Raw genomic sequence first — 56,429 nt, 5'->3', positions numbered from 1 at the left:
AGGTCGGCAAGCCCGAGCCGGTGACGGCGACCACGCCGTTCGCCATCGCCTCCAATACCAAGGCCTTCACCGCCGCGGCGCTGTCGATCCTGGCCGACGACGGCAAGCTCAAGCTCGACGACCGTGTCATCGACCACCTGCCCTGGTTCCGCATGTCCGATGCCTACGTCACCGGCGAGATGCGCATCCGCGACCTGCTGGCGCATCGCTCCGGCCTGAGCCTGGGCGCCGGCGACCTGCTGTTCTGGCCGCCCAGCGACTACAGCGTGGACGAGGTGGTGCGGCGGCTGGCGCAGGTGCCGCTCAAGGGCGGCTTCCGCGACCGCTATGCCTACGACAACATTCTCTACGCGGTGGCGCAGAAGGTGATCGAGCAGGTCTCCGGCCAGTCCTACGTGGACTTCGTGCAGCAGCGCATCCTCGACCCGGTGGGCATGAGCGGCGCGCGCTTCAACGACCGCGTCGGCGCGGCCGACGCAGCGGCCAGCGGCCACGCCAAGGCCGATTTCAAGGACCTGCAGCCGGTACCGCGGATGAGCTGGTCCAACAACCGCGCCGCCGGCGACCTGTATGCCAGCGTGCACGACCTGGCCAAGTGGATGAACGTGCAGCTGGCCGGCGGCACGCTGCCCGACGGCAAACCGCTGTTCAGCGAGGCGCGCCAGCGCGAGATGTGGTCGGTGATCACCCCGGTGCCGATCCCCAGGCCGGCGGTGCCGGAGCTGGCCGCGGCCGTGCCCAACTTCGCCGGCTACGGCGAGGGCTGGAGCCTGAGCGACTACCGCGGGCAGAAGCTGGTGTGGCACACCGGCGGCTGGCCGGGCATGGTCTCGCGCCTGACCCTGGTGCCGGACAGGAAGCTGGGCGTGGTGGTGCTGACCAACCAGGAGGTGGGCGCCGCCTTCAACGCGGTGACCTACACCGTGCTCGACGCGCTGCTCGGTGCGCCGAAGACCGACTGGGTGGACGCCTACGCCAAGGCGGTGGACAAGGCCAAGGGCAATGCCGACGAAAGCTGGAGCAAGCACCTGGCAGCGCGCGACGCCAGGTCGAAGCCCTCGCTGCGGCTGGCCGGCTACGCGGCCACCTACCGCGACCCGTGGTACGGCGACGTCGCCATCGTCGAGCAGGGCGGCAGGCTGCGCATGCAGTTCAGCCGCACCCGCTTGCTTGCCGGCACGCTGGAGCACTGGCAGCACGACACCTTCATCGTGCGCTGGGACGACCGCACGCTCAACGCCGACGCCTTCGTCGCCTTCGCCCTGGACCCGGACAGCAAGGTGCGCGAGGTGCGCATGCAGCCGGTGTCGCCGCTGACCGACTTCAGCTTCGACTTCCAGGACCTGGTGCTGACGCCGCTGCCGGCGCCGTAGCGAGCCGGTGTTCGGCGCCGCCGGGCCGGCCCGGCGGCGTCGGCGGCCGTTGCGGGACTAGCGAGAACACTAGCGCGTCCAGCGGCCGGCCATGCAGGAACAGGCGGTTGCGGGCGACGCCCTCGCGCAACGCGCCGAGCCTGCCGGCGACGGCGGCGCTGGGCAGGTTGTCGAGCGCGACCACGATCTCCACGCGCTGCAGGCCCAGCACGGAGAAGCCGTACTCCGCCAGGGCGCCGGCGCAGTTGGCGGCGATGCCGCGGCCCTGCCTGGATTGGCGCACCCAGTAGCCGAGGTTGCAGTAGCGGTGGTCGTGGGCGATCTGGTTGAGACCGGCGCCGCCGAGCAGGGCGCCTGTTTGGCGGTCGAACGCGCCGAACTCGCGGGCGCTGCCCTGGCGCCACTGCTCGCGGCAGTTGGCGAACCAGTCCAGGGCATCGCGCTCGCTGTAGGCCCCGGTGCACCACGGCAGCCAGGGGCCGACGCTGGCGACCGACTCGAGCGCCGCTTCGGCGAAGGCGGGCGCGTCCTGTCGCCGGAACGGCCGCAGCAGGACATCGCCCGCCTCGATGCGGACCGCCTCCATGTCCAGCTCGCGGGCGTGGTCGTTCATGCGTTGGATTCTAGCGTCGCGGCATGCGTGGCTGCAGCTGCGCGGTTCCGATGCCGGCGCTGCGCCGCCGGCGTGCACGCGCAGTGGCCGCCCGCCCGGGACACGCGGCGCCGTCGCCACGGCCATTAACAAGTTTCCAATATCGCTGCAGCATCATCGCGCGACCTCAATGCCTGCCGATGGAGCCCATCGCGTGCAACTGCTGCTCGTAGAAGACGATCCCATGCTCGCGCAGGCCATCTGCGACGGGATCCGCCAGCACTCCTGGAGGCTGGACCACGTGGGCAGCGCCGGGGCCGCCAAGACCGCGCTGGTCGAGCATGGCTACGACGCGATCCTGCTCGATATCGGGCTGCCGGGCGAATCCGGGCTGGCGGTGATCCGCTTCCTGCGCGAACGCTACGACGCCACGCCGGTCATCGTGCTCACCGCGCGCGGCCAGCTCAGCGACCGCATCCGCGGCCTGGACGCCGGCGCCGACGACTACCTGGTCAAGCCGTTCCAGTTCGACGAGCTGCTGGCCAGGGTCAGGGCGGTCATGCGCCGCAGCCAGGGGCAGGTGGTGCCGACGCTGGTGCAGGGGGAGGTGGAGCTCGACCCGTCCAGCCAGACGGTGACCAAGGCGGGCGAACGGGTTGCGCTGAGCGCGCACGAGTACCGGCTGCTGCTGGCGCTGATGGAGCGCAGCGGCCGCGTGGTGCCGCGCGCCTACCTGGAGAACGCGGTGTATGGCGGTGCCGCGGACGTGGGCAGCAACACCATCACCGTGTTCGTGCACCAGCTGCGGCGCAAGCTGGGGGAGGGCGTCATCGTCACCGTCCACGGCCATGGCTACACCGTCGGGGGCGACAGGTGAGATCGCTGCAGCATCGGATGATGGCCGCGCTGGGTGCGGTGGTGTTCCTGAGCTGGCTGGCGTCGCTGTCGATGATGGCGACCTACCTGTCGCCGGCACCGTCGTCGGCGAACGCGGGCTTCTGGGAAAGCAGGCTCGAACGCCTGGGCGGGACGCTGTTCAAGGTGATGCCCGACAGCGTGGCGGAGAAGATCCGCCGCAACCATGCCGCCGCCGGCGGTGCGCAGGCGCCCGGCGACACGCGGGGCACGGCCGGGCCCTCGGCGGGGCAGCAGATATCCGCGTTCAGCAACCTGCTCACCGCGGTGGCGTTGAACACCCTGCAGCTGGCCATCGTCGGCGTGCTGATGTGGTGGGCGGTACGGGCCTCGCTGCGGCCGCTCAGGAGCATTTCCGGCGAGATCGCCTCGCGCAAGGGCCTGGAGGTCGCGCCGGTCCCGGTGGACCGCGTGCCCGACGAGATCAAGCCGCTGATCTCCTCGTTCAACGCGCTGCTGCTGCGTGTCGAGGAAGCGGTACAGGCCGAGCGCGACTTCGTCTCGCAGGCCGCACACGAACTGCGCACGCCGTTGTCGGCGCTGCACGCCTACGCCGAGGTCGCCCTGCGCGCCGATACCGTGGAGCAGAAGGACGCGGCGCTGCAGCGCCTGCTGGAAGTGGCCCGCCGCAGCAACCGGCTGGCCGAGCAACTGCTGGACCTGGCCCGGCTCGACGCGGGGATCAACCTGGCCGGCTACCGGGACGTGGACCTGGCCGAACTGGCCGGCCACGTGTTGAGCGAATTCAAGGTGCAGGCGGAGAACCGCGGCGTGCGCCTGGTCCTGGGAAATTCCTCCTGCAGGGCGACCTGCGACGTGGATGCGATCGGCATCCTCGTCCGCAACCTGGTGGACAACGCGATCCGCTACGGCAACCGCCACGGCCTGGTCGAGGTTTCCTGCGACTACTGCGTCGGCGACGAGCAGCTGCGCCCCTACATCGAGGTGTGCGACGACGGTCCGGGCGTGCCGCCGGAAGCGCGCAGGAGCATCTTCGAGCGCTTCTACCGGCTCGCCGACGGCAAGGTGCCGGGCAGCGGCATCGGCCTGTCGCTGGTGGCGGGGATCGCCAGGCTGCACGGTGCGCAGATCGAAACCGGCACCGGCGTGGATGGCCTTGGGCTGTGCGTCAGGGTGATCTTTCCCGCCGAGGCCGCGGCCGCCACGGTCTGACGCGGGGCGGTTCTGCGCTTCGTTCGGGCGGCCGTTGCGTGGAACTGTCTTTTCGCATGGCACGGCGGATTGAGCAGGTCGAGAACCAGTGTTTGCGAGCCCATGTGCCGATGCCGTGCTGCACCTGCCACGGGCGAATGCCGCGTGGCAACGATGGCGATCGTCCGCTGCACGTCCCCCGGCCTGTCGCAGCGTGCGGAAACCAATAAGTTCCTAATAAGCCGCGCCTAGCATCCTCGGTGAATCGAGCCGCAGGGTCGACGACGATGCCGGGTTTGCCGGGTGAGGAAATTGCATGAAGTCATGCCGGCCGGCCACCCCGCGCCTCGGCGAGAGCGGCCGTGACGCATGGCTTCTGCTGCCCGATCCATGCGCGCATCCGCATCGACGCCGCATCCGCCGGCAGCTGTGCGACGTACTGGTGATCGTGTCCGTGACCGGCGCGATCTTCCTGCTGGTCTGGCCGTTCGTGCTGCTGTCCTGGCTCGTTTTCCTGTAGCCCTGTCCGCTCGGGGCCGTCACTCCACTCCATCGGGATACAACACCACATGAGTTTCAAAAGACATGCCGCAGTGCTGGCTGCCGTTTCCTTCGCCGTCGTCGCCGGCGGCTGCGCAAGCACGAGGCCGGTGCCCTATGCCGGCATCCCCTCGTCGAGCCAGCTGCGGCCGCAGGACGACAGCCGTGGCGATCGCACGCCCTATGCCTACCAGTCCGACGTCGACTGGAAGCGCTACTCGCGCGTCATCGTCGACCAGGCATCGATCTACGAGGGCCGCGATGCCCAGTTCGAGAAGATCTCCGACGAGGACAAGCTGATGCTGGCGGACTACCTGCACGAGCAGTTCGCGCAGGCGCTGGCGAGCCGGTTCTCGCCCGTGACCGCCGTGCAGCCGGCCACCGTGCGGGTGAACCTGATCCTCACCGGCGCCAAGGCCAACAAGCGCGTCATCGGCACGGTGATGAAGTTCGATCTCGCCGGCGGGCCGTACAACGCGGTACAGGCCGCGCGCGGCAGGGAAGGCGCGTTCAGCGGCTCGGCCAGCTATGCGGTCGAGATCTACGACGCCAACACCAACGCGCTGCTCGCCGCGTACGTGGAGAAGCAGTACCCCAGCGCGATCAATCCCAAGTCGAGCCTGGGCGCGCTGGATGCCTCCAGGGCGGGGATCAGGAAGGGTGCGAAGGAACTGCTCGAACGGATGCAGTAGCCGTGAGGCGGGGATTCGGGATTTGAGGTTCGGGATTCGGGGAAGACCAGGAGCAAAGCTCTTGCCAATCCCCAATCCCCAATCCCCAATCCCCAACATTCCCATCCACGCCCGCCATGACGGCCGGCGCGCTCTACAATGCGCGCCCCCCGTCCCGCAGCCGACTCCATGGACATCGTAGTAAACGAAGAACTCAAGGCCTACATCGACCCGCTGACGCCCGACGAGCACGAGGCGCTCGAGCGCAGCCTGCTGGCCGAGGGATGCCGCGATGCGCTGGTGCTGTGGGGCGACATCCTGGTCGATGGCCACAACCGCTACGGCATCTGCCGCGAGCACGGGCTGCCGTTCCGCACCGTGCAGAACACCCGCTTCCAGTCGCTGGAAGACGTGCACCTGTGGATGATCGAGCAGCACCTGGGCCGGCGCAGCGTGTCGGACTTCCAGCGTGGCGTGCTGGCGTTGCGCAAGCGCGAGATCCTGAGCCGGCGCAAGCGCGAGCAGCTCGATGCCGAAGCCGCCGCCTTGCCCGCGCAGCCGGCGGCCGATCCGCAGGCGGCCGATACGACCTCGCCCGGGCAGGCCGCCGACGACACCCCGCCGTGGGACGACGCGCCGGCGCCGATCAGCCGCGCCGAACTGGCGCGCGAGGCACGCCTGAGCAACAACCAGGTGGTGATGATCGAGCGCATCCATACGCAGGCCGCGCCCGAGGTGGTGGAGGCGGTCAGGGCCGGCGCGATCTCGATCAACGCCGCCGCCGCGGTGGCGACGCTGCCCGAGGAGGAGCAGCGCGCCGCGGCGATCGCCGGCAAGGACGAGCTGAAGCAGGCGGCCAGGCGCGTGCGCGAGGCCAAGCGCAAGCCGCGGGCCGAGGGCGAGGACGCCGCCGAGGGCGCGCTGGATGCCAAGGCGCTGCGCAAGCGCGTGGCCGAGCTGGAGAAGGAGAACGCCGACCTGCGCGCCAAGGTCGTCACCCTGCAGACGCAGCTGGAGCGGCTGCGCGGCTGACAGGCCGTGCAGCCCGTTCGAGTTTCCTCGTGTGAAAGACCTGTAGGAGCGACTTCAGTCGCGATCGGGCTTTACCGGTAGGGCCTCATCGCGACTGAAGTCGCTCCTACAGGGGGCTGCTGCGCCGTGGCGATACACGGTGGCCCGGTCGCGGCCGCACGGACCGCTGCAGCGCCTCCGTCGCCTGGCCGCGACATCGGCGGATGCGATACTCCGCTGTCTCCCCCCGTCATCCATGCCGATGTTCCGCTGGTTCGAATCCCTGATCGAGGTCTTTCCCAAGCCCGAGACGCGCATGCCGCCGCGATCGGTGTGGCGCTTCTACCTGCACTACCTGGGGCCGATCTGGCCGCTGCTGCTGGCCACGCTGGTGGCCGGACTGCTGCTGGCGCTGGTGGAGGTGGCCATGTTCGACTTCCTCGGTCGCATCGTCGACATGGTCGCCGAGCGGCCGGGGCCGGATTTCTTCGCCCGCCACGGCGACGAGCTGCTGTGGATGGCGGTCGTGGTGCTGGTGGCGCGGCCGCTGCTGACCGCACTGCACAACCTGCTGGTCAACCAGGCCATCGTGCCGGGGCTGAGCAACCGCGCGCGCTGGCTGATGCACAACTACGTGGTGCGGCAGAGCCTGGCGTTCTTCCAGGGCGACTTCGCCGGGCGCATCGCCAACCGGGTGATGCAGACCGGTAACTCGCTGCGCGAATCGGCGGTGCAGATGGTCGACGCGCTCTGGTACATCGTGGTCTACACCGGCAGCGCATTGTGGCTGTTCGGCCGCGCCGATCCGTGGCTGATGGCGCCGCTGCTGCTGTGGCTGGTGGCCTACGTGGCGCTGATGGCGTACTTCGTGCCGCGGATGAAGACGCGTGCCTGGATCGTCTCGGACGCGCGCTCGCGGGCGATGGGGCGCATCGTCGACGGCTACACCAACATCCCCACGCTCAAGCTGTTCGCCGATGCCGGCCGCGAGCAGGCCTACGTGCGCGAGTCGATCGACGAGCTGGCGGTCAAGCATCGCGCGCAGACACGGGTGACCACGGCGATGGATACCTCCATCGCCATCCTCAACGGCTTCCTGATCGCCGGCACCTGCGCGCTGGCGCTGTGGCTGTGGAGCCGCGGGCAGGTGAGCGTGGGCGCGATCACCGTGGCCACCGGGCTGGTGATCCGCATCCACAACATGTCCGGCTGGATCATGTGGACGGTCAACGGCATCTTCGAGGACATCGGCTCGGTGCAGGACGGCATGCAGACCATCGCCCGGCCGCTCACGGTGCAGGACGCGGCCGACGCTCGGCCGCTGCGGGTGACGCGCGGCGAAGTGCGCTTCGAGGACATCCATTTCCACTACGGCAAGCGCGATGGGGTGATCGCGGGGCTGGACCTGGAGGTGCGCCCGGGCGAGAAGATCGGCCTGGTGGGGCCGTCGGGCGCCGGCAAGTCCACCCTGGTCAACCTGCTGCTGCGGCTGTACGAGCTGGAAAGCGGGCGCATCCTGATCGACGGGCAGGACATCGCCCATGTCGGCCAGGAAAGCCTGCGCCGGCAGATCGGCGTGGTGACCCAGGACACCTCGCTGCTGCATCGCTCGATCCGCGACAACCTGCTGTACGGCCGTCCCGACGCCAGCGAGGCGCAGCTGCGCGAGGCGGTGGCCAAGGCACGCGCGGACGGCTTCATCGACGCGCTGGTCGATGGCGAGGGCCGGCGCGGCTACGAGGCCCATGTCGGCGAGCGCGGGGTCAAGCTGTCCGGCGGCCAGCGCCAGCGCATCGCCATCGCCCGGGTGCTGCTCAAGGACGCGCCGATCCTGGTGCTGGACGAAGCGACCTCGGCGCTGGATTCGGAGGTGGAGGCAGCCATCCAGGACAGCCTGGACACGCTGATGGGCGGCAAGACGGTGATCGTCATCGCCCACCGCCTGTCCACCATCGCGCGCATGGACCGGCTGGTGGTGATGGACCAGGGCCGCATCGTCGAGAGCGGCAGCCATGCCGAGCTGATCGCCCATGGCGGCCTGTACGCGCGCCTGTGGGCGCGGCAGACCGGCGGCTTCGTCGCGGCCTCGGCCTGATTGCCGGTGCCGGCCGCAAGGGCCGGCGGGCGAAGACCGCCGGAGGCGCATGAAGCTTGCCGCTTCGCGTGCCCAGGGCGGTGTCAGGCCTTGCGTCGCCGGAGGGGCCACACGGCCCACGATCGCTGCCGACGGCGGGCCGGCGAACCCGATCGTCACTGCGATCCCCGGCGGGACGGTCTTCAGCGTCCTGTCCGGCGGTTCGTCAACGGGCAGGAACGCCGGGGGGCTCGGGTCCGGCGCCGGGACGGGTCTGGCGCCGGGAAAGGGGATATTGCAAGCCGGCCAGTCCGTCGCACCGGGCCGGCAGGGGCGGTACGGGGGCCGGCAGCCCCCGGATGCCTCACCAGGTCTTCGGCTCCGACGGCTTGTGGTCGCCACGACGAAGGCACTGCGCTACCAGGTCGTCGCGCGACTTTCCTTGCGGCAAGGTCTTCCAGTGTTCCGCCGTGCACGTCTCGTCGCTGACTTCGTACTTCTTTTCCGAAGCGGAATCGCCACCGCAACCAGCCAGCATCGATCCCATCAGAACACCAACCAACAGTCCCTTGGACGTAGCCACTCCTGTCTCCATACGAGATATATCGGAGGCGATATGGTAGCGGCTCACTGTCAGGGGACGGAGCGGGGGCGCTCGCGAGTCTTCGCCAGGTCCGATGTCCGGTTTCCGTGGGCTGTGCTCGACGCCTTCGGCCGGGCCATCGCCGAGATCCTGCAGCGCGACGATCGCATGCCGCAGCGGCTGATCGGGCGGGGCAGCCAACCTGCCGTCGTCGGCGTACAGCGGCGCATCCGCCGACTGCGGGCCGAGCACGTGATCGCCGGCAACGTCGTGCCGGTGGATCGGCGACGGGCTGGTGGACCGGGGCCGTGCCGCCGACGCCCGCGAACCGGCCGGCCCGCGCGTCGGCGGCGTGGGGGCCGGCCTTCGTTGCGGTGCGGCGGTGCTACTGGATCGGCTCGTCCAGCATCAGCGCACGCACGTAGCGCACCGGCGGCGCGCCGTAGGACAGTACCTGGTCGTGGTAGGCCTTCAGTTCGAACCTGTCGCCGAGCCTGTCCTGCATCGCCTTGCGCAGGTCCAGGTGCTCCTGCGCGCCGACGAAGTAGGTCGGCAGCTGCGCCGAGGTGAGCTGCGCACGCACCCACTTGCCGGCCGCCTCGCTCTCCTGCTGGAAGGCGTCGTGGGTCATCAGGTGCATGGCCTGCTCGCGGTTCCAGCCGTCCACCTGCACGCCCTGGTCGAGCAGGGCGTTGGCGATCGTGCGCAGATAGAACTTGAGCTGCACCAGGTGGAACAGCGGGTCGCCGCCGAGGTAGCCCTGCTCCTGCATCATCCGCTCGGTGTAGACCGCCCAGCCCTCGGCGAACATGCCCGAGCGCAGCACCGCGCGCAGCGTCGACGGGAACTTGGAGGAGTGCCAGCCTTCCAGGTAGTGGCCCGGCGTGCCCTCGTGGATGGACAGCAGGTGGATCATCCGCGAGTTGTATTCGCGCAGGAACGAATCGACCTGCGCCTGCGACCAGTCGTCGGGGATCGGCGAGATCGCGTAGAAGGTCTTGAGGTTCTTGTCCAGCGGGCCGGGCGAGTCGCAGTAGGCCACCGCCACGCCGCGCTGGAACTCGGGCATCAGGATGATGTCCACCGGCGCGTCGGGCAGGGTGACCAGGTCCTTCTCGCGCACGAAGGCGGTGGACGACTGCAGCGCGGCCTCGGCGTCGGCCACCACCTTGTCGCGCGCCGGGCGCTCGGCATAGGCCAGTTCCAGCGCGGCTTCGATGGCGGCCTGGCGCTGGTCGTCGCTGGGCTGCTCGGGCAGGGCGGGAGCGCCAGGCCGGTCTTTCAGTACGTCGCGGGCGATGCCGTACATGTCGCCGCGCACGCGCGCCAGTTCGGATTCGGCGCGCTGCTTGATCTCGGCGCGCGACAGCGACGAGGACAGGGCGAACTTCAGCTTCTGGTCGTACTTTTCCGCGCCGATGCGGAAGTCGCCGCGGGCATTGGGCACCAGGGTCTGGTCCAGCCAGGTCTGCTGCTCGGCCACGGCCTGCTTCAGGCCTTCGATGGCCGCCCGCAGGCGCTCGGCATCGGCCTGCGGCAGTTCGCCGATGTGCGGGGTGATGAAGGTATCGACGATGCTCAGGATGCCGGCATTCTGCTTGGCCACGGTCTCGGCGTGGATCTTCGGCACGCGCGCCGGGTCCAGGTTCTCGCGCGCCTGGGCGAAGATTCGCGGGATCTTCTCGATGCGCGCGGTGGCCGATTTCAGCCGTTCCGGCAGCGGCGCGAACTCGCGCGCCATCAGTCCGTAGATCGCGCTCCCGGCCAGGCCGTTGTAGACCTGCGGGTCCCAGGCCCAGCCCTGCAGTACCTCGCTGTTCCAGATGTCGGACTGCAGCTGGTTGCGCAGGATCGCCGCGTCCACCTGGTTCTCGCGCGACAGCCCGGCCACGTCGATCGCATCCAGCTCGGCCAGCAGCTGCTTGCCCAGTTCCAGGCCCTTCTGCCGGCCGGCGGCGCTGAGGTCGTCGATCTCGCTGTCGTAGCGATGGTCGCCGATCTGGGTGGCGCCGATGGGCGAGAGCTGCAGCCAGGCCTCCAGCGCACGCTGGGACAGCTCGGCAAAGCGCGCGTCGGTGGCGGCATCGCCGGCGTCCGCGGCGGCGGTGGAGGGAGCGGGGGCCGGGGATTCGGCCTTCTGGCATGCAGCGAGGGAGGCGAGCAGGGCGGCGGCGAGCAGGGTGCGGCGCATGGCGTGGCATCTCGGTCGGAAAGACACCCAGCATAGCCATCCGGCGCCGGCCCCGCACACGCCGACGGATGGCGCGATCGTCGTATCCGCGAGCGGAACGCAGGCGCGCCCCTGACTGCAGCAGGCAACCCGTGAACGCAGCGCACCCGGGGCGACAGCAGGCCTTCTGCCGCGAGGGTCATCCCGGGTGCGCCGCGCTTACCCGGGCCGCGGCATGCGCATAGGTACCGTCAGCCCTCGTCGGTCTCGAACTCGACGACCAGGCCGTGGCGGATGGCCGCTTCCTGCAGCACGTCGCGCACCTTCGCGGCCGTGCTCGGGTTCGGTGCGTCGATCTCGAGTTCGTGCGTGCCGGGGCCGATGTCGTCGCTCAGGCCGGCGGAGCTGGAATCCTCGTCGTCCATGTGCGGCATCAGGTCGGCGATCTCCTCGATGCGCTCGATGCCGTCCAGGTCGTTGACCAGGTCGGTGACCAGACGCACGTCGTCATCGGTCCCGGTGATGCGCAGGCGTAGCGTGGGCATGTGGGTTCTTCCTGTCGTGGTGAAGGGCGACCGTAGCAGGCGGCAGGTGAAAGGTCTGCGTCAGCGGCTGCGCCAGGGCGTCGTTGGGCCCGGGTGGATCGGTGCATCCCGCCGGTGTCGCCGCCGCGGGCCTTGTCTGCCCGGTTCCGGCGCTTATCTTCCGGAGGTCCCCCCCACGGCAAGAGAGTCCTCGTGTCCGCATCCGCATCAGACGTGCTGTTCCGTCCGTTCCGCTTCAAGTCGCTGGCGCTGCCCAACCGCATCGTGATGGCGCCGATGACCCGCTGCTTCTCGCCCGAAGGCGTACCGGGGGAGAACGTGGCCGCCTACTACCGTCGCCGCGCCGAGGACGGCGTGGGCCTGATCCTGTCCGAAGGCACCGTGGTCGACCGGCCGGCCTCGCGCAACGAGCCGAATATCCCGTTCTTCCACGGCGAGGCCGCGCTGGAGGGCTGGGCCGGCGTGGTCGAGGCCGTGCACGCGGCCGGCGGCCGCATCGGGCCGCAGCTCTGGCATACCGGCGCCACCCGCGGCAACAGCGGCTGGAAGCCGCCGGTGCCGGTGGAAAGTCCCTCGGGCCTCAACGGTCCGGACGATCCGAACGGCGTGGCGATGAGCGAGCAGGACATCGCCGACACCATCGCCGCGTTCGCCCGCGCGGCGGCCGATGCGCAGCGGCTCGGCTTCGACGTGGCCGAGATCCACGGCGCGCACGGCTACCTGATCGACCAGTTCTTCTGGGCGGGGAGCAACCGCCGCACCGACGCCTGGGGCGGGGCGACGCTGCGCGAGCGCGCGCGTTTCGCAGCCGAGGTACTGAAGGCCGTGCGCGCGGCAGTCGGGCCGGACTTCCCGATCCTGCTGCGGGTGAGCCAGTGGAAGCAGCAGGACTACAAGGCGAAGCTGGCGACCACGCCCGACGAGATGGCCGATTGGCTGGTGCCGCTGGTGGAGGCCGGCGCGGACATCCTGCACTGCTCGCAGCGGCGCTTCTGGGAGCCGGAGTTCCCGGAGATCGACGGTGAGCGGGGCCTCAATTTCGCCGGCTGGGCGAAGAAGCTCACCGGCGCGCCGACCGTCTCGGTCGGCTCGGTGGGCCTGTCCGGCGATTTCCTCGCGGCCTTCGGCGGCGAGCATTCGCATGCGGTCGGTCTGCAGGAACTGGAGCGGCGCATGGAGCGCGAGGAGTTCGACCTGATCGCGGTCGGACGCGCCATCCTGGCCGACCCGCACTGGGTCGGCAAGGTCCGTGGCGGCGACACCGCGGACCTGCACGATTTCGACCCGGCGGCGCTGGCTACGCTGGTCTGAGCCTGCTTCGGCCGGGCCCGCTTCAGTCGGGTCCGGCCGGCAGCGGCCGGCGCCGCCGCTGCCCGCCCACGGAAGGCACGGCCTGGCCGAGCAGCTCGGCCGGCAGCGCCGGGATCGGGGTGCGCTCGTCGGCGGCCTCGCGGCGCAGCCAGTCGATGAACGACTGCGCCGCCGGGCCGGGCATGCGGTGCGATGGATGCACGATGTAGTAGGCGTAGCGCGCCTTCAGCGCCGGTCCGGGCAGGCGCACCAGTTCGTAGCGCTGCAGGTAGGGCTGGGCGATGTGGGTGCGCGCCAGCGCGGCGCCCATGCCATAGACGGCCGCGCGCATCGCGTCGGTGCTGTCGTTGAAGGTGATCTGCGGTGGCGGGACCGGCCCGCGCACCTCGGCGGCGCGGAACCACTCGGGCCAGCCCTGCGGGGAGAGGTCGTCCAGCAGCGGCAGCGCGGCGATGCCGGCCGCATCGCGCAGGGCGACCGCCTCCGGCAGCGCGGGCGAGGCCACCGGGAACATCTCGTCCTGCATCAGCAGGTGCGCGGTCAGCCCCGGCCAGTGGCCCAGGCCGTAGCGGATGCCCAGCTCCGGGCCGCCGCTGTCGAAGCGCGAGAACGCGCTGTCGGTCTGGATGTCCAGGCGCACGTGCGGATGGGCGCGGCGGAAGCGCGGCAGCCGCGGCAGCAGCCAGCAGTAGGACAGCGAACGCAGCGTGGACACGCGCAGCGGCGTGCCCTGGGCGGCCGGCGACAGGCGGGTGGCGACGGCGTCGAGGTCGGCCATCGCGGCGGTGGCGGCATCGGCCAGGCGCCGGCCCTCGGCGGTCAGCAGCACGCCTCGGGCATGGCGCTGGAACAGCGGTGCGCCGAGCTGGGCCTCGAGCTTGCGGATGTGGTGGCTGACCGCGCTGGCGGTCAGGTGCAGTTCCTCGGCGGCACGGGCGAAGTTGAGGTGGCGCGCGGCGGTGGCGAACACGCCCAGTGCGGGCAGCAGGGTCGGACGCAGGTGCATCGAGACATGAGCAGGATTTGTGGCTTGCCCCGATACTACGCGCTTGTCGCGGCCCGGCGCGGCCCCGATGCTGGTCGCCGTCCCCCTCACCCACGACATCCCGCAATGCCCGACCCGTCCCGCTGTCCGCGCACCGTCTGCGTGCTGCTTGCCTTCCTCGATCCGGCCGGAGCGCTGGCATGAGCGCCGCCCCGGGCCTGTCCGTGCCCGCCCGCGACTGGCGCACGCTGCTGGAACTGGGCGGGCTCGGCCTGGTGTGGGGCAGCTCGTTCCTGTTCATGCGCATCGCCGCGCCGGCGTTCGGCCCGTTCGCGCTGGTGGAGCTGCGGCTGGCGCTGGGGGCGGTGGTGCTGTTGCCGTTCCTGTGGATGGCGCGCCGGCACTTCCCGGTGCGGCGCTGGCCCGGCCTGGCCGCGATCGGCGTGCTGAACTCGATGCTGCCGTTCCTGCTGTTCGCCTGGGGGGCGCAGCGTGCACCGGCGGCGATCGGCGCCATCTGCAACGCGATGACGGTGCTGTTCACCGCGCTGATCGCGTTCCTGTTCTTCGGCGAGCGCATCGGTACGCGGCGCTCGCTGGCGCTGCTGGTGGGGTTCGTCGGCGTGCTGGTGCTGGCCACCGGCAAGTCGGCCGGGCTGAGCGTCGGCCCGGCCGCGGCGGCAGGCACGCTGGCCTCGCTGTGCTACGGCATCGGCTACAACCTGGTGAAGCGGCACATGGCCGGCCTGCCGCCGGCGGCCTCGGCCGCCGCCACGCTGGGCAGCAGTGCGCTGCTGCTGGCGCCGCTTGCCTGGCTGCATTGGCCGGCGGCGACGCCGCCGCCGCACGCCTGGGCCAGCGCGGCAATGCTCGGCGTGCTCTGCACGGGTCTGGCCTACCTGGTGTACTACCGGCTGATCCAGCGCATCGGTCCGGCACGCGCCTCCACCGTGACCTACCTGGTGCCGGTGTTCGGCGCGCTGCTGGCATGGGCGCTGCTGGGCGAGCCGCTGACCTGGACGATGCTGCTGGCGGCCCTGCTGATCCTGGGCAGCGTGGCCTTCAGCCAGCGCGTTCGCTAGGGCATTCTCCCCGCAGATGGTGCCGTCGTCCCCGCGCAGGCGGGGACCTACCTGGTGCCTTTCCCGGCCAGATCGCGGTCGAGCACCGGGGCTCCCGCCTCCGGACAGACGATGCAGGGGCCGTTCCGCAGGTACGTGGCCCGAAAATGCGCCGGTGTCGCGTCCGCTGGCCCCATGCTTGCCTCGACTGGCATTGCGGCGTCACGAATGTTGATCTGGATCAAGTACGCCCGCCGGCGGCGGGGCCAGTATGGGAGACGGCCCCAAAGAGGAGGATTCCCCATGAAAGCGCTCGTCTACCGCGGTCCCGGCAACAAGGAATGGGCGGAGAAGGACAAGCCGGCCCTGCAGCATTCCACCGATGCCATCGTGCGCATCACCCACACCACCATCTGCGGCACCGACCTGCACATCCTCAAGGGCGACGTGCCCGAGGTGGTGGAAGGGCTGACCCTCGGCCACGAGGGCGTGGGCGTGGTCGAGCAGGTCGGCGAGGCGGTCTCCAACTTCAGGGCCGGCGACCGCGTGCTGATCTCCTGCATCACCTCGTGCGGGCGCTGCGACTACTGCAAGAAGCAGCTGTACGCCCATTGCAGCGACGGCGGCTGGGTCCTCGGCCACATGATCGACGGCACCCAGGCCGAGTACGTGCGCATCCCGCATGCCGACAACAGTCTGTACCCGGCACCGGCGGAGGTGGACCCGGAGGCGCTGGTGATGCTCAGCGACATCCTGCCCACCGGCTTCGAGATCGGCGTGCTCGCCGGCAAGGTGCAGCCGGGCGACACCGTGGCGATCGTCGGCGCCGGCCCGATCGGCATGGCGGTGCTGCTGACGGCGCAGTTCTACTCGCCCTCGCGCATCATCATGGTCGATACCGATCCGGCGCGGCTGGAGGTGTCGCGCCGCTTCGGCGCCACCGACATCGTCGATGCCGGCAGTGGCGACGCGGTGGAGGCGATCATGGCGCTGACCGGCGGCAAGGGCGTGGACGTGGCAGTGGAGGCGGTGGGCATTCCGGCCACCTTCGACACCTGCCAGTCGGTCATCGCCCCGGGCGGGCGCATCGCCAACGTCGGCGTGCACGGCAAGCCGGTTGAACTGCGGCTGGAGAAGCTGTGGATCCGCAACATCACCCTGGCGACCGGGCTGGTGTGCACCTTCAGCACGCCGATGCTGCTGCAGACCGTGGCCTCGGGCAAGGTGAAGCCTGAGCAGCTGGTGACCCACCGCTTCGCGCTGGACGATATCGAGCAGGCCTATACGGTGTTCGGCAACGCCGCGCAGGAGAAGGCGATGAAGGTGATCCTGCAGGCGGCGTGACGGGCCGGCCATTGCGTAGAGCGGAGCTTGCTCCGCTGCTCCGCTCTACGAAACCGGGTAGGCTGGGTAAAGCGTATCCGGGGAAGTGGCGAGCGGATCGCGGCAGCGGACCGTGACGGTCGAGGCCGCGATCAGGCCGCCGGCGGCGCACGCACCGGCAGCGGCACGTTGCACAGGTCGATGTGCCCGGCCGGGCGCCTGTAGAAATCGTCCACGCGGTTGCGCCGGGCCTCGACCACGTCGCGGAAGGTGCGGCTGTCGGTACGCAGCAGCTGCAGCGGCGTGCGTTCGGCCTCGGGCACGTCGCTGGCCAGGCGGATGGCACGGATCGGCGTGCGCTGCGCCGGGTCCTCGTAGAAGCCCATCGGCTCGGGTCCGCGCGCGATCGTGCTCAGCAGCTCCATGCCCTTCACCACGCGCCCGACCACGGTGATGTTGTCGTCCAGCTGGCGCGGCGACTGGCCGATGACCACGTACAGTTCGGCGCCGATGCTGCTGTCGTCGGCATTGTTGCGGCCGGCGCCGACCGCGCCGTAGCAGTGCGCCAGCCAGGTGCGGTCGCGGGCCGGGTCGCGGCCGACCGGGAACCCCTCGCTGAAACCGACCTGCGGCGCCCAGCCGTCGCTGTCGGGCAGGCGCTCGAACGGCAGCGTGCCGATCGGGCGCGAGAATTCGGCCGGCAGGTGGGTTCGGGCGCTGCCCAGCGGCCTGGCCTTGCCCGGCTCCTCGCCGTCGGCGTCTCCGAACTGCACCACGAAGTTGTCCTGCGCGCGGTAGATGCTCAGCCCGTCCCAGAAACGCTCGTGCGCCAGGGTGCGGATGTTGCCCACGTGCGCGGGGGCGAAGTCCGGCGCCAGCTCGATGACCACGCGCCCGCCGGCCAGTTCCATGTAGAGCGTGTCGGCCGGGTCCAGGGTGCGCCAGTCGCTGGCCGGTGAGGCTTCGAGGATCTGTTGCGGACTGCGGTAGGCGGTGGCGGCGCCGGCCAGCAGGGGGGCGAGGGCGAGGGCCAGCGACAGTAGGGCGAGGCGGGGTTTCATCGGCGGTCCGGGCGGGTGCGGGAACGGTCGATTCTCGTCGAAGCGGAGCGGGGCGCGCCAGCGCGGGTGGGGGGCGGATGACTATCGGCACATTCGGTATAGCTAAGTTCGTAATAGTGTTGACTGCAATGTAGTGAGGCGGGGGGGGCGGCGGCATTACTGGCGGCTTTCCCTCACCCCACCATCGGCGCTGCCGATGGTCCCCCCCCTCCCGCGGGGCGGGAGAGGGACGTCGGTGTCGCTTCGCGACGTTTTTTTTTCTGGGAGACCCGGTTGAGCGAACCCGATGGCCAGCTTCGCAAGTTCCAGAAGGAGCTCAGCGCCGGCACCGTGTCGCTGGCCTTGCTGGCGGTGCTGGCGCAGGCCGGCGAGCCGCTGTACGGCTACCTGATCGCCAAGCGCCTGGAGCGGGTCGGCGAGGGCGTGCTGAGCGGCAAGCAGAGCGCGCTGTACCCGGTGCTGCGCAACCTGGAAGGCGCCGGGCTGCTGCTCAGCCACGTCGAGCCGTCGCTGTCCGGGCCGCCGCGCCGCTACTACCGCATCACCGATGAAGGGCGCCAGGCATTGCGGCAATGGGCCGCTGCCTGGCGCGCCACCCGCGATTCCGTCGATTCCGTCCTGGAGGGAATACCCGAATGAACACCGAAGCAAGCGCGGGCCGGCCGTTGCCGACCTCCATCCCCGAATACCTGGCGCAGCTGCGGCAGGCGCTGGCCGGCGCCGATCCGGCGATGATCCAGGACGCGATGTACGACGCCGAGGAATACCTGCGCTCCGAACTGGCCGAACAGTCCGGCAAGAGCGAGGCCGAGGTGATCGCCGCGGTGGCCGGCAGCTACGGCGCCCCGGAGGAGGTGGCCGACATCTACCGCCAGACCGAGGTGACGGTGACGCGCGCGCTGCGCCCGCCGCTGCCGCCGCGCCGGCAATCGGCGCTCGGCAAGTTCTTCGGCGTGGCCGCCGATCCGCGCACCTACGGCGCGCTGTTCTACATGCTGCTGTCGCTGGCCACCGGCATCTTCTACTTCACCTGGGTGGTGACCGGGGCCAGCATCTCGCTGCCGCTGCTGGTATTGATCGTCGGCGTGCCGCTGCTGGTGCTGTTCCTGGGCTCCACCCGGCTGCTGTCGCTGGTGGAGGGGCGCATCGTCGAGACCCTGCTGGGCGTGCGCATGCCGCGCCGGCCGGTCTACACCGAGCGCGAGCGGCCCTGGCTGGCGCGCATCGGCGCGATCTTCACCGACCCGCGGACCTGGAGCACGCTGCTGTACTTCCTGCTGATGCTGCCGCTGGGGATCTGCTACTTCACGGTGACGGTGACGCTGTTGTCCCTGAGCGCCTCGCTGCTGCTGTCGCCGCTGGGCCTGTTCAGCGACTATGCCGGCGTGTGGGTGGACGGGCACAACGTGCTGCACGACCTGCCGTGGGCGCTGCCGTTCGTCTTCGTCGCCGGGGTGGCGTTGCTGTTCGCCACCCTGCACCTGGCGCGGGGCCTCGGCCACCTGCATGGCCAGCTGGCCAAGCATCTGCTGGTGAGGGGCAGCGAGGGTTGAGGGAGGTTCCCCATCGATAGCATCCCGGTCACGCTCATTGCAGCGGTTGCAGCAGCGACCGGTAGGAGCGACCCGTAGGAGCGACTTCAGTCGCGATGGGGCTCTACCGGTGAAGCCCCATCGCGACTGAAGTCGCTCCTACATCGCTTCTGCAGGGGGCTGCGCTTTCGCCGCAATCGTGCCCACTGCCACCGATCGCCGTGGCTCCCCGCGACACCAAGGAAGAGTGGTTTCGACGGATCGAGCCCCGGCGAGGATGCGACAGGTGGGGAATGGGGAATCCCGCGATCAGCCGGCGCTGCCGCCGCGGCGCCTGCGGATCGGGGTGACCTTGGCGCTCGTCGCCGGCTCTGCCTGGCGGTTGCCGGCATGGGCGGCGATGAAGTCGCGCACCTGCGGGTAGATCACGTCGCGCCAGCGGCGGCCGCTGAAGATGCCGTAGTGGCCGGCGCCCTCGGCGACGATATGGCGATGCCGCCCGGCGGGAATGCCGGTGCACAGCGCATGCACGGCCTCGGTCTGGCCGAGGCCGGCGATGTCGTCCAGCTCGCCCTCGATGCTGAGCAGCGCGGTGTTGCGGATCGCCGCCGGCCTGACCAGTTCGCCGCCGACCTTCCACTTGCCGCGCGGCAGCAGGAAGTCCTGGAACACCACCTTGATCGTGTCCAGGTAATAGCGCGCCGGCATGTCCAGCACCGCGTTGTACTCGTCGTAGAACGCGCGGTGCGACTGCGCGTCCTCGAGGTCGCCCTTGACCAGGTTGGAATAGAAGTCCCAGTGCGACATCACGTGCCTGCTGGGATTCATCGACAGGAAGCCGGCATGCTGCAGGAAGCCCGGGTACACCTGCCGGCCATGGCCGGGATACGGCTGCGGCACGCTGTGGATGACGTTGTTCTCGAACCACGACAGCGGATTGCGCGTGGCCAGGTTGTTGACCGCGGTGGGGCTGCGGCGGGCATCGATCGGCCCACCCATCATCACCAGGGAATCCGGCGTGGCCTCGCCGTTGTCGGCCATCAGCGATACCGCCGCCAGCACCGGCACGGTCGGCTGGCACACGCTGATCACGTGCAGCTGCGGCTGGCGCTGGGCGATATGGCGGATGAACTCCTGCACGTAGGCGACGTAGTCGTCCAGGCCGAAATCGCCCTCGCTGGCCGGCACCATGCGCGCATCGATCCAGTCGGTGACATAGACCTTGTGGTCGCGCAGCAGCGTGCGCACGGTGTCGCGCAGCAGCGTGGCGTGGTGGCCCGACAGCGGCGCGACCACCAGCACCGCCGGCTGCCGCTTGAGCGCGGCCACCACCTCGGCGTCGTCGCTGAAGCGCTTGAAGCGCAGCAGCCGGCAGAACGGCTTGGCCATCGCCTCCTGCTCGATCACCGGCAGCGGGTGGCCGTCGACCTCGACGTCGTTCAGGGCCCAGGCCGGCTTCTCGTAGTCCTTGCCCAGCCGATGCAGCAGCTCGTTGCTGGCGGCCACGCGCTCGGCACCGGGCAGGTTCGACCACCAGCTGTTGGGGTCGGCGAAGATCTTCGCCGTGGCCTGTGCCTGGTGGACCCAGGGCGCCATCAGCGTCCGGGTCAGCTCGTGCAGTTGATAAAGCATCGGGGCCGTCCTTCGCAACGTCTGTGCTGCCGCGCAGCATAACCGTGTTGGCGCATTTGCACCTTAATGGGGCAGGGGCCGGCGCCCGCAGGCATCAGCCCCGCTCCAGTGCCGATGCCTGGCCGGCCAGCGCCGGCGACAGCCAGCAGTGCGAGCCCAGTGCGGTGAAGCCTTGCGCGGCCAGTTCGCGCCGGTACCAGGCGGCCTTGCGCGGCTGGAATCCGGCGTGGTCGCCCTCGAACTCGTCCTCGGCGCAGAAGGTCTCCAGGAACGCCACCCCGCCGCACAGCTCGGCCAGCCCGGGCAGGCCCTGGCGCAGCTCGCGCGTGGGCAGGTAGTGGATGACGTCCGAGCACACCAGCAGGTCGGCCGGCGCGCACGGCCGCAGCCAGGCGAAGTCGCCGAAACGGGCCGGGTGCAGGTTGCGGCTGCGGCCGTAGCGGCGCACCGCGTAGTCGCTGCCGTCGAAGCCCAGGTACCGCAGCCGCGGCCGCAGCTGCAGCAGCGGCGCGCGCCAGGCGCCTTCGCCGCAGCCGATGTCGAGCACGCTGCGGATCGGGCGCTCGAGGTAGTGCTCGGCTGCCGCGACCGCCAGCGCGACCTTGCGCCGCAGGCGCGCGCGATCGTGCAGCCTTGCCTCGCGATACCAGTGCTGGAAATACTCGCGGTCGTACTGCTTGTCGGTCATGGGCATGGGCTTGCGTGGCCGTATCGGCGAAAATGCGCGCCATCCTACGCGAGCCGAGTGGTGCCAGCACATGAACCTGTACCTGTGGGTCAAGACGTTCCACCTGCTTTTCGTCATCGCCTGGATGGCGGCCGTGTTCTACCTGCCGCGGATCCTGGTCAACATCGCCGAGGCGCAGGGGCAGGCCGAGGTGCAGGCGCGGCTGGTGCTGATGGGGCAGCGGCTGTACCGCTTCGGCCACATCATGCTGGGGCTGGGGCTGATACTGGGCGCGGTGCTGTGGCTGGGCTATCGCTTCCTGCCGGACTTCCCGACCATGGTCGGTCCCGGCACCCACTGGATGCACGGCAAGCTGGCGCTGGTGGTGCTGATCCTGGTCCACTACGTGATCGCCGGGCGCTGGCTGAAGGGCGTGGACAAGGGGCGTGCGCTGCCTTCCTCGCGCGCGCTGCGGCTGTTCAACGAGATCCCGGTGCTGGCGCTGGTCGCGGTGATCTGGCTGGTGCTGTTCAAGCCGTTCTGAGGCCGTTCGCGATCTTCCGCAGGAGCGACCGGGCTCTATCGGTAGAGCCCGGTCGCGACTGAAGTCGCTCCTACGGTCGCTCCTGCTGTTGCTCGGGGCGGCCCCAGGGCCCGGCGTCAGAACTTCACCCGGACCTGGAAGCCGATGGCCAGGGCGTTGTCGATGGCCTTGTTGCTGAAGGTGCCGGGGTTGACCAGGTACTGCACGTCCGGGCGCAGGGTCAGCCACGGGCTGACCTCGAACGAGTAGGAGGCTTCCCAAAGCTCCTGTGCCTGCAGGAGCTGCCAGTCCGGATCCACGATCAGGCCCAGCGCCTGCCGTTCGAGCTGCTGGTTGACGATGTGCCGGTTGAGCGAGGCGCGCACGTAGGCCAGGGCGACGCCGTCGTTCGGACGCGCCTGGAACAGGCCCCGGTAGACCAGTCCGGCCGAACTCCAGGTGTGGATCGCCGAGGTCGTCTGCGACTGCCGGGTGTAGTGGGCGAATACGCTGAGGCCGCCGTCGACGGCATTGTTGGTCAGCTTCTGGCTGGCCATCACGTAGGCGCCGTCGCGGTGGTTGGCGGTGCGGCCGCTGCGGTCGCCGACCATCGCGGCCGGGGCGCTGCCGTAGTAGTAGCCCACCTTGTAGTCGCCCGGGTAGTGGCTGTGGCTGGCGCTGCCCGGGGTCCACTGCAGCTCGACCGGGTAGGTATGGCCGGGCGAGCCGCCCACGTGCAGCCTCCAGCTGTTCTCCTTGAGCGAGTACTTGCTGTTGTCGATCACCAGGCCGGCGCGCAGCGCCAGCTCCGGGGTGGCCTGCACGGTGACGTGGGTGTTCCAGCGCGAGTTCGGGAAGTTGCCCCAGCCGGAATTGGTCGACAGCGTCATCGGGTGGCCGGTCAGGCCGCCGTTGACGAAGTTGGTGGCGATGCCCGGGGAGGCGAAGAAGTTGCCGATGGAGTAGAAGCCGATGCGCCAGTTGACCTTGCCGTCGAGGAAGTTCTGGTCGTAGGAGACCTCGGCCCAGTGGGTCCTGCTGGTGCCGTAGCTCCAGGACACCGGCATGTAGCTGTTGCCGACCAGTTCGGTCGACGGGTCGCCGCCATGGCGGTCGTCGATGGTCACGTGGACGCGGGCATCGCCCCAGAAGCTGGTCAGCTTGCCCAGGTCGAAGTCGACGCCGACCTGCGCCTGGGTGGCGCCGCGATAGCCATGCTCGATGCCGCCGCTGTTGACGTTGAAGCCTTCGTAGATCACGCCGCCGCGGAACTCGATGCCCTTGTCGTGGAGTTCGCTGCGCGTGCCGCCCCAGTCGCCGGTCAGGGTCTTGCCGGTGTACAGGTCGGTCTGTGCGCCGGCTTCGGCGGCCGTGCCCAGCGATGGGTGGGCGGCCAGCGCGGTCGCCACCAGCCATGGCAGGACCGCGTGCCGTGGGAGGCCATGGATGTATGCGTTCATGGTGTTGCCTCGTCTTCGTCTCGTTTCGTCATCGCGTCGAGGGCGTAACGGCCCCGGCGCGGGCAGAAGACAGAAATTTGCTGGCTCGTCTGGTGTATGTGAGGCGCCTGTCTGTCCGCGCCGGGGTGATGACGAGATGCGACGCGGGGCTCACCCGCCCTCGGGGTTGTCCCACAGCAGCTTGTTGCCGAAGCCCTTGCGGTTGTCGGTCAGCTTCAGCTGCGCCAGCCGGATCTCCCAGATCGGGGCGGACATGCCCCGGGCCTGGGGGAAGCGCGCGTAGTACAGGTCCAGCGCCGCCCGCTGCTCGTCCGGGTCCTCCAGGACCCGGACCGATCCGCGGAACTGCAGCCCGCAGACCTCGGAGATGAGCAGCGGCTGGCCGGCAACGGTGCCGGCGACGTCTGCATTGGCCAGCAGCATCTGGCCATGCAGGGTCTCGGTGGCGGTGAGGAACAGGAAGCGCCGTGCCTGCTCGTCGTGGGCGAAGAAGGCGCTGGCGGCCCATGTCGTGCCGTTGGCGTGCATGGCCAGCGACAGGACATGATGATCGGCCAGGAAGGCGCGGATCGGTTCGGGCAGGCTCGACATCGCAGTGCTCCTCGTGTGGCGGTCCGGCGTCATCCGATGTACCGGGTCCATAGCGCCGACAGCGGCATCGCGATCACCAGCGCCGGGATCAGGTTGGCGACCGGGAAGGCCTTGATGCCGCAGATCCGGAAACCGGTCGCGAGCATCAGCAACCCGCCCACCGCCGAGAAGTCGGCCTGCATGATCGGCGTGGTCAGCGGCACGATCAGCACTGCGCTGAAGGCCAGGGCGAGCTGGATGGCGACCTGCGGGATCGCGATCGTGGCAACGGAGTAACCCAGCGCGGTGGCGAAGATCATCGAGGTGAAGAAGTCGAGGATCGACTTGGTGACCAGGATCGACGAGTCGCCGGTCATGCCTTCGTGCATCGCACCGAAGATGCCGGTGCCGCTGGCGCAGAACAGCACGGTGATGGCGACGAACTTCTCCAGGAACTGCTCCTGGGTGAGCTCGCCCTTGGGCACGGGCAGCAGCCGGTCGATCACGCCGCGGGTGCTGGCGGCAGCCTTGCCGATGCCTTTCTCCAGGTAGATCAGCTCGCCGATGATCAGGCCGACGATGCCCGAGAGCACGACGACCTGCAGGTGCGAGAGCTTCATGATCATCACCACCGCCATGACCATCGACGGTATGCCGAAGAATGGAGCCAGGGAGGTGCGAAGGCGCTCGGGCAGCTTGTTGGCCAGGGCGGCGCCGGCGATGGCGCCGACCAGGGTGGCCGCGCCGTTTACATAGGGTCCGACTAGCATGATGTTTCCCCTTCTGCAGTGATTGCGGTGAGGGTCTCGCCCCACCGCGGCAACGTTGTGGATTCGAAGCCGAGCAGGCCGATGGCCCGGGCGGCGCTGTGGGTGACGATCTGGTCGATCGATTGCGGGCCGGCATACAGCGCCGGTACCGGCGGGAACACGATTGCCCCGTATTCGGTGACGGTGGCCATGTTGCGGATGTGGCCCAGGTGCAGCGGCGTTTCGCGGGTCATCAGCACCAGCCGGCGCCGTTCCTTCAGCACCACGTCGGCGGCGCGGGTGAGCAGGTTGTCGGTGACGCCGCTGGCGATCGCCGCCAGGGTGTGCATCGAGCACGGCGCCACCAGCATGCCGACGGTCCGGAACGAACCGCTGGAGATCGCCGCGCCGACCGCGCCGGTGGGATAGAACACGTCCGCCAGCGCGATCACGTCGTCGCGCGACATCGTGGTCTCGTGTTCGCGGGTGAGTCCGGCGGCGTTGGACATCACCAGATGGGTCTCGGCACCCAGCTCCCGGAGGAGCTGGAGTGCCTTGACGCCATACTGGAAGCCGGTGGCACCGCTGATGCCGATGATGACTCTGGGCTTCTGCATGGCCTTGCTCCGGTTACGTCTTGTTGAAGCCGGGGACGAAGCGGCTGACGTCCACTTCCATGAAGTTCGAGCGCTCGAAGTGGCTCTTCAGCTTGAACGGCACGGTGCAGTCGAAGATCGTCTTGCACGACTGGCCGACCTCGCGGATGCTCGGGCTGAACTCCGGCGTCTGCGACGGATCGAGCGGATGGCAGCGCACGCCCGGGATGAGCACCGTGCTGACGTCGCCCTGGAAGCGGGTCTGCATCGCCCACAGCACATCGTCGGTGTCGAACAGGTCCACGTCCTCGTCCACCAGGATCACGTGCTTGAGCTCGGGGAACGCGGAGAAGGCCAGCAGCGCGGCCTGGCGCTGGCGTCCCTCGTCGACCGGCGCGGACTTCTTGAACTGCATCACCGCCAGCAGCTTGCCGCCGCCGGAAGAGTGCGCGAACACGTTCTGCAGCTTGCCCGGCATCGCCCGGCCGACCATGTCCAGGATGCTGGCCTCGGTCGGGATGCCGGCCATGTTGACGTGCTCCTGGCCCGGGCCGACGGTGGTCTGCAGGATCGGGTTGGTGCGGTAGCGCACGGCCTTGACCTTGATGATCGGCAGCGCCGGCTTGGCATCGCCGGTATAGCCGGGGAACTCGGGCATGGCCTTGCCGGTGTCGGTGTTCTGGTCCTCGCGCACGCGCACCGTCGGCAGCAGCTCGCCCTCGATCACCACCTCGGCATGGGCGATCGCCCGCTCCGGGATGGTCAGGCACGGCGCCAGTTCGACCGCGTGGCCGCGCAGGGCGCCGGCGATGCCCAGTTCGTCGAAGCCCAGCGGCGTGGTCGGCGGCTCGAAGCAGGCGGCGACGTAGATGGCCGGGTCGACGCCGATGCTGATCGAGATCGGCAGCGGCTTGCCGGCGGCTTCGGCCTTCTGGCGGAAGGCGTCGATGTGCCGGCCGGGGGTCAGCCACATCGACAGCTCGTCCTTGCTCTGCACGCACAGGCGGTGGATGGTGACGTCGGACTCGCCGGTCTCCGGATCGGAGGCGTAGCACAGGCCCATGGTGATGAACGGGCCGGCGTCCTCGGGGGTGTTGGTGGGCGCGGGCAGCAGGGTGCGCAGGTCGAAGTCCGCGTCGGAGGCCAGGTGCACCACGTCCTGCAGGGCCTTGTCGGCGCCGACGGTGACCGGGGCGATCACGTTCTGCACCGAATCCTTGAGCAGGAAGCCCAGCTTGTCCGGGTCGGCGCCGAGCAGCAGGCCGACGCGCTTGCGCGAGCCGAGCATGCCGATGACCACGCGGAAATCCGGGTAGCCCTTCACCTTGTTGAACATCATCACCGGCCCGCCGATCTGGGTCGGACGGCGACAGGTGCCACCGGCGCCGACGTAGCGGTAGACACCGGACAGCTCGGCCTCCGGGTCGACCTGCTCGTTGGTCTCGATGTACTCGCCTTCGTGCTGCTTGAGGAGTTCGATCGCCGAGCGCAGGTCGGTGATCGGGGTAGCGTTGACGTTTTTGCTGCTCATTTTTGAGTCTCCGCGATTAGGGATTTTTCGCTGGCCTACTTGCCGGAACGGATAATCTCCCCCACCCGTATCTGCGAACAATGATTAGAATCAAATAATCAATTAACATTTATTGATAATATTGAAATTATGAAAGATCTACTAACCTCCGTTTCTCTCCGCCGCCTGCAGGTTTTCCTCGCGGTGTGTGATACGCAGCACATGGCACGCGCGGCCGAGCGCCTGGGCGTCGCGCAACCGGCCTTGAGCCAGCAGATCGGTGCCCTGGAACAGGCGCTGGGCGTCAAACTTTTCCATCGCCGCAACCGCGGCATCGACCTGACCGAAGCAGGGCAGGCGTGTCGCATCGAAGCGCAGCGTTTGCTGGCACTGCACCATGGCGCGATCGACGCGGTCCGGCGTACGGCGAAAGGCGAGGTCGGGCGTATCGCGCTCGGCTATGTCGGTACGGCGATGTTCTCGCGCACTTTCCCGGCACAGCTCAAGGCCATGCGCGAGGCATTCCCGGACGTGGAGTTCTTCCTGCGCGAAGGCAGCATCGCAACGCAGCTTGCCGGCCTGGAGTCGGGCGAGCTGGACGTGGCGCTGGTGCGTGCGCCCGTCCACATGGAGATGCCGCTGCGGCACCGGTTCCATTCCCGGCAGGAGCTGGTGGTGATCCTGCCGAGCGACCACCCGCTGGCCAACTGGGAGAAGGTCCCGATCGAAAGCCTGGCAACGGAACCGATGATCGGATTCCCGGACCTGGACGACGTCGGCATCGGGCGCGTGGTCACGCAACTGGCGGCCGCGGCTGGGTGCAAGATCCAGGTCAAGTGGCGGGTGACGGAGATCGGCAGCATCCTCGGGCTGGTCGCCGCGGGCCTCGGCTACGGCATCGTCCCCCGCGACGTGGCGATGTATGCGCGGCCCTGGACCGTGATGCGTCCACTGGCCGAGCCCAATGCCTATTCGGATTGCTGGCTGGTGTGGAACGAACAGAGGGAAACGCCGGTACTGAACCGGTTTCTCGAGATCGCGATGCCGGAGGAAGAGACCGAGGCCGATGGCCGTTGAATGCGTTGCCTGGACGACGGCGCGACGCCGTGGTCATGGCCGCGTTCGCTGCGGCGAGCGGCGCACTTGCATGATGAGCCACGACAAGCACGATGGCCGCAGCAGCGGCGATCCGGTGCCGGAGCGCGCAAGTAAAAGGCCGGCGTTGCCGCCGGCCTTTGCGTGTAGCGATCCCTTCCGGCTGCCGCCTCAGGCGGCCTCGTAGGCACCATAACCGCGCAGGCGCTCGTAGCGCTTCTGCAGCAGTTCCTCCAGCGGGACCTGCGCCAGTGCGTCGAGCTCGTTGAGCAGCACGCTCTTCAGGCGCTTGGCCATCTGCGTCGGATTGCGGTGGGCGCCGCCGATCGGCTCGCGCACCACCTTGTCCACCAGGCCCAGGCCCTTCAGGCGCTTGGCGGTCAGCCCCAGCTGCTCGGCGGCATCGCGGGCCTTGCCGGCATCCTTCCACAGGATCGAGGCGCAGCCTTCCGGCGAGATCACCGAATAGGTGCCGTACTCGAGCATCAGCGTGCGGTCGCCGACGCCGATCGCCAGCGCGCCGCCGGAACCGCCTTCGCCGATCACCGTGCAGATCACCGGGATCTTCAGCTCGGCCATCTCCATCAGGTTGCGGGCGATGGCCTCGGACTGGCCGCGCTCCTCGGCGCCGACGCCGGGATAGGCGCCGGGGGTGTCGATGAAGGTCAGCAGCGGCAGGCGGAAGCGCTCGGCCAGCTTCATCAGCCGCAGCGCCTTGCGGTAGCCCTCCGGGCGCGGCATGCCGAAGTTGCGCGCGACCTTGCTCTTGGTGTCGCGGCCCTTCTGGTGGCCGATGATCACCAGCGGCCGCCCGGCGATGCGCGCCAGGCCGCCGACGATGGCCTTGTCGTCGGCATAGGCGCGGTCGCCGGCCAGTTCCTGGAACTCGTCGCAGAACACGCGGATGTAGTCCAGCGTGTAGGGCCGGGCCGGATGCCGCGCCAGCTGCGAGATCTGCCACGGCGAGAGGTCGCGGAAGATCTGTGCGGTGCGCTTGCGCAGCTTGTCCTGCAGCGCGTGCACCTCCGATTCGACGTTCACCGCCGGCCCGGTGCTGGCACTGCGCAGCTCCTGGATCTTGGCCTCCAGGTCGGCGATGGGCTGTTCGAAATCGAGGTAGTTCGGATTCATGGGAAGCCGTCGTGAAACGAAGGGGGAAAGTGTAGCCGATGGCCGCTCGGGAGCCCGTACGGACCGGTCCGGAGGCCGCCGCGCGGCGGCCGCGGCTACGGCACCACCAGCACCGAACTGCCCATCAACCGCCCGCGGGTGTGGACGAAGTCGTTGTACGCCTCGTTGGCTTCGGTCGGCAGCTTGTGGGCGAGCATCACGGTGGCATTGGTGAAGTCGATCTGCGCCTGCATGGCTTCCTTCTGCAGGGCCAACTGCTGCTTGGCGCTGGTGGCCTTGAGGTAGCGCGCGTAGGTGTCGCGCATCGCCGCGGCGTGGGCCTCGTAGTGCGGATGCAGCGGCGGCAGCTGCGCCGGGGCGGTCTCCAGCGCATGCGCGGGCTGGACATAGCCGCCCGGCTTCTGCCGGGCATAGGCGCCGGGCTCGCCGCTGTTCTGCTCGACGTAGGCGATGAAGTCGGCCGCGGTGAATATCTTGGTGTTGATGCGGCCGCCGCTGGAATCGACGTGCGCCACCGTCTGCACTTCGGGGAACGGCTCGCGCACGCCGAAGGTCCAGCTCTTGTCGATGAACAGCGCGTGGGTCTGCTCGAACGGGCCCTCGATCTGCACCCCGTCCAGGTCGATGCGACGGTGTGCCGGGCCGAAGTTCTTCAGCTTGCTCTCGTCGGTCACGTAGACCTCGCTGGCGATCACGTAGTCGGAGAGCGTCGGGTTGATCAGCCCGCCCTTGCCGCGCGCGTAGACGATGAAGCGCACCTCGCCGAGCCGGTCGCTGCGCAGGCGGTGCTCGCCCGGGGAAAGCTCGACCGGGGTGGCGGCATTGGCGGCCACGGCGATGTCCTTGCCGTCGATGTTCAGCGTCAACGGCGTGGCGCCGGGATTGTCGACCAGGAATTCCTGTGCGGCGTCGTCGTTGCTGCAGCCGGCCAGGGCGACGGCCGCCAACAGCAGGGCCAGGAGTCGTTTCATCGAAGTTTCCTTAGGATTGCGAAGTACGGAGGAGATTGCGAAGTACGGAAGACGGGGAATGGGTCAGTGCGCCCAGGGCGGGCTGTACTTGACCTTGACCGTGCGCACGGCCGGGTCCGCGCGCAGGTGCTCGATCAGTTGCGGGTCGATGCGGACCGAGTGCGCGCCGTTGAGGTCGAGCATGCCGGCCACCGGGCCCTTGGGCGAGGGCAGCAGCAGGTCCACCCGCAGCGGCGTCTTGCCGGGGCGGTGGCGCGCCAGCAGCGCCTCGACCCGCTGCCAGGCCTGGCGCTGGCGCAGGTCCAGCCGCAGCGACAGCCGCCGCGCATGCTCGGCGCAGACCTGCTCGTAGTCCCAGCACTGGCGGATGCGCAGGCTGTAGCCGCCGTTGAACTCGTCCTCGCGCAGGCCGCCCTTGACGATCAGGATGCGGTCGCGCACCAGCAGTTGGCCGAACTCGGCCATCGCGTCGGAGAACGCGCTGCACTCCAGCCGGCCCTTGCCGTCCTCCAGCTGTACGAATACCTGGCTGTCGCCCTTGCGGCGCACGCCGACCACCAGCCCGGCCAGCACCGCCTGCACCTCCGGGCGCCAGCCGCGCTTCTCGCCGGACGGCTGCGCCGCCCAGATCTTGTCCAGCGCCCCCAGGTCGCAGCCGACCAGGTCCTTCACCTCGGCGGCATAGGGATCGAACGGGTGGCCGCTGAGGTAGAAGCCCAGCGTCTCGCGCTCGCCGGCCAGCAGCTGGCCCAGCGCCATCTCCTTGCTCTCCGGCAGCTCGACCTGGATCGCCGGGACGTCGCCGCCGCCGCCGAACAGCGAGTTCTGCCCGGCCTCGCGCTCGCGCGCCATCTGCTCGGTGGCCTTGATCACCTCCGGCAGCTGCAGCATCAAGGTGGCGCGGTTGCTGCCCAGGCCATCGAGCGCACCGGCGTTGACCAGCGCCTCCAGGGTACGGCGGTTGAGCCGCGCCGGGCCGGTGCGGGTGCAGAAGTCCAGCAGCGTGGTGTAGCGGCCGTTGCCTTCGCGCTCGGCAACGATCGCCTCGCAGGCACCGCGGCCGACGCCCTTGATCGCGCCCAGGCCGTACTGGATGGTGTCCGGGGTCGCGGCCTCGAACATGTAGGCCGAGTCGTTGACCCGCGGCGGCAGCACGGTCAGGCCGAGGTTGCGCACCTCGTCGAGGAAGCCCACCACCTTGTCGGTGTTGTCCATGTCCGAGGACAGCGTGGCCGCCATGAACTCGGCCGGGTAGTGGCGCTTGAGCCAGGCGGTCTGGTAGCTGACCAGGGCGTAGGCGGCGGCGTGCGACTTGTTGAAGCCGTAGCCGGCGAACTTCTCCATCAGGTCGAAGATCTCGTCGGCCTTGGCCTGGCCGACGCCGCCCTCGGCCGCGCCGGTGCGGAAGATCTCGCGGTGCTTGGCCATCTCGGCCGGCACCTTCTTGCCCATCGCGCGGCGCAGCAGGTCGGCGCCGCCCAGCGAGTAGCCGCCGACGATCTGCGCCATCTGCATGACCTGCTCCTGGTACACCATGATGCCGTAGGTGTCCTTCAGGATCGGTTCCACGCGCGGGTCGGGGTAGATCACCTCCTGGCGGCCGTGCTTGCGCTCGATGAAGTCCGGGATCAGGTCCATCGGCCCGGGCCGGTACAGCGACACCAGCGCGATCAGGTCCTCGAAGCGGTCGGGGCGGGCGTCCTTGAGCATGCGCCGCATGCCCGAGGATTCGAACTGGAACACCGCGCCGGTGTTGGCGGCGGCGAAGATGTCGCGGTAGGTCTCCACGTCGTCGAGCGGGATCGCGGCGATGTCCACCGGCGGCACGCCGGCGCGGGCGTGGCGCACGTTGATCGCCTTGACCGCCCAGTCGATGATCGTCAGCGTGCGCAGGCCGAGGAAGTCGAACTTGACCAGGCCCACTTCCTCGACGTCGTTCTTGTCGAACTGGGTGACCGGGTTTCTGCCCAGCGCGCCCTCGTCGTGTTCGGCGAACAGCGGGCAGAACTCGGACAGCGGCTCGGGCGCGATCACCACGCCGCCGGCGTGCTTGCCGGCGTTGCGGGTCAGGTCCTCCAACTGCAGCGCCAGGTCGATCAGGTCGCGGACGTCGTCCTCGCTGCCGTAGCGCTGGATCAGCTCGGCCGAGGCCATCTCCGAGCCGGCGCCTTCCTTGCCCTTGCCCAGCGCGTCCTTGAGCGAGATCCCGAGGATGTTGGGGATCAGCTTGGCCACGCCGTCGACGAAGCCGTAGGGGAAGCCGAGCACGCGGCCGCAGTCGCGCACCACCGCCTTGGCCGCCATGGTGCCGTAGGTGATGATCTGGCTGACGCGGTCGCGGCCGTACTTGCGCGCGACGTAGTCGATCACCTCGTCGCGCCGGTCCATGCAGAAGTCGATGTCGAAGTCGGGCATCGACACGCGTTCGGGGTTGAGGAAGCGCTCGAACAGCAGGTTGTACGGCAGCGGGTCCAGGTCGGTGATCTTCAGCGCCCAGGCCACCAGCGAGCCGGCGCCGGAACCGCGGCCCGGGCCGATCGGGATGCCCTGGCCCTTGCCCCACTTGATGAAGTCCGAGACGATCAGGAAGTAGCCGGGGAAGCCCATCTTGATGATCGTGGACAGCTCGAACTCGAGCCGGTCGACGTAGTCCTGGCGGCTCTTGCCCGGCGCCAGCGGGTTGGCCTGCAGGCGTTCCTCCAGGCCCTCGCGGGCCTGGTGGGTGATCCAGCTGTCCAGGGTCTCGTCGTCGGGCACCGGGTAGGCGGGCAGGAAGTAGGTGCCCAGCCGCATCTCGATGTTGCAGCGCTGCGCCAGCGCCAGGGTGTTGTCGATCGCGTCGGGCACGTCGGCGAACAGCTCGATCATGTCCTGCTGCGACTTCAGGTACTGCTCGCGGCTGTACTCGCGCGGGCGCCTTGGATCGTCCAGCACGCGCCCGGAGGCGATGCACACGCGCGCCTCGTGGGCGTCGAAGCCCTCCGGCGCCAGGAAGCGCACGTCGTTGCTGGCGATCACCGGCAGGCCGCGGCTGCCGGCGGCATGCAGGGCGAAGCGGTTGAACGGCTCCTCGCCGTCGCGGCCGGTGCGGGTCAGCTCCAGGTGCAGGCCGTCGCCGAACACCTTCTGCCAGTCGGCCAGCTGCTGCTCGGCCAGGTCGTGGCGGCCCTCGGCGAACAGCCGCCCGGCCAGGCTCTCGCGCCCGGCCAGCGCGAACAGGTCGCCGCTGCCGGCACGCAGCCACTCGGCCTGTACCGCCACGCCGCCCTCGTTGCGATGGCCCTCGAGCCAGGCGCGGGTGAGCAGCCGCGACAGGCTCAGGTAGCCCTCGCGGTTGCGGCACAGCACGGTCAGCCGCCATGGCGCCGCATCGCCCTCGGCCACCAGCAGGTCGGCGCCGGCGATCGGCTTGATGCCCACCGATTCGGCCGCCTTGTAGAACTTCACCAGCGCGAACATGTTGTTCAGGTCGGTGACCGCGAGCGCCGGCAGGTCCAGCTCCACCGCGCGGCTGAGCAGGTTGGCCTGCTTGGCCTTGGCCGGATTGGCGTAATCCGGTTTCTCGGGCACGCGGATGGTCGAGTCCGCCAGCGAGAACTCGGTGTGGACGTGGAGATGGACGAAGCGGGAAGTGGACATGCGGGACCGGCGATGATGCCCGCTCAGGGTAGCCGGGGGGGGGGGGGGGGCCACAAGGCTTGACAGTGCCGGATGCGGGCCGATCCCGGCGCCGGCACGGGTTTCCGCAGGAGCGGTTGCGGGAGCGACCTTGGGAGACCTGTAGGAGCGACTTCAGTCGCGATGGGGCTCTACCGGTAAAGCCACATCGCGACTGAAGTCGCTCCTACAGCGCTTGCTGCAGCACGTCCTGGGGCCTGGCGGGCAGGCAGGCGCGCACCGGGGCGAAGCTGCGGCGGTGCTGCGGGCACGGACCGTGCGCCGTCAGCGCGGCCAGGTGGGCCGGCGTCGCATAACCCTTGTGGACGTCGAAGCCGTAGTGCGGCCAGTGCTCGTGCAACTGGCGCATGATGCGGTCGCGGGTGACCTTGGCGACGATCGAGGCGGCCATGATCGCGCGGTCGCGGCCGTCGCCGCCGACCAGCGCCTCGGCCGGGCACGGCAGGCCCTTGGGGATGCGGTTGCCGTCGATGCGCGCCAGCCGCGCCACGTGCGCCACGCCCTGCACCGCCAGGCGCATGCCCAGCATCCGTGCCTGGTAGATGTTGATGCGGTCGATCTCGTCGGCCTCGATCAGCACCACCTTCCAGGCCAGGGCGCGTTCGACGATGCGCTGGTACAGCACCTCGCGTCGTTCGGCGCTGAGCACCTTGGAGTCGTCCAGGCCGTTGATGCGCGGCCGTGCCGGGTCGAACACCACCGCGGCGACGGCCACCGGCCCGGCCAGCGGGCCGCAGCCGGCCTCGTCGACGCCGGCGATGAGCGGAGATGACCAGCCATTGGGCTGTGAAAAGCCGGGATTGGGGATTCGGGATTCGGGGAAAAGCGTTTCCTGCGGCGGGGGAACTGCAGCAATACCGGGGGCAACGCAGGAAGGCGATGTGCGTTTCATGCCTTGGTTCCTGTCGAATCCCCAATCCCCAATCCCGGCTTTTCACAGCCCAATGGCTGGTCATCGCGGGGCTGCGCCAGCAGCCCGGCCACCGCCTCGGCCGCGCGTGCCGAGGCGTCGCGGCGCAGCTCGCCGTGGATGCGAAGGTACTGCGGCTGCAGCGCCGCCACCGCCTCGGGATGGCGGAACCAGTGCAGCAGCGCGGCGGCGAGCCGTTCCGGCGTGCAGTCGTGCTGTATCAGTTCCGGCGCCAGGTCCTCGCCGGCGAGGATGTTCGGCAGCGCGTAGCGGTCCACCTTGATCAGGCCCAGTGCCTTGACGATGCGGTAGGTCAGCGGCGCCACCTTGTAGCTGACCACCATCGGGCGCTTGACCAGCATCGCCTCCAGCGTGGCGGTGCCCGAGGCCAGCAGCACCGCGTCGGCGGCCTGCATCGCGGTGCGGGCCTGGCCGTCGAGCAGGTGCGCGCGCAGCACCGGCAGCGCCGAGCGCGACAGCTGCTCGGACAGCAGCTGGCGGCAGGCGGGATTGGCCGCCGGCACCACCACGTGCAGGTCGGGCAGCTGCTCGGACAGCAGCCAGGCGGCCTCGAAGAAGGTTTCGCCCAGCCGGCCGATCTCGCCCAGCCGGCTTCCCGGCAGTACCGCCAGCACCCTGGCCGCGGCCGGCAGCCCGAGCCGTTCGCGCGCGGCGTCGCGGTCGTTGCGGCAGGGGATGTCGTCGGCCATCGGGTGGCCGACGAAGCGCGCATCCACGCCGTGGCGCGCGTAGATCGGCGGTTCCATCGGGAACAGGCACAGCACCAGGTCGGCGCTGGCGCCGATCCTCTCGGCACGTTTCTCGCGCCAGGCCCATACCGACGGGCTGACGTAGTGCACGGTGCGCACGCCGCGCTGCTTGAGCCAGCGTTCCACGCCCAGGTTGAAGTCGGGCGCGTCGATGCCGATGAAGGCATCCGGCCGCCACGACAGCGCGCGCTCGCGGAACTCGCGGCGCAGCCTGAGCAGCCGCGGCAGGTGCCGCAGCACCTCGGCCAGGCCCATCACCGCCAGCTCGCTGGCGTCGAACCAGGTCTGGCAGCCGGCATTGCGCATGGCGTCGCCGCCGATGCCGGCGAACTGCGCGCCGGGAAAGAGCTTGCGCAGGGCCTGGATCAGGCCGGCGCCGAGGGCATCGCCGGAGGACTCGCCGGCGACCAGGACGAAGCGCGGCGCGGATGCGCCGGGATTGGGGATTGGGGATTGGGGATTGGCAAGAGCGGCCACAGCGGGGAACCCGGCCTCCTCCCCAATCCCGAATCCCGAATCCCGAATCTCCGCCATCATCGCAACAGCGGCCGCCCGGCGTGGTCGATGAACTCCAGCATTTCCTTCACGTCCTCGCTGCTGCGCGCCTGTTCGGCCAGTTGCTGCTTGGCCTCGGCCAGCGGCAGGCCGGCCACGTACAGGGTGCGGTAGGCGCGCTTGATCGCGGCGATGCGCTCGGCGTCGAAGCCGCGGCGCTTGAGCCCTTCGCTGTTGATGCCGCGCGGGCGGCCGAGCGAATCGCTGCCGACCATGGTGAACGGCGGCACGTCGCCATTGGTCAGCGCGCCCATGCCGAGGAAGGCGTGCGCGCCGATGCGGCAGAACTGGTGCGCGCCGGAGAAGCCGCTGATGATCACCCAGTCGCCCACGTGCACGTGGCCGGCCAGGGTGGTGTTGTTGGAGAACACGCAGTTGTTGCCGACGACGCAGTCGTGGGCCACGTGGGTGTAGGCCAGCAGCCAGTTGTCGTCGCCGATGCGGGTGATGCCGCCGCCGCCGCCGGTACCGCGGTTGACGGTGATGAACTCGCGGAACACGTTGCGGTCGCCGATCACCAGCTCGGTGCGCTCGCCGGCGTACTTCTTGTCCTGCGGGTCGCCGCCGATCGCGCAATGGCCGACGAAGCGGTTGTCGCGGCCGATGCGGGTGGGACCGTCGATGGTGCAGTGCGCGCCGATGCGGGTGCCGTCGCCGATCTGGACGTCGGCCCCGACCAGCGTGAAGGCACCGATGCTGACCCCTTCGCCGAGCTGGGCGGACGGGTCGACGTGGGCGCTGGGATGGATGGAGGTTTCTGCCATGGGCTCTCAGACCGTGGTGTCTTCGGCGCAGACGACTTCGGCGGACGCCACTTCCACGCCATCGACGCTGGCCACGCCGTGGTAGAAGGCGACGTTGCGGATCTGCCGTTTCAGGGTGACTTCCAGGTCCAGCCTATCACCGGGGATCACCATCTGGCTGAAGCGCGCGCTCTCGACCTTGGCCATGTAGAACTTGTGTACCTCCTGCTCGCCGCGCGAGAGCAGGATGATCAGGCCGCCGGCCTGGGCCAGCGCCTCGATGATCAGCACGCCCGGCATGATCGGCCGGTCGGGGAAGTGGCCGTTGAAGAAGGGTTCGTTCTGGCTGACGTTCTTGTAGGCGAGGATGCGCTTGAGCGGATCCAGTTCGACCACCCGGTCCACCAGCAGGAACGGATAACGGTGCGGAAGCAGCCTGCGGATGTGGTCGATGTTGACGGGAAGTTGGATGTCTGAGGTCATGTTCAGGGGGTCTTGGAAGCAAGGGCGATGACGCGGCGGGCAAGCGAATCGAGCTGGTGCAGGCGGGCGACGATCTTGCGCCAGCCACGGCCTTCCATCGCGGGCATCCCCGAGGAGTACTCGCCGGGCTCGCGGATCGAGCTGCCCACCATGGACTTGCCCAGCACCACGACCTTGTTGCAGATCTCGATGTGGCCGACCACGCCGACCTGGCCGGCCAGCATGCAGTAGCGGCCGATGCGGGTGCTGCCGGCCACGCCGACCTGGCCGGCCATGGCGGTATGCGCGCCGACGTGGCAGTTGTGGGCGATCTGCACCAGGTTGTCCAGGCGCACGTCCTCCTCCAGCACGGTGTCTTCCAGCGCGCCGCGGTCGATGGTGGTGTTGGCGCCGATCTCGCAGTCGTCGCCGACCTGTACGCCGCCCAGCTGCGGCACCTTGATCCAGCGCCCGCCGTCCATCGCCAGGCCGAAGCCGTCGGCGCCGAGCACCGCGCCGGGGTGGATGCGCACGCGCTTGCCGATGCGCACGCGGGTGACCAGGGTGACCCGGGCGACCAGCTCGCTGCCATCGCCCAGCACGCAGTCCTCGCCGATCACGCAGCCGGGCCCGACGATGGCGCCTTCGCCGATCACGCTGCGCGCGCCGATGCTGGCGAACGCGCCGATATGCGCGCTCGCGGCGACGTCGGCACTGGGATCGACGGCGGCGCTGGGATGGATGCCCGGCGCGCGCGCAGGCGGCACGTCGAACAGTGCGGCAACCTTGGCGAAGGCGGTGTAGGGATCCTTGGCGATGAGGGCGGTGCCGGGCGCGGCGTCGACGTCGCTGTCGCGCAGCACCACGACCGAGGCGTGGCTGTCGGCCAGCTGCGCGCGGTAGCGCGGGTTGGCCAGGAAGCTGAGCTGTCCGCTCCCGGCATGGGCGAGAGTGGCGACGCCATGCACGGCAACGCCACCGTCGCCATGCAGTTGCAGCCCGAAGCGCTCTGCGAGGGCTTGTGCGGTGTAGGTAGGAATATTCACGCCGGGATTCTACCGTGTGCCATGAGGGCGGTCATGCCGCTTGTTCGCAGCGGGAATGACTGGCCACGCCAGCGAACCAGGCAGGCTGCGACCCACAAACTGGAGAAAAGCCCCCTTTGGCAAAGGGGGCGCGCCGAAGGCGCGGGGATTCGGCAGGCACATCGCCGACCGGACTCCTGCGCAGCAGGAGCCGCCCCGCCAGGGCAACGCCCTGGCGGGGAGGGCGGTTCGTCAGAACTGCCCGCCGAAGGTGAACTGCAGCCGCTCGATCTCGTCGCCGTCCTTCTTCTTCAGCGGGATGGCATAGCTGATCGAGATCGGGCCCACGGGCGCGCGCCACAGCAGCGCCACGCCGGTGGACGCGCGCAGTTCGTTGGCCTTGACGTTGTCGGTGCCATCGAACACGTTGCCGAAGTCCACGAACGCGGACACGCGCGCCGACGGGCTGTCGAACAGGCGCGGGAAGTAGGCCTCGATCGAGCCGACCGTCTTCACCGAGCCGCCCAGCGGCTGGCCCCTGCTGTAGTAGGTGGTCGCCTCGGAGCGCGGGCCGAGGGTGTTGTCCTCGAAGCCGCGGACCGAGTTGGTGCCGCCGGCGTAGAAGTTCTCGAAGAACGGCAGCCCGGAGGCGGTGACGGTCTTCACGTAGTTGCCGTCGGCATCGTAGATGTCGCGGCTGGTGTCGCTGCCGTAGCTGTCGCCGTAGCCCAGTTCCAGGCGGGTGTTGATCACCAGCGAGGGGATGACCGGCCAGTACTTGGAGATCTGGTAGTTGAGCTTGTAGTACTCGGCGGTCGAGCCGGGCAGGGTGGCTTCCAGGCCGATGCGCTGGTACATGCCGCGGGTCGGCATGAAGTAGTCGTTGCGGGTGTCGCGCGCCCAGCCGATCTCGCTGCGCCAGGACTTGAAGGTGCGTTTGCCGACGGCATCGATGTAGTCGATGATCGCCTGCGGGGTGTAGCCGGCGTAGGTGGTGATCTGGTTGCTGTCGATGCCGAACATCAGCGAGAAGCTGTCGTTCTCGGTGATCGGCACGCCGAACACCACCTGCGCGGCGCCGTTGGTGCTGTTGTACTGGGCGGTGTTGAAGTCCGAGTAGTCCAGTTCGCGCCAGGACAGGTTGTAGCCCAGCGAGACGCCGTCGTCGGTGAAGAACGGGTTGGTGTAGGAGAACGCGTAGCGCTGCAGGTAGCTGCTGCGCGAGGCTTCCACCGCGACGCGGTTGCCGCCGCCGAGGAAGTTGTTCTGCGACAGCTGCACCGAGGTGGTCATGCCGTAGCTCTGCGAGTAGCCCAGGCCGAAGGTGAAGCTGCCCGAGGTGGTCTCCTTGACGTTGTAGACCACGTCCACCTGGTCGTTGCTGCCGGGCACGGGGGGCGTTTCCACGTCCACCGACTCGAAGTAGCCCAGCCGCTGCAGGCGGATCTTGGAGCGGTCGATCGCCGCCTGCGAGTACCAGGTGTCCTCGAACTGGCGCATCTCGCGGCGCAGGACCTCGTCGGAGGTGCGCGAGTTGCCTTTGAACACGATGCGGCGCACGGCCACGCGCGGGCCCGGCACCACCTGCATGTTGATGGCCACGGTGCGGTCGGCGCGGTTCGGGGTCGGGATCGGGTTGACCCGGGCGAAGGCGTAGCCGATGTTGCTCAGGGTGTTGGTGATCGCATCGGAGCTGTACTCCAGCAGCGCGCGCGAGAACGTGTCGCCGGCCTTGGGGATCACCAGCCGCTCGACCTGGTCCTGCGGCAGCACGGTGTCGCCGGTGACCTTTATCTCGGAGATCTTGTACTGCTCGCCCTCGGTCACGCCGGCGCTGATGAACATGTCCTGCTTGTCAGGGCTGATCGACACCTGGGTGGAATCCACGCTGAAGTCGATGTAGCCGCGGTCCAGGTACCAGGAGTTGAGCTTCTCCAGGTCGCCGGAGAGCTTTTCCTTGGAATACTGGTCGTCGCGGCGGTACCACGAGGCCCAGTTGTGCTCCTTGGACTCCCACTGGCCGAGGATGTCCTCGTTGAGGAACTTCTCGGTGCCGACCAGGTTGACGTGGCGGATCTTGGCCGCCTTGCCTTCCTTGATCGCGATGGCCACGTCGACGCGGTTGCGGTCCAGCGGGCTCACCGTCGGGGTGATCTGCACGTTGTACTTGCCGCGGTTGTTGTACTGGCGGGTCAGCTCCTGGGTCACCCGGTCCAGGCTCAGGCGGTCGAAGGTGCCGCCCTCGCTCAGGCCGATGTCCGACAGGCCCTTGAGCAGTTCCTCGGACTTGATGTCCTTGTTGCCGGTGACGGTGAGCTTGTTGATCGCCGGACGCTCCTTGACCGTGACCACCAGGATGTCGCCCTGGCGGTCGAGCTGGATGTCCTCGAAGAAGCCGGTCTTGTACAGCGCCCGGATCGACTGGCCGATCTTGGCGTCGTCGATGGTGTCGCCGCGCTCGACCGGCAGGTAGGTGAACACCGTGCCGGCGGCGATGCGCTGCAGGCCGTCGATGCGGATGTCGCTGGCGACGAAGGGCTCGGCGGCTTGGGCCAGCGCCGGCAGGCTCAGGCCGGCGGCAAGGGCAAGGGCAAGCAGGCGTCGAGTGGGAAGTCTCGTCATGTCACGTCCGGTTAGGTCTTCTACGTTGTTGCGTGGGTGCCGGCGTAAGACGACGACAGCGGGGGTCTTCTCGAGCAGGTTGTTCGGTGGCGCATTCATTGCGGGACCAGGCCGAGGATGTCGTTGTAGAACGCCAGTCCCATCAGTCCGGCCAGCATCGCCAGGCCCACATATTGCCCGGCGGCCATGGCGCGCTCGCTGAGCGGGCTGCCCTTGACCAACTCGATAAGGTAATACAGCAGGTGCCCGCCGTCCAAGATCGGGATCGGCAGCAGGTTGATGATCGCCAGGCTCAGCGACAGCAGCGCCAGGAAATACAGGAACCAGTCCAGCCCGCGCTTGGCCGAGGCATTGGCCACCCGGGCGATGGTCACCGGCCCGGAAATGTTCTTCACGGAGGCGTGTCCGGTCAGCATGCGCCGCATCATGCCCAACGAATCTGACGCCAGTTTGCCAGTCTCGCGCACCGCCATCGGCAGCGCCGCCAGCGGGCCGTACTGGACGCGGGCGTCGTAGCCCGGCATCTGCCCGCCCTGCATGCCGATCCCCAGCAGCCAGCGGCCGGCGCTGGCCGGATCGGTGCTCAGGCGCGGGGTCAGCTCCAGCGCCAGGCGCTCGCCGTTGCGCTCGACCTCGATCATGGCGGCGCCGCCCTGTTCGCCCAGCGCCTGTATCCGCGGCCCGACCTGGTCGGCCGAGTCGATCGGCGCGCCATCGATGGCCAGGATGCGGTCGCCCGCCTCGATGACGCCGGCCGCCGCCGAACCTTCGGCGACCTGGCTGACGATCGCCGGCTGCTGCTGGAACTTCCAGCCGAACCCGGCCAGCGTCGGCACACGGGTCTCGTCGAAGCCGTCGGGCAGCTGCGACAGCGGCAGCGTGCGCGCCACCGCCGAGCCGAAGCCGTTCTGCGCGTCCACCCGCACGTCGTCCCGGTCCATGGCCGCGGTGGTCAGCAGCATGCTGGCCTCGCTCCAGCTGGCGACCGGGCGCCCGTCGATGGCGAGCAGGCGCTCGCCGGGCTGGAAGCCGGCCTGCGCGGCCATGCCCCCGACGTGCCCCAGGGTGGCCGAATAGTCCTGCTTGCCGATCACGAACATCGCCCACAGCAGCGCCACGCAAAGCAGCAGGTTGGCCAGCGGGCCGGCGGCCACCACGGCGATGCGCTGCCATACGCTCTTCTGGTTGAAGGCCAGCGCGCGTTCGGCCGGGTGCACGTTGCCCTCGCGCTCGTCGAGCATCTTCACGTAGCCGCCGAGCGGGATCGCGGCGATCGCGAACTCGGTGCCGTCGCGGCCACGGCGCGACCACAGCGGCTTGCCGAAGCCGACCGAGAAGCGCAGCACCTTGACTCCACAGCGCCGCGCGACCCAGTAGTGGCCGTATTCATGGAAGGTGACGAGCACGCCGAGGCTGACGATCATCCACCAGATCGAACCGATGAAATCACCCATGTGCGCGATCCAGTTTGCGGGGGCTTTCAGGCATGCGGCGGAAGTCGGGAGATGGCACGTTCGGCAGTTTGGCGGGCTTGCGCGTCGGCCGCCAGCAGGCGTTGCAGCGAGTCCGCCGGCTCCCGGGGAAGCGCGGTCAGGGTGGATTCGACCAGCGCAGGAATCGCTAGGAAACCTATGCGGCCCTGAAGAAAGGCTGAAACGGCCACTTCGTTGGCGGCATTGAGGATCGCCGGGGCGGTGCCGCCTGCCTCCATCGCGCTCCACGCCAGCGCCAGGCAGGGGAAGGCCTCGGTATCCGGGGCCTCGAAGTCCAGGCGCCCGTGCTGCAGCAGGTCCAGCCCGGCCACGCCCGATTCGAGGCGTTGCGGCCAGCCCAGGCCCACCGCCAGCGCGGTGCGCATGTCCGGCAATCCCAGCTGCGCCAGGGTGGAACCGTCGATGAACTCCACCAGCGAGTGCACCAGGCTCTGCGGGTGCACCAGCACCTCGATGCGGGCCGGCTGCAGGCCGAACAGGTGGTGGGCCTCGATGACCTCCAGGCCCTTGTTCATCAAGGTGGCCGAATCGACCGAGATCTTCGGTCCCATCGACCACTTGGGGTGGGCGACGGCCTGGGCCACGGTGACGCCGGCCAGCTCGGCGCGGCCGCGGCCGCGGAACGGGCCGCCGGAGGCCGTGATCAGCACGCGCCTGACCTGGGCGTCGGCATCGCGGCCGCGCAGGCACTGGAAGATCGCGTTGTGTTCGCTGTCCACCGGCACGATCTCGGCGCCGCCCTCGCGCGCGGCGCGCATCAGCAGCTCGCCGGCCAGCACCAGCGATTCCTTGTTGGCCAGCAGCAGGCGCTTGCCGGCACGGGCGGCGGCCAGGGTGGAGGGCAGGCCGGCGGCGCCGACGATGGCGGCGATCACGGTATCGCACTGGTCGCCGGCGGCCAGCGCGTCCAGGGCCTCGCCGCCGGCATGCGCCTGGGTGGGCAGTCCGGCGTCGCGCAGGCCGTCGCGCAGGCGTGCGAACAGGGTCGGGTCGGCGATCACCGCGTGTTGCGGACGGTGTCGCACGCACAGTGCGACCAGCGCATCGACGTTGCTGCCCGCGGCAAGCACGCTGGCCTGGAACCGCTGCCGGTGGCGGGCGATGACGTCCAGCGCCGAGGTGCCGATCGAGCCGGTGGCGCCGAACACCGCCACGCGACGTGAGGGAAAGGGCGTGCTCATGCTCAGAAGCCGAAGATTTCCTTGCCCAGCGCGAACACCGGCAGCGCCGCCAGCACGCCGTCGATGCGGTCGAGCACGCCGCCGTGGCCGGGGATCACGTTGCCCGAGTCCTTGGCGCCGGCATGGCGCTTGAGCAGGCTCTCGAACAGGTCGCCCAGCACCGAGGCGAACACCGCGGCCAGCGCCACCAGCAGCAGCCCGGGCAGCTGCGCCAGGGTGACCCCGGCGAACCAGCCGAACAGCGCCGCGGTGGCCACGCCGGCGAGCACGCCGCCGACCAGGCCCTCGACGGTCTTGTTGGGGCTGATGCGCGGGGCGAGCTTGCGCTTGCCGAAATGGCGGCCGGCGAAGTAGGCGCCCGAGTCGGCCGCCCAGACTGTGGTCAGCGCGGCCAGCAGCCAGCGCGGGCCATGCTCGGGGGCGGCGTGGATCAGGATCAGCGCCGTCCACGCCGGCAGGATCGCCAGGGTGCCGGCGGCGAGCTTGGCGATGCAGGCCGGCGAGCCGCGATCGGCGCCGAACTGGAAGTGGCGCAGCCACAGCAGCGCCACTAGCCACCAGGCCACTCCGGTCAGGCTGGCGATCTGCAGCAGCACCAGCGATCCGTCCGAGGCCCACACCAGCAGCACCATCAGCAGCAGGTTGAGCGCCACCAGCACGGTGCGCTGCAGGGTGTCCTCCACGCCCGAGAGCTTGAGCCACTCCCACAGCCCGGTGAGGAACAGCAGCGCCGACAGCGCGGCCAGCCACTGGCTGGGCAGCAGCAGGATGGCGCAGATGGCTGCCGGGGCCATGATCAGCGCGGCGATGACGCGGGTGCGGGTCATTCGGAAGGGGTCTCCGTCGCCTGGACGGCGATCTGTGCGCTGGTCAGGCCATAGCGGCGTTCGCGCCGCGCATAGTCGTCCACCGCCTGCTGCAGGATAGCGGCATCGAATTCCGGCCACAGGGTATCGGTGAACCACAGCTCGGTGTAGGCCAGCTGCCACAGCAGGAAGTTGCTGACGCGGGTGTCGCCGCCGGTGCGGATGAACAGGTCCGGCGGCGGCAGGTCGGCCAGCGCCACGCGCGCGCCGACAGCGGTCTCGTCGATCTGCTCCGGGCGCAGGCGGCCGGCGGCGACGTCCTCGGCCAGCGCCCGCGCGGCGGCGGCGATGTCCTGGCGGCCGCCATAGCTGGCGGCGATCACCAGGGTCAGCCGGGTGTTGCCTTCGGTGGCCTTTTCCGCGTTCTGCATCCGCTCCAGGATCGGCGGCGAGAAGCGCGAGCGCTCGCCGATGAAGCGCACGCGCACGCCGCGGCGCTGCATCTCGCCGACCTCGCGGTCGAGCGCGCCCATGAACAGCTTCATCAGCGCGTCGACCTCGTCGCGCGGGCGGCCCCAGTTCTCGCTGGAGAAGGCGAACAGGGTCAGCACCTCGATGCCGCGTTCGAGGCAGAAGTCGATGGTGCGGTCGACCGCGCGCGCGCCCGCGCGATGGCCGATCACGCGCGGACGCCGACGCCGCTGCGCCCAGCGGCCATTGCCGTCCATGACGATGGCAATGTGGCGGGGCAGGGATGTGATTGGGCCGGAGGACATGGCCGGAGCGACAGGCGGCTCAGACCGCCATCAGTTCCTGCTCCTTGGCCTTCACCACCTCGTCCACGTCCTTGATCGCCTTGTCGGTCAGCTTCTGGATCTCGTCCTCGCTGCGGCGCACGTCGTCCTCGGTGATCTGCTTGTCCTTGAGCAGGTCCTTGATCTGCTGGTTGGCATCGCGCCGGATGTTGCGGATGGCGACCTTGGTGTCCTCGCCTTCGCTTGCGACCACCTTGGACAGCTCGCGGCGGCGCTCCTCGGTGAGCGCGGGCAGGTTGAGGCGGATGGTGGTGCCGGCGGTGTTCGGGGTCAGGCCCAGGTCGGAGGCCAGGATCGCCTTCTCCACGGCGCTGACCATGGGCTTTTCCCACGGGGTGATGGTGAGCGAGCGCGAATCGGACACGGCCACGCTGGCGACCTGGCTCAGCGGCATGTCCGAGCCGTAGTAGTTGACCTTCAGGTGCTCGACCAGGGCGGTCGAGGCGCGGCCGGTGCGGACCTTGACCAGAGAGTGGCGCAGTGCCTCGATGCTCTTGGTCATGCGGGTCTGTGCGTCTTGTTTGATCTCGTTGAGCATCGCCGAAAAATCCAGGCTGGAACAGAATCGGACGATTATATCGGAAGCGGGGGCCCGGGGCCGGAAGGCAGGGGCCGGATGAGGGACGCGTACAGCTTTTCTTGCGCCCGGCGCCCGGCCGACGCTTCCGGCCTCCGGCGTCAGCCGCGGCCCTTGACCAGGGTGCCGATGTTCTCGCCGCGCAGGATGCGCAGCAGTTCGCCGGCGTGGCCCATGTCGAAGATGCGCAGCGGCAGGTCGCTGTCGCGCGCCAGGGCGAAGGCGGCGGTGTCCATCACCTCCAGCCCGCGCACGATCACCTCGTCGTAGGTCAGGCTGTCGAAGCGCACCGCGTCGGCGTGCTTCTTCGGGTCCTTGTCGTAGACGCCGTCGACCTTGGTGGCCTTGAGCAGCAGGTCCGCGCCGATCTCGATCGCGCGCAGCGCCGCGCCCGAGTCGGTGGTGAAGAACGGGTTGCCGGTGCCGGCGGCGAAGATCGCGATGCGGCCCTTTTCCAGGTGGCGGATGGCGCGGCGGCGGATGAAGTCCTCGCACACGTCGTTGATCTTCAGTGCGCTCATCACCCGCACCTTGGCGCCGAGCTTCTCCAGTGCGTCCTGCATGGCCAGGGCGTTGATCACCGTGGCCAGCATGCCCATCTGGTCGCCGGTCACCCGGTCCATGCCGCCGGCGGCCAGGCCGGCGCCGCGGAAGATGTTGCCGCCGCCGATCACCAGCGCCACCTCGGCGCCGGCCTGCTGAACCTCGATGACCTCGTGGGCCAGGCGGCTGATCACCTTGGGGTCGATGCCGTAGTCCTCGTCTCCCATCAGCGCCTCCCCGGAAAGTTTCAGAAGGATGCGGCGATAGACGAGCTGGGACATGGGAAACCTCGATGGTGGGGGCAAACGCCGGCGATTCTAGCCCAGATTCGCCGCCGCCCCTCGCCATCCGCACCGCCGCCGGCCTGCTCAGGCTCCCGGCGTCGGCTGGGAACGGCTCATCACCCGGTTGCGGCCGTGGTGCTTGCAGCTGTAGAGCACGTCGTCGGCGGCCTTGAGCAGGTCGGCGACGCTGGAGAAGCGCTCGCGCCCGCCCTGCGTGGCCACGCCGGCGGAGAAGGTCACGTGCAGGGCGGTGCCGCCCGGCCAGGCCATCGCGGTGGCGGCGATGTCGGTCAGCACCCGCCGCATCACCCCGACCGCCACCGCTTCCTCGGTACCGGGCAGCAGCACCAGGAACTCCTCGCCGCCGTAGCGGGCCACCGTGTCGGTGACGCGCAGCAGCTTCTGCAGGGCCTGGGCGAAGGCATGCAGCACCTCGTCGCCGACCAGGTGCCCGTGCGCGTCGTTGATGCGCTTGAAGTCGTCCAGGTCCAGGAAGGCGATCGACAGCGGCCAGTCGTGGCGCAGCGCCAGGTCGAACTCCTTCTCCAGCACGCTCTCCAGGTGGTGGCGGTTGAACACCCCGGTCAGGGTGTCGCGGCTGATCTGCTCGGTCAGGTGGCGGGCGCGGTGTTCGGACTCGTCGGCCTGGCGCCGCGCCTCGGCCGCATCCTGCAGCTCGCGCAGGCTGCGCAGCGACTGCAGTTCGCGGGCGTGGTCGAGGATGTCCTCGAGCTGGGACGGCGAGGCGATGTGCACGTCGAAGATGGCGGCGATCTCCGGCAGCGACTCGCCGATGCCGGCCAGCACCGCGTCGAAGCGGGCGCTGTCCAGGCCCAGCCGGGCCTGGATCAGGGGCAGCAGGCGGATGCGTGCGGCCTCGGCGTCCTCGCTCAGCCACAGGTCGGCGACCGGGCCGGACAGGGCGACGCAGGCGTTGAAGGTGTCCTCGTCGTCGTGGTCGCCGCCCCCGGCCTCGCTGCGCTCGATGGCGGTCTGCAGGTAGCCGGGCAGGTTCCAGTGCTGGGCCAGCCAGCCGCCGATCTCGGCATGGGTGCAGCCCAGGACCTGCCGCTCCAGTGCCGCCAGCCCGGCATGGTCGGCGGCCTGGTCCAGCAGCGGCAGGTAGCGGATGGGCTGGGTCTGCAGCAGTGCCAGCGCGCCGATGTCCTGCAGCAGGCCGGCGAGCATCAGTTCCTCCGCCCGCCGGATGCCCTTGGCCTGGCCGAGCTTGCGGCTGGCCATCGCCGCGATCACGCTGCGGCGCCAGATGCGTTCGTACGGCTCCCGGGCCAGGTCGGGATCGTTGCGCATGGCCCGGGCGATGGAGAAGCCGAGTGCGAGGCTCAGGGTGGCGTTGAGGCCGAGCATGGCCAGCGCCTGGGCGAGATTGTCGACGCGGCGCCGGCTGGCGTAGAGCGGGGAATTGGCGATGCGCAGCATGCGTGCGCTCAGCGCCATGTCCATGGCCACCACGTCGGCGGTGGACCCCAGGTCGGCATCGGGGTCCTGCGCCAGCTGGATCACGCGCAGGGCCACGCCGGGCGGCGAGGGCAGGTTGCGTACGTAGCCCAGGGTGGCTTCTAGTTCGGAGCGCATGCGGGGAATCGCGTTTTGCCGTCATTCATGGACGCACTGGATATCGGCCGTTCCCGGACAAGCTGTAGGGTCGCCGTGAGAGTGTCGTGAAGTCGACGTGAGGGCGCCGCCGCGCGGCGCACAAAAAAGGCCGCGGCGAGCGCCGCGGCCTTGATTTGCCCGGAAGGCGGAAGGATCAGGCCAGGCCGGCCTGCTTCATCACCTCGGCGGCGTAGTCCTCCACCACCTTCTCGATGCCTTCGCCCACGGCCAGGCGCTGGAAGCTGACGACTTCGGCGCCGGCGGCCTTGAGCACCTGCTCCACGCTCTGGTTGGTGTCGAGCACGTACGGCTGGCCGTACAGGGTGACCTCGTTGACGATCTTGGCGATCTTGCCGCTGATGATCTTCTCCAGGATCTCGGCCGGCTTGGCCTTGTCCTTTTCCGACATCTTGGCCAGCTCGATCTCCTTCTCCTTGGCCACGAACTCGGCCGGCACGTCGGAGGCCTTGATGTGGGGCGGGTTCATCGCGGCGATGTGCATCGCCAGGCCGCGGGCCAGCTCGGCGTCGCCGCCCTTGACCTCGACCAGCACGCCGATGCGGCCGCCGTGCACGTAGGCGGCGACGTTGTCGGCGCTGTCCACGCGCACCAAGCGGCGGACCTGCACGTTCTCGCCGACCTTGGCGATGACCGCGGCGCGCGCTTCCTCGACGGTCTCGCCGGAGGGCAGCTTGGCCGACTTCAGCGCTTCGGCGTCGGTGGCGGCCGAGGCCAGGGCGGCCTTGGCCACGGCATCGGTGAAGGCCAGGAAGTTACCGTCCTTGGCCACGAAGTCGGTCTCGGAGTTGACCTCCACCAGGACCGCCTTGCCGCCGTCCTGGGCCACCGCGATGCGGCCCTCGGCGGCGACGCGGTCGGCCTTCTTGTCGGCCTTGGCCAGGCCCGACTTGCGCAGCCACTCGGCCGCGGCGTCGATGTTGCCGGCGTTCTCGGTCAGCGCCTTCTTGCACTCCATCATGCCGGCGCCGGTGCGCTCGCGCAGTTCCTTGACCAGGGAAGCAGTGATTTCCACGGGATTACCTCATATGCGGTGATAGGGCGGGCCAGGGCCCGCCGGCAGGGATTCGGTCCGGCGCCTGGGTGCGGGCGGATGCCCGCGCGCCGGAACCGCGGCCACGCAGCATGGCGTGGCCGCGTGGCAGGCCGGTTACTCGGCCGCGGCGGCTTCGTCCGCCTTCTTGGCCTTCTTGGCCGGGGCGCGGCGGGCCGACTTGTCGTCGTCGCCGGCTTCCACGAACTCTTCCTCGCGCACGGTGGCCGAGTTCGGCGCGGCGGCCTTGCCTTCCAGCACGGCGTCGGCGGCGGCGCGGGCGTACAGCTGCACGGCGCGGATGGCGTCGTCGTTGCCGGGGATGGCGTAGTCGACCAGGGCCGGGTCGTAGTTGGTGTCGACCACCGCGATCACCGGGATGCCGAGCTTCTTGGCTTCCTTGATGGCGATGTCCTCATGGCCGATGTCGATGACGAACAGCGCGTCGGGCAGGCGGTTCATGTCCTTGATGCCGCCCAGCGAGGCTTCCAGCTTGTCGCGCTCGCGGCGCAGGCCCAGCACTTCGTGCTTGACCAGTTTTTCGAAGGTGCCGTCGGTCTCGGCCGACTCCAGCTCCTTCAGGCGCGCCACCGACTTCTTCACGGTGGCGAAGTTGGTCAGGGTGCCGCCCAGCCAGCGCTGGGTCATGAACGGCATGCCGCAACGCTCGGCCTCTTCCTTGATCGAGTCGCGCGCGCTGCGCTTGGTGCCGATGAACAGGATGGTGCCGCGCTTCTGCGCCACGCCCGAGATGAAGTTCATCGCGTCGTTGAACAGCGGAACCGTCTTCTCGAGGTTGATGATGTGGATCTTGCCGCGGGCGCCGAAGATGTACGGAGCCATCTTGGGGTTCCAGTAGCGGGTCTGGTGGCCGAAGTGGACGCCGGCTTCCAGCATCTGGCGCATGGTGACCTGGGGCATTGCAATACTCCTGAAGATAGTGGAATCGCATTCCGTGTGCGGCTGTTGCATTGAAAGTCCGCGCATGGATGTGCGGGCTCTGGCGAAGGGATTCGCATGGACGCGCACTGGAACGATTCCGGGGTTGGGCTTCCCTGTCGCCTCCGTGTCGAACTCCTCGCGGAGCACCCCGGCACGGGTTGGGGCGGCAGGTGTGTATTCGCCGGTGTCGCCCGGCGTGGCGGCTCGCCTGCGCCGTGGCGCCAGCAAAGCCGGACAAGTATACGGGCCCGGGGATGGCGGCGCAAACGCCGCTCAGCGCGAGTGCGCGAGCGGCGCCTCGGGCAGTTCGTCGATGCGGCCGAACAGCGTGCCCGCGTCGAGCGGCAGCCGCCAAGTGCGTTCCTGGCCGGCCAGGACGTAGCCGGCCAGGCCCTCGACGAGCGCGTGCCGGCGTCCGCGCGCATCGACCAGGGCCAGGTCGGCGATGCGGACGCGGCGGGTGCCCGGGTTGCGGATGCTCAGGCCGCCGGCATCCGCCGTCACCGCCAGCGCGTCCGCCGGCGTCGGCGGGGCGGAGGAGGGCGCGGCGAACACCGGCACGGAGTAGCGCAGCGCGGTGCGTTCGCTCGCTGCCGGTTCCTGCTCCACGACCAGGCGGTAGGCGGCCTCCTGCCGGCCCGGCGCGGGACCCGGGCGGACCAGTCGCAGCAGTTGCCGGCCATGCGGCGGGATGGCGATCCGTGCCGGGCTGGCGCGCAGTTCGCCGGTGGCTTCGAGCAGGTCCCGGCCGTCGCGCTGGTGCCAGCGGTACAGCCGCGCCTGCGCCAGCCACGGCGCATCGCCGTCGTTGTACAGCCAGATGCCGGCGTGGCCGCCCTCGGCGGTGATCTCGACGGTGACCGGCGCGACCCTGATGCCGGCGGCCGCGGCCGCGGCCGCGCCACCGTACAGCGCAGCCAGGCCGAGCCAGGCGGCCAGGGCTGCCGTGCGCAGGCGGCAGGGCATGCGCCGGCTCAGAAAATGAAGGTGGTGAAGCGCACGTCCTCGTCGCCGCGCCCGTGGCCACCGGGCGCGGTCGGGGCCGCGGCGGGCGCCAGTGCGGCGAGTGCGTCCGCGCCGGTGCGCGTGGACGAGGCGTCGGCATGCGGCGAATGCGAGCCGTTGCAGCGCACCTGTGCGGCGGCGGCCTGCAGTTCGCACGAGGGCAGCAGGCGCAGGGTGATCCGCAGCGGCGCGGCGAGGGACTGGGCGCCTGCGGGCAGGCTGGTGGCGCAGGCGCTCGACAGGAGGAGCGCCGCCAGGATGAGTTTCATCGGCGTGGGAGGCGGGTGCATCGCGGGGCGGGGAGCTAGGACTATCGGCCCGGCCGGCGCCGACTTGATGGGACGGGCGCATGCCGGGGGCTGCCGTGGCGGTTCGGGCAATTCCGTTCGCGTTCCTCGCCGGGCGCGCATCATCGTGCATGTCCGCGGCCATTGGCAGCGGGCCGGCCCCTTAGGCATTGCAAGCGTTCAGATTCGGCGCGGATCGGCGATAATGCCCGCATGAGCATCAACCTGAAAACCAAACAAGAAATCGAGAAGATGCGCGTCGCCGGCGCGCTGGCGGCCGAGGTGCTGGACGTGGTGGCCGAACATGTGCGGCCCGGCGTCTCCACCGAGGAGCTGGACCGCATCTGCCACGACCACATCGTCAACGTGCAGCACACGGTCCCGGCCAACGTCGGCTACCGCGGCTATCCGAAGGCGACCTGCATCTCGGTCAACAACGTCATCTGCCACGGCATCCCCAGCGAGGCCAAGATCCTCAAGGACGGCGACATCGTCAACATCGACGTCACCGTGATCAAGGACGGCTGGCACGGCGACACCAGCCGCATGTACTACGCGGGCACGCCGTCGGTGATGGCGCGGCGGCTGGTGGAAACCACCCGCGAGGCGATGTGGCGCGGCATCCGCGCGGTGCGCCCGGGGGCCACGCTGGGCGATGTCGGCCATGCCATCCAGCAGTACGCCGAGTCCGAGCGCTTCTCGGTGGTGCGCGAGTACTGCGGCCACGGCATCGGCAAGGTCTACCACGACGAGCCGCAGGTGCTGCATTACGGCCATCCGGGCCAGGGCCTGGTGCTCGAGCCGGGCATGACCTTCACCATCGAGCCGATGATCAACGAGGGCACCCGCTACACCCGGGTGCTGCCGGACGGCTGGACCGTGGTGACCAAGGACCGCAAGTTGTCCGCGCAGTGGGAACACATGATCGCCGTGACCGAGGACGGCGTGGACGTGTTGACCCTGTCGCCCAGCGAACGCGCCGCGGCGTGAGCCTGCGGCCGCCCGGCCCCGGCGCAGGGGCCGCGCCGGGCGCGGACGGCGATGGCGAGTGGGCGGCGGTCGCGCGGCTGTCGCTGCAGCATGCCGATGCCCGCCTGGGCCGGCGCTTCGACCAGGGCGAGGACGTGGCCCGCCTGCTCGCGCTGAGGGCGCGCACGGTGGACCGGATCATCCGCAGCGCCTGGCAGCGATGCCTGGTGTCGCGTCAACGCTCGAATGCCGGCCCTGCACTTGCCCTCGACCCGCATCGCGGCGTTGCAGGCCTTGCCAGGACGGCCGGCCCTGGCGGCGGTCTGCGCCTTGCGCCGCGAGCCGATGGCGACGCGCACGACCGCCATTCGAACGCTGACGCGACACCTGCGTCCATCCCGATGGCGCTGTTCGCAGTCGGCGGCTACGGCCGCGGCGAGCTGTTCCCGTGTTCGGACATCGACCTGCTGGTGCTGGCCGAGGGCACCGCGCAGCAGGCCGGCGAGGCCGGCCTGGCGCGCCTGTTCGCGCTGCTGTGGGACGCTGGCCTGCCGGTCAGCCACGCGGTGCGCTCGCCCGCGCAATGCACCGTCGCGGCCGAGGACCAGACCGTGCTCACCGCACTGATCGAGGCGCGCGCGCTGGTGGCCGATGCCGAGGCGGTGCAGCGCCTGCGCGATGCCGTCTCCCCGGCCCGGGTATGGCCGGCACGGGCCTTCTTCCTGGCCAAGCGCGAGGAACTGACCGCGCGCCACCAGCGCTTCGGCGATACCGCCGACAACCTGGAGCCGGACCTCAAGGATGGCCCGGGCGGCCTGCGCGACCTCAATACGCTGGGCTGGATGGCGCTGCGTACCTTCGGCGTCAGCGAACTGGGGCGGCTGGTGGGGCTGGGCCACCTGGGGCCGGACGAGGCCGCCGCGCTGGTGCGCGAACGCCGCCGCCTGGCGCAGCTGCGCTTCGGCCTGCACCTGGTGGCCGGGCGGCCGGAGGAGCGCCTGCGCTTCGACTACCAGAAGGCGCTGGCGCAGCGCCTGGGCTACGGCGACGACCCGGAAAGCCTGGGCGTGGAAAAGATGATGCAGGGCTTCTACCGCAGCGCCGCGGTGGTGCGCCGGATCAGCGACCGGCTGCTGCAGCGCTTCGAGGAGCAGTTCGACGGCGAGGCCGCGCCCGAACCGCTGGAGCAGGGCTATTCGCTGCGGCGCGGCTACCTCTCGGCCGATGGCGAGGGCTGGCCCAAGGGCGATCCGCTGCAGGTGTTCGCGCTGTTCGCGGTATGGGCCGGGCAGTCCCAGGGGCGCGGACTGCACTCGCTGACCGCGCGCGCGCTGGCCGAGGCGCTGCCGCGGCTGCCCGCCTATGCCTATGCCGGCGCGGCCGCGCGCGAGCGCTTCATGGCGCTGCTGCGCGCGCCGCGTGCGGTTGAGACGCTGAACCGCATGGCCCGGCTGGGCGTGCTGGCGCAGTGGATTCCCGCCTTCGCCAAGGTCTCCGGGCGCATGCAGTTCGACCTGTTCCACGTCTACACCGTGGACCAGCACACGCTGATGGTGTTGCGCAACATCGCCCTGTTCGCCACCTCGCGCGCCGACGAGCGCTTCTCGATCGCCCACGAGATCTGGCCGCGCCTGCGCAAGCCGGAACTGCTGCTGCTGGCCGGGCTGTTCCACGACATCGCCAAGGGGCGCGGCGGCGACCATTCGCTGCTGGGCGCGGTCGACGCGCGCGAGTTCTGCGCCGCCCACGGCCTGAGCGCGACCGATACCGACCTGGTCGCCTGGCTGGTGGAACAGCACCTGCGCATGTCGGTCACCGCGCAGAAGCAGGACATCGCCGACCCGGGCGTCATCCACGCCTTCGCCACCCTGGTCGCCACCCGCGAGCGGCTGGACTACCTGTACCTGCTGACCTGCGCCGACATCGCCGGCACCAGCCCCAAGCTGTGGAACGCCTGGAAGGACCGGCTGCTGGCCGACCTGTACTTCGCCACCCGCCGCGCGCTGCGCGAGGGGCTGGAGCATCCGCCGCCGCTGGCCGAGCGGCTGGCCGAGGCGCGCGACTCGGCGCGGACGCTGCTGCACGTGCACGGCTTCGACGATGCCACCATCGAGCGCCAGTTCGCCGGCATGCCGATCGAGGGCTTCCTGCGCTTCCGCCCCGAGCAGTTGGCCTGGCAGGCGGCCGCGCTGACCGAGGTGGCGATCGGCCAGACGCTGGTGAAGGTGCGCCCGGTGACGCCCGGCGACGACGCCCTGGAAGTGTTCGTGTACTCGCCCGACCGCGACGGCCTGTTCGCCGCGATCGTGATGACGCTGGACCGCAAGGGCTACCGCATCCACCGCGCGCGCGTGCTGGATGCGCCGCACGGGTCGATCTTCGACACCTTCGAGGTCAGTCCGGCCGAAAGCTACGCCGCGCAGCCGCGGCAGCTGCAGGAGGCGCTGTACGAGGCTCTGTCCGGCGACCTTGAGCGGCTGCGGCCATCGCGGCGGGTGATGCCGCGGCAGCTGCGGCACTTCCGTTTCGCCCCGCGGGTGGAGCTGCGCCCGACCGTGGACGGCCAGCGCACCCGCCTGAGCCTGGTCGCGCCGGACCGCCCCGGCCTGCTCGCCGACGTGGCCCAGGTGCTGCGTGGACAGCGCCTGCGGGTGCACGATGCGCGCATCGCCACCTTCGGCGAGCGCGCCGAGGACCAGTTCCAGATCACCGACGAGCACGACCAGCCGTTGCCCGAAACCTCCAGCCAGGCGCTGCGCGAGGCGCTGCTGGCCTGCCTGGACCCCGACAGAAAGCCCGGAGAGACACCCTGATGGCCAGCAAGCCCACCCCCAAGAAGACGCCCGCCAAGTCCGCCGCCAAGCCGGCACGCAAGCCCGCGGCCAAGCCGTCGCCGGCGAAGAAGGGCGCCGCCGGCGCCGCGGCCGACGAGCTGCGGCTCACCATCGAGAGCGCGTTCGAGCGCCGCGCCGCGCTCACCGCGGCCGAGATCGAGGGTTCGACCCGGCCGGCGGTCGAGCGCGCCATCGATGGCCTGGAGTCCGGCCGCCTGCGCGTGGCCGAGCCCGACGGCCGCGGCGGCTGGCAGGTCAACGAGTGGCTGAAGAAGGCGGTGCTGCTGTACTTCCGGGTCAACGACATGGCGGTGGTCGAGTCCCGGCCGGCGCCGTTCTGGGACAAGGTGGAATCGCGCTTCGCCGGCTACGACGAGGCGAGATTCCGCAAGGCCGGGGTGCGCGTGGTACCGGGGGCGATCGCCCGCCGCGGCAGCCATTTCGGCAAGGACGTGGTGCTGATGCCGAGCTTCACCAACATCGGCGCCTACGTCGGCGAGGGCACCATGGTCGATACCTGGGCCACGGTGGGTTCGTGCGCGCAGGTCGGCAAGCACTGCCACCTGTCCGGCGGCGCCGGCATCGGCGGCGTGCTGGAACCGCTGCAGGCCGCGCCGACGATCATCGAGGACCATTGCTTCATCGGCGCCCGTTCGGAGGTGGTCGAGGGCGTGGTGGTCGGCCACCACAGCGTGATCGGCATGGGCGTGTTCCTGAGCCAGAGCACGCGCATCTACGACCGCGCCAGCGGCAAGGTGTCCTACGGCTACGTGCCGCCGGGCAGCGTGGTGGTGTCCGGCTCGCTGCCGGCCAGCGACGGCTCGCACTCGCTGTACGCGGCGGTGATCGTCAAGCAGGTCGACGCCAAGACGCGCGCCAAGACCTCGGTGAACGACCTGCTGCGCGGGCTGGCGGATTGACGGTGGCCGTCGTCCCCGCGCAGGCGGGAACCCGGCGCCTCATCGACTTGCACGCATGTCCGACGAACTGGCGGAATACCCAAAGAACATGACCACGACGATCTACGGCCTCAAGAACTGCGACACCTGCAAGAAGGCGACCAAGTGGCTGGACCGCTTCGGCGTTCCCTACACGTTCGTCGACTACCGCGACCACAAGCCCGAACCGGACACCCTGGTGGCGTGGGCCGGCAAGGCCGGCGGTTTCGACGCGCTGGTCAACAAGTCATCGACCACCTGGCGACAATTGCCGGACAGCCGCAAGTCGCCCGGCAGCGAGGCCGAGTGGAAGCTGCTGCTGCGCGAGCATCCGCAGCTGATCCGCCGGCCGGTGGTGGTCACCGATGACGGCGAATTGAGCCAGGGCTTTTCCGACAACGGCTTCAAGAAGCGCTTCGGCATCGCCTGACATCCTTCTACCCCGTAGGAGCGACTTCAGTCGCGATGGGGCTTTACCGGGAAAGCCCCATCGCGACTGAAGTCGCTCCTACGGGCCGG

General features: G+C 69.6%; 51 protein-coding genes (1 of these 51 running past the window's edge). 18 read left to right on the top strand and 33 right to left on the bottom strand.

Annotated features, from left to right (window positions below; all coding sequences use genetic code 11):
• A protein-coding gene (locus LRX76_RS14795; RefSeq protein ID WP_231806448.1) for a serine hydrolase crosses the window boundary here: on the top strand, positions 1-1,373 show its 3' portion. It extends 166 nt beyond the left edge of the window; only the last 1,373 of its 1,539 coding nucleotides appear in the window; its start codon lies beyond the left edge, outside the window; its stop codon occupies positions 1,371-1,373.
• On the opposite strand, the gene LRX76_RS14790 is transcribed toward LRX76_RS14795, so the two are convergent.
• Complete coding sequence (locus LRX76_RS14790) at positions 1,324-1,986, bottom strand: GNAT family protein (protein WP_231806397.1); 663 nt, start codon at positions 1,984-1,986, stop codon at positions 1,324-1,326. The genes LRX76_RS14795 and LRX76_RS14790 overlap by 50 nt on opposite strands.
• Positions 1,987-2,179: 193 nt before the next feature.
• Between LRX76_RS14790 and LRX76_RS14785 the strand changes: the two genes are divergently transcribed.
• The 6 genes from LRX76_RS14785 to LRX76_RS14760 all read left to right on the top strand — a co-directional run bounded on the left by LRX76_RS14785 (position 2,180) and on the right by LRX76_RS14760 (position 8,349).
• Positions 2,180-2,842 (top strand): response regulator transcription factor, encoded by a 663-nt coding sequence (locus LRX76_RS14785; RefSeq protein ID WP_231806396.1) that lies wholly within the window; start codon positions 2,180-2,182, stop codon positions 2,840-2,842.
• On the top strand, positions 2,839-4,053 hold the full coding sequence (locus LRX76_RS14780; protein ID WP_231806395.1) for an ATP-binding protein: 1,215 nt from the start codon (positions 2,839-2,841) through the stop codon (positions 4,051-4,053). The genes LRX76_RS14785 and LRX76_RS14780 overlap by 4 nt, the downstream gene beginning before the upstream one ends.
• A 295-nt stretch (positions 4,054-4,348) precedes the next feature.
• A complete protein-coding gene (locus tag LRX76_RS14775) occupies positions 4,349-4,552 on the top strand; it encodes a hypothetical protein (protein ID WP_231806394.1) in 204 nt (67 codons plus the stop codon).
• Positions 4,553-4,601: 49 nt separating this feature from the next.
• Positions 4,602-5,264: a DUF3313 domain-containing protein gene (locus LRX76_RS14770; protein WP_231806393.1), complete on the top strand. Its 663-nt coding sequence runs from the start codon at positions 4,602-4,604 to the stop codon at positions 5,262-5,264.
• Between the two features lie 168 nt (positions 5,265-5,432).
• Positions 5,433-6,275 carry a plasmid replication/partition related protein gene (locus LRX76_RS14765; RefSeq protein WP_231806392.1) on the top strand — a complete coding sequence of 281 codons (843 nt, stop codon included), beginning with the start codon at positions 5,433-5,435 and terminating at the stop codon, positions 6,273-6,275.
• Positions 6,276-6,516: 241 nt separating this feature from the next.
• Entirely contained in the window at positions 6,517-8,349 is a 1,833-nt protein-coding gene (locus tag LRX76_RS14760; RefSeq protein WP_231806391.1) for an ABC transporter ATP-binding protein, read from the top strand.
• Between the two features lie 343 nt (positions 8,350-8,692).
• Here LRX76_RS14760 and trbK read toward each other — a convergent pair whose 3' ends face one another.
• From trbK to LRX76_RS14745, 3 genes are all read right to left on the bottom strand, one after another.
• Complete coding sequence (gene trbK, locus LRX76_RS18845) at positions 8,693-9,163, bottom strand: entry exclusion lipoprotein TrbK (protein WP_231806390.1); 471 nt, start codon at positions 9,161-9,163, stop codon at positions 8,693-8,695.
• Positions 9,164-9,296: 133 nt separating this feature from the next.
• Positions 9,297-11,102, bottom strand: coding sequence for a DUF885 domain-containing protein (locus LRX76_RS14750; protein WP_231806389.1), 1,806 nt, complete (start codon positions 11,100-11,102; stop codon positions 9,297-9,299).
• Between the two features lie 230 nt (positions 11,103-11,332).
• Positions 11,333-11,626: a hypothetical protein gene (locus LRX76_RS14745; RefSeq protein ID WP_231806388.1), complete on the bottom strand. Its 294-nt coding sequence runs from the start codon at positions 11,624-11,626 to the stop codon at positions 11,333-11,335.
• Between the two features lie 192 nt (positions 11,627-11,818).
• On the opposite strand from LRX76_RS14745, the gene LRX76_RS14740 reads away from it, so the two are divergent.
• On the top strand, positions 11,819-12,937 hold the full coding sequence (locus LRX76_RS14740) for an NADH:flavin oxidoreductase (RefSeq protein ID WP_231806387.1): 1,119 nt from the start codon (positions 11,819-11,821) through the stop codon (positions 12,935-12,937).
• Positions 12,938-12,959: 22 nt separating this feature from the next.
• Here LRX76_RS14740 and LRX76_RS14735 read toward each other — a convergent pair whose 3' ends face one another.
• Complete coding sequence (locus LRX76_RS14735; protein ID WP_231806386.1) at positions 12,960-13,943, bottom strand: LysR substrate-binding domain-containing protein; 984 nt, start codon at positions 13,941-13,943, stop codon at positions 12,960-12,962.
• A gap of 179 nt (positions 13,944-14,122) precedes the next feature.
• Between LRX76_RS14735 and LRX76_RS14730 the strand changes: the two genes are divergently transcribed.
• Together LRX76_RS14730 and LRX76_RS14725 are read left to right on the top strand one after the other, a co-directional pair.
• Positions 14,123-15,004, top strand: a complete 882-nt coding sequence (locus LRX76_RS14730; protein ID WP_231806385.1) for a DMT family transporter — start codon at positions 14,123-14,125, stop codon at positions 15,002-15,004.
• A gap of 282 nt (positions 15,005-15,286) precedes the next feature.
• A complete protein-coding gene (locus LRX76_RS14725; protein ID WP_231806384.1) occupies positions 15,287-16,327 on the top strand; it encodes a zinc-dependent alcohol dehydrogenase family protein in 1,041 nt (346 codons plus the stop codon).
• A 131-nt stretch (positions 16,328-16,458) separates the two neighbouring features.
• Here LRX76_RS14725 and LRX76_RS14720 read toward each other — a convergent pair whose 3' ends face one another.
• The gene (locus LRX76_RS14720) at positions 16,459-17,367 is read right to left on the bottom strand and encodes a peptidylprolyl isomerase (RefSeq protein ID WP_231806383.1); all 909 of its coding nucleotides are present in this window, start codon (positions 17,365-17,367) and stop codon (positions 16,459-16,461) included.
• Between the two features lie 273 nt (positions 17,368-17,640).
• Between LRX76_RS14720 and LRX76_RS14715 the strand changes: the two genes are divergently transcribed.
• Positions 17,641-18,006 (top strand): PadR family transcriptional regulator, encoded by a 366-nt coding sequence (locus LRX76_RS14715; protein ID WP_231806382.1) that lies wholly within the window; start codon positions 17,641-17,643, stop codon positions 18,004-18,006.
• Positions 18,003-18,920: a sensor domain-containing protein gene (locus tag LRX76_RS14710; protein WP_231806381.1), complete on the top strand. Its 918-nt coding sequence runs from the start codon at positions 18,003-18,005 to the stop codon at positions 18,918-18,920. The genes LRX76_RS14715 and LRX76_RS14710 overlap by 4 nt, the downstream gene beginning before the upstream one ends.
• Positions 18,921-19,208: 288 nt before the next feature.
• On the opposite strand, the gene phaZ is transcribed toward LRX76_RS14710, so the two are convergent.
• Both phaZ and LRX76_RS14700 read right to left on the bottom strand, forming a co-directional pair.
• The gene (gene phaZ / locus LRX76_RS14705) at positions 19,209-20,531 is read right to left on the bottom strand and encodes a polyhydroxyalkanoate depolymerase (protein WP_231806380.1); all 1,323 of its coding nucleotides are present in this window, start codon (positions 20,529-20,531) and stop codon (positions 19,209-19,211) included.
• A 94-nt stretch (positions 20,532-20,625) separates the two neighbouring features.
• The gene (locus LRX76_RS14700) at positions 20,626-21,225 is read right to left on the bottom strand and encodes a class I SAM-dependent methyltransferase (protein ID WP_231806379.1); all 600 of its coding nucleotides are present in this window, start codon (positions 21,223-21,225) and stop codon (positions 20,626-20,628) included.
• Between the two features lie 64 nt (positions 21,226-21,289).
• On the opposite strand from LRX76_RS14700, the gene LRX76_RS14695 reads away from it, so the two are divergent.
• On the top strand, positions 21,290-21,742 hold the full coding sequence (locus tag LRX76_RS14695) for a CopD family protein (RefSeq protein ID WP_231806378.1): 453 nt from the start codon (positions 21,290-21,292) through the stop codon (positions 21,740-21,742).
• 116 nt (positions 21,743-21,858) lie between these two features.
• Here LRX76_RS14695 and LRX76_RS14690 read toward each other — a convergent pair whose 3' ends face one another.
• The 5 genes from LRX76_RS14690 to LRX76_RS14670 all read right to left on the bottom strand — a co-directional run bounded on the left by LRX76_RS14690 (position 21,859) and on the right by LRX76_RS14670 (position 26,627).
• Positions 21,859-23,181, bottom strand: a complete 1,323-nt coding sequence (locus LRX76_RS14690) for a carbohydrate porin (RefSeq protein WP_231806377.1) — start codon at positions 23,179-23,181, stop codon at positions 21,859-21,861.
• A 150-nt stretch (positions 23,182-23,331) separates the two neighbouring features.
• Positions 23,332-23,772, bottom strand: coding sequence for a pyridoxamine 5'-phosphate oxidase family protein (locus LRX76_RS14685; RefSeq protein ID WP_231806376.1), 441 nt, complete (start codon positions 23,770-23,772; stop codon positions 23,332-23,334).
• A gap of 29 nt (positions 23,773-23,801) precedes the next feature.
• Positions 23,802-24,521 carry a DUF554 domain-containing protein gene (locus LRX76_RS14680; RefSeq protein ID WP_231806375.1) on the bottom strand — a complete coding sequence of 240 codons (720 nt, stop codon included), beginning with the start codon at positions 24,519-24,521 and terminating at the stop codon, positions 23,802-23,804.
• Positions 24,515-25,117, bottom strand: coding sequence for a UbiX family flavin prenyltransferase (locus tag LRX76_RS14675; protein WP_231806374.1), 603 nt, complete (start codon positions 25,115-25,117; stop codon positions 24,515-24,517). The genes LRX76_RS14680 and LRX76_RS14675 overlap by 7 nt, the downstream gene beginning before the upstream one ends.
• Positions 25,118-25,130: 13 nt before the next feature.
• Positions 25,131-26,627 carry a UbiD family decarboxylase gene (locus LRX76_RS14670; RefSeq protein WP_231806373.1) on the bottom strand — a complete coding sequence of 499 codons (1,497 nt, stop codon included), beginning with the start codon at positions 26,625-26,627 and terminating at the stop codon, positions 25,131-25,133.
• Between the two features lie 129 nt (positions 26,628-26,756).
• Between LRX76_RS14670 and LRX76_RS14665 the strand changes: the two genes are divergently transcribed.
• A complete protein-coding gene (locus tag LRX76_RS14665; protein ID WP_231806372.1) occupies positions 26,757-27,683 on the top strand; it encodes a LysR substrate-binding domain-containing protein in 927 nt (308 codons plus the stop codon).
• A gap of 189 nt (positions 27,684-27,872) precedes the next feature.
• On the opposite strand, the gene LRX76_RS14660 is transcribed toward LRX76_RS14665, so the two are convergent.
• The 20 genes from LRX76_RS14660 to LRX76_RS14565 form a co-directional block, all read right to left on the bottom strand.
• Entirely contained in the window at positions 27,873-28,832 is a 960-nt protein-coding gene (locus LRX76_RS14660) for an acetyl-CoA carboxylase carboxyltransferase subunit alpha (RefSeq protein ID WP_231806371.1), read from the bottom strand.
• A 95-nt stretch (positions 28,833-28,927) separates the two neighbouring features.
• A complete protein-coding gene (locus LRX76_RS14655) occupies positions 28,928-29,803 on the bottom strand; it encodes a hypothetical protein (protein WP_231806370.1) in 876 nt (291 codons plus the stop codon).
• A 63-nt stretch (positions 29,804-29,866) separates the two neighbouring features.
• Positions 29,867-33,442, bottom strand: coding sequence for a DNA polymerase III subunit alpha (dnaE, locus tag LRX76_RS14650; protein WP_231806369.1), 3,576 nt, complete (start codon positions 33,440-33,442; stop codon positions 29,867-29,869).
• 205 nt (positions 33,443-33,647) lie between these two features.
• Complete coding sequence (locus tag LRX76_RS14645) at positions 33,648-34,373, bottom strand: ribonuclease HII (RefSeq protein WP_231806368.1); 726 nt, start codon at positions 34,371-34,373, stop codon at positions 33,648-33,650.
• A complete protein-coding gene (gene lpxB / locus LRX76_RS14640) occupies positions 34,370-35,698 on the bottom strand; it encodes a lipid-A-disaccharide synthase (RefSeq protein ID WP_231806367.1) in 1,329 nt (442 codons plus the stop codon). The genes LRX76_RS14645 and lpxB overlap by 4 nt, the downstream gene beginning before the upstream one ends.
• Complete coding sequence (gene lpxA / locus LRX76_RS14635; RefSeq protein ID WP_231806366.1) at positions 35,695-36,480, bottom strand: acyl-ACP--UDP-N-acetylglucosamine O-acyltransferase; 786 nt, start codon at positions 36,478-36,480, stop codon at positions 35,695-35,697. The genes lpxB and lpxA overlap by 4 nt, the downstream gene beginning before the upstream one ends.
• A gap of 6 nt (positions 36,481-36,486) precedes the next feature.
• Positions 36,487-36,942 (bottom strand): 3-hydroxyacyl-ACP dehydratase FabZ, encoded by a 456-nt coding sequence (fabZ, locus tag LRX76_RS14630; protein WP_231806365.1) that lies wholly within the window; start codon positions 36,940-36,942, stop codon positions 36,487-36,489.
• Between the two features lie 2 nt (positions 36,943-36,944).
• A complete protein-coding gene (gene lpxD, locus LRX76_RS14625; RefSeq protein WP_231806364.1) occupies positions 36,945-37,967 on the bottom strand; it encodes a UDP-3-O-(3-hydroxymyristoyl)glucosamine N-acyltransferase in 1,023 nt (340 codons plus the stop codon).
• A 231-nt stretch (positions 37,968-38,198) separates the two neighbouring features.
• Positions 38,199-40,568 (bottom strand): outer membrane protein assembly factor BamA, encoded by a 2,370-nt coding sequence (gene bamA / locus LRX76_RS14620; protein ID WP_231806363.1) that lies wholly within the window; start codon positions 40,566-40,568, stop codon positions 38,199-38,201.
• A gap of 95 nt (positions 40,569-40,663) precedes the next feature.
• A complete protein-coding gene (gene rseP / locus LRX76_RS14615) occupies positions 40,664-42,022 on the bottom strand; it encodes an RIP metalloprotease RseP (protein ID WP_231806362.1) in 1,359 nt (452 codons plus the stop codon).
• A 26-nt stretch (positions 42,023-42,048) separates the two neighbouring features.
• Complete coding sequence (locus tag LRX76_RS14610) at positions 42,049-43,248, bottom strand: 1-deoxy-D-xylulose-5-phosphate reductoisomerase (RefSeq protein WP_231806447.1); 1,200 nt, start codon at positions 43,246-43,248, stop codon at positions 42,049-42,051.
• Positions 43,245-44,069 (bottom strand): phosphatidate cytidylyltransferase, encoded by an 825-nt coding sequence (locus LRX76_RS14605; RefSeq protein WP_231806361.1) that lies wholly within the window; start codon positions 44,067-44,069, stop codon positions 43,245-43,247. The genes LRX76_RS14610 and LRX76_RS14605 overlap by 4 nt, the downstream gene beginning before the upstream one ends.
• Positions 44,066-44,824, bottom strand: a complete 759-nt coding sequence (gene uppS / locus LRX76_RS14600; RefSeq protein ID WP_231806360.1) for a polyprenyl diphosphate synthase — start codon at positions 44,822-44,824, stop codon at positions 44,066-44,068. The genes LRX76_RS14605 and uppS overlap by 4 nt, the downstream gene beginning before the upstream one ends.
• Before the next feature lie 19 nt (positions 44,825-44,843).
• Entirely contained in the window at positions 44,844-45,401 is a 558-nt protein-coding gene (gene frr / locus LRX76_RS14595; RefSeq protein WP_231806359.1) for a ribosome recycling factor, read from the bottom strand.
• 140 nt (positions 45,402-45,541) lie between these two features.
• On the bottom strand, positions 45,542-46,264 hold the full coding sequence (pyrH, locus tag LRX76_RS14590) for a UMP kinase (protein ID WP_231806358.1): 723 nt from the start codon (positions 46,262-46,264) through the stop codon (positions 45,542-45,544).
• An 87-nt stretch (positions 46,265-46,351) separates the two neighbouring features.
• Positions 46,352-47,863, bottom strand: a complete 1,512-nt coding sequence (locus LRX76_RS14585; protein WP_231806357.1) for a GGDEF domain-containing protein — start codon at positions 47,861-47,863, stop codon at positions 46,352-46,354.
• Positions 47,864-48,038: 175 nt separating this feature from the next.
• A complete protein-coding gene (tsf, locus tag LRX76_RS14580) occupies positions 48,039-48,917 on the bottom strand; it encodes a translation elongation factor Ts (RefSeq protein WP_231806356.1) in 879 nt (292 codons plus the stop codon).
• Between the two features lie 135 nt (positions 48,918-49,052).
• Positions 49,053-49,856, bottom strand: a complete 804-nt coding sequence (rpsB, locus tag LRX76_RS14575) for a 30S ribosomal protein S2 (RefSeq protein ID WP_231806355.1) — start codon at positions 49,854-49,856, stop codon at positions 49,053-49,055.
• Between the two features lie 294 nt (positions 49,857-50,150).
• Positions 50,151-50,843 carry a fimbria/pilus periplasmic chaperone gene (locus tag LRX76_RS14570; RefSeq protein ID WP_231806354.1) on the bottom strand — a complete coding sequence of 231 codons (693 nt, stop codon included), beginning with the start codon at positions 50,841-50,843 and terminating at the stop codon, positions 50,151-50,153.
• 8 nt (positions 50,844-50,851) lie between these two features.
• The gene (locus LRX76_RS14565; RefSeq protein WP_231806353.1) at positions 50,852-51,151 is read right to left on the bottom strand and encodes a hypothetical protein; all 300 of its coding nucleotides are present in this window, start codon (positions 51,149-51,151) and stop codon (positions 50,852-50,854) included.
• Positions 51,152-51,382: 231 nt separating this feature from the next.
• Here LRX76_RS14565 and map point away from each other — a divergent pair, with 231 nt between their 5' ends.
• The 4 genes from map (at position 51,383) to LRX76_RS14545 (ending at position 56,340) form a co-directional block, all read left to right on the top strand.
• A complete protein-coding gene (gene map / locus LRX76_RS14560) occupies positions 51,383-52,159 on the top strand; it encodes a type I methionyl aminopeptidase (RefSeq protein WP_231806352.1) in 777 nt (258 codons plus the stop codon).
• Complete coding sequence (gene glnD, locus LRX76_RS14555) at positions 52,081-54,951, top strand: [protein-PII] uridylyltransferase (protein WP_331716785.1); 2,871 nt, start codon at positions 52,081-52,083, stop codon at positions 54,949-54,951. The genes map and glnD overlap by 79 nt, the downstream gene beginning before the upstream one ends.
• Complete coding sequence (dapD, locus tag LRX76_RS14550; RefSeq protein ID WP_231806351.1) at positions 54,951-55,892, top strand: 2,3,4,5-tetrahydropyridine-2,6-dicarboxylate N-succinyltransferase; 942 nt, start codon at positions 54,951-54,953, stop codon at positions 55,890-55,892. Before glnD ends, dapD begins: the two co-directional genes overlap by 1 nt.
• Before the next feature lie 88 nt (positions 55,893-55,980).
• Entirely contained in the window at positions 55,981-56,340 is a 360-nt protein-coding gene (locus LRX76_RS14545) for an arsenate reductase (RefSeq protein ID WP_231806350.1), read from the top strand.
• Positions 56,341-56,429 lie beyond the last annotated feature (89 nt).

Origin of the sequence: Stenotrophomonas sp. MMGLT7, from assembly GCF_021168555.1 — a bacterium.
Lineage (GTDB): Bacteria > Pseudomonadota > Gammaproteobacteria > Xanthomonadales > Xanthomonadaceae > MMGLT7.
Note: the sequence above shows the minus strand (reverse complement) of the source record. Positions and strands in the feature narration are given on the sequence as shown.

Bases quoted from the DNA above. Each gene is read 5' to 3' on its own strand.
- LRX76_RS14790 (WP_231806397.1), bottom strand. From the start codon at position 1,986: ATGAACGACCACGCCCGCGAGCTGGACATGGAGGCGGTCCGCATCGAG.
- LRX76_RS14775 (WP_231806394.1), top strand. From the start codon at position 4,349: ATGAAGTCATGCCGGCCGGCCACCCCGCGCCTCGGCGAGAGCGGCCGT.
- LRX76_RS14770 (WP_231806393.1), top strand. From the start codon at position 4,602: ATGAGTTTCAAAAGACATGCCGCAGTGCTGGCTGCCGTTTCCTTCGCC.
- LRX76_RS14765 (WP_231806392.1), top strand. From the start codon at position 5,433: ATGGACATCGTAGTAAACGAAGAACTCAAGGCCTACATCGACCCGCTG.
- LRX76_RS14760 (WP_231806391.1), top strand. From the start codon at position 6,517: ATGTTCCGCTGGTTCGAATCCCTGATCGAGGTCTTTCCCAAGCCCGAG.
- LRX76_RS14750 (WP_231806389.1), bottom strand. From the start codon at position 11,102: ATGCGCCGCACCCTGCTCGCCGCCGCCCTGCTCGCCTCCCTCGCTGCA.
- LRX76_RS14745 (WP_231806388.1), bottom strand. From the start codon at position 11,626: ATGCCCACGCTACGCCTGCGCATCACCGGGACCGATGACGACGTGCGT.
- LRX76_RS14735 (WP_231806386.1), bottom strand. From the start codon at position 13,943: ATGCACCTGCGTCCGACCCTGCTGCCCGCACTGGGCGTGTTCGCCACC.
- LRX76_RS14730 (WP_231806385.1), top strand. From the start codon at position 14,123: ATGAGCGCCGCCCCGGGCCTGTCCGTGCCCGCCCGCGACTGGCGCACG.
- LRX76_RS14725 (WP_231806384.1), top strand. From the start codon at position 15,287: ATGAAAGCGCTCGTCTACCGCGGTCCCGGCAACAAGGAATGGGCGGAG.
- LRX76_RS14720 (WP_231806383.1), bottom strand. From the start codon at position 17,367: ATGAAACCCCGCCTCGCCCTACTGTCGCTGGCCCTCGCCCTCGCCCCC.
- LRX76_RS14710 (WP_231806381.1), top strand. From the start codon at position 18,003: ATGAACACCGAAGCAAGCGCGGGCCGGCCGTTGCCGACCTCCATCCCC.
- phaZ (WP_231806380.1), bottom strand. From the start codon at position 20,531: ATGCTTTATCAACTGCACGAGCTGACCCGGACGCTGATGGCGCCCTGG.
- LRX76_RS14700 (WP_231806379.1), bottom strand. From the start codon at position 21,225: ATGCCCATGACCGACAAGCAGTACGACCGCGAGTATTTCCAGCACTGG.
- LRX76_RS14695 (WP_231806378.1), top strand. From the start codon at position 21,290: ATGAACCTGTACCTGTGGGTCAAGACGTTCCACCTGCTTTTCGTCATC.
- LRX76_RS14690 (WP_231806377.1), bottom strand. From the start codon at position 23,181: ATGAACGCATACATCCATGGCCTCCCACGGCACGCGGTCCTGCCATGG.
- LRX76_RS14685 (WP_231806376.1), bottom strand. From the start codon at position 23,772: ATGTCGAGCCTGCCCGAACCGATCCGCGCCTTCCTGGCCGATCATCAT.
- LRX76_RS14680 (WP_231806375.1), bottom strand. From the start codon at position 24,521: ATGCTAGTCGGACCCTATGTAAACGGCGCGGCCACCCTGGTCGGCGCC.
- LRX76_RS14675 (WP_231806374.1), bottom strand. From the start codon at position 25,117: ATGCAGAAGCCCAGAGTCATCATCGGCATCAGCGGTGCCACCGGCTTC.
- LRX76_RS14670 (WP_231806373.1), bottom strand. From the start codon at position 26,627: ATGAGCAGCAAAAACGTCAACGCTACCCCGATCACCGACCTGCGCTCG.
- LRX76_RS14665 (WP_231806372.1), top strand. From the start codon at position 26,757: ATGAAAGATCTACTAACCTCCGTTTCTCTCCGCCGCCTGCAGGTTTTC.
- LRX76_RS14660 (WP_231806371.1), bottom strand. From the start codon at position 28,832: ATGAATCCGAACTACCTCGATTTCGAACAGCCCATCGCCGACCTGGAG.
- LRX76_RS14655 (WP_231806370.1), bottom strand. From the start codon at position 29,803: ATGAAACGACTCCTGGCCCTGCTGTTGGCGGCCGTCGCCCTGGCCGGC.
- dnaE (WP_231806369.1), bottom strand. From the start codon at position 33,442: ATGTCCACTTCCCGCTTCGTCCATCTCCACGTCCACACCGAGTTCTCG.
- LRX76_RS14645 (WP_231806368.1), bottom strand. From the start codon at position 34,373: ATGAAACGCACATCGCCTTCCTGCGTTGCCCCCGGTATTGCTGCAGTT.
- lpxB (WP_231806367.1), bottom strand. From the start codon at position 35,698: ATGATGGCGGAGATTCGGGATTCGGGATTCGGGATTGGGGAGGAGGCC.
- lpxA (WP_231806366.1), bottom strand. From the start codon at position 36,480: ATGGCAGAAACCTCCATCCATCCCAGCGCCCACGTCGACCCGTCCGCC.
- fabZ (WP_231806365.1), bottom strand. From the start codon at position 36,942: ATGACCTCAGACATCCAACTTCCCGTCAACATCGACCACATCCGCAGG.
- bamA (WP_231806363.1), bottom strand. From the start codon at position 40,568: ATGACGAGACTTCCCACTCGACGCCTGCTTGCCCTTGCCCTTGCCGCC.
- rseP (WP_231806362.1), bottom strand. From the start codon at position 42,022: ATGGGTGATTTCATCGGTTCGATCTGGTGGATGATCGTCAGCCTCGGC.
- LRX76_RS14605 (WP_231806361.1), bottom strand. From the start codon at position 44,069: ATGACCCGCACCCGCGTCATCGCCGCGCTGATCATGGCCCCGGCAGCC.
- uppS (WP_231806360.1), bottom strand. From the start codon at position 44,824: ATGTCCTCCGGCCCAATCACATCCCTGCCCCGCCACATTGCCATCGTC.
- frr (WP_231806359.1), bottom strand. From the start codon at position 45,401: ATGCTCAACGAGATCAAACAAGACGCACAGACCCGCATGACCAAGAGC.
- pyrH (WP_231806358.1), bottom strand. From the start codon at position 46,264: ATGTCCCAGCTCGTCTATCGCCGCATCCTTCTGAAACTTTCCGGGGAG.
- LRX76_RS14585 (WP_231806357.1), bottom strand. From the start codon at position 47,863: ATGCGCTCCGAACTAGAAGCCACCCTGGGCTACGTACGCAACCTGCCC.
- rpsB (WP_231806355.1), bottom strand. From the start codon at position 49,856: ATGCCCCAGGTCACCATGCGCCAGATGCTGGAAGCCGGCGTCCACTTC.
- LRX76_RS14570 (WP_231806354.1), bottom strand. From the start codon at position 50,843: ATGCCCTGCCGCCTGCGCACGGCAGCCCTGGCCGCCTGGCTCGGCCTG.
- LRX76_RS14565 (WP_231806353.1), bottom strand. From the start codon at position 51,151: ATGAAACTCATCCTGGCGGCGCTCCTCCTGTCGAGCGCCTGCGCCACC.
- map (WP_231806352.1), top strand. From the start codon at position 51,383: ATGAGCATCAACCTGAAAACCAAACAAGAAATCGAGAAGATGCGCGTC.
- dapD (WP_231806351.1), top strand. From the start codon at position 54,951: ATGGCCAGCAAGCCCACCCCCAAGAAGACGCCCGCCAAGTCCGCCGCC.
- LRX76_RS14545 (WP_231806350.1), top strand. From the start codon at position 55,981: ATGACCACGACGATCTACGGCCTCAAGAACTGCGACACCTGCAAGAAG.